Origin of the sequence: Pseudomonas sp. IC_126 (genome assembly GCF_004331835.1) — a bacterium.
Taxonomy (GTDB): domain Bacteria; phylum Pseudomonadota; class Gammaproteobacteria; order Pseudomonadales; family Pseudomonadaceae; genus Stutzerimonas.
In genome coordinates, this window is sequence record NZ_SJSS01000002.1 from 229,246 (window position 1) to 285,102 (window position 55,857).

The 55,857-nt window shown below is 61.3% G+C and carries 54 protein-coding genes (1 of these 54 only partly in view); 30 read left to right on the top strand and 24 right to left on the bottom strand.

Annotated elements, in window-relative coordinates:
- Positions 1–613: 613 nt before the first annotated feature.
- From E0D86_RS06515 to E0D86_RS06535, 5 genes are all read right to left on the bottom strand, one after another.
- Positions 614–1,024, bottom strand: coding sequence for a hypothetical protein (locus E0D86_RS06515; protein ID WP_131649186.1), 411 nt, complete (start codon positions 1,022–1,024; stop codon positions 614–616).
- A gap of 1 nt (position 1,025) precedes the next feature.
- Positions 1,026–1,982 carry a DUF6402 family protein gene (locus tag E0D86_RS06520; RefSeq protein WP_131649187.1) on the bottom strand — a complete coding sequence of 319 codons (957 nt, stop codon included), beginning with the start codon at positions 1,980–1,982 and terminating at the stop codon, positions 1,026–1,028.
- A gap of 9 nt (positions 1,983–1,991) precedes the next feature.
- Positions 1,992–2,504: a PAAR domain-containing protein gene (locus E0D86_RS06525; RefSeq protein ID WP_131649188.1), complete on the bottom strand. Its 513-nt coding sequence runs from the start codon at positions 2,502–2,504 to the stop codon at positions 1,992–1,994.
- A gap of 209 nt (positions 2,505–2,713) precedes the next feature.
- The gene (locus E0D86_RS06530; protein ID WP_131649189.1) at positions 2,714–3,100 is read right to left on the bottom strand and encodes a cupin domain-containing protein; all 387 of its coding nucleotides are present in this window, start codon (positions 3,098–3,100) and stop codon (positions 2,714–2,716) included.
- A gap of 95 nt (positions 3,101–3,195) precedes the next feature.
- Positions 3,196–4,008, bottom strand: coding sequence for an AraC family transcriptional regulator (locus E0D86_RS06535; protein WP_131649190.1), 813 nt, complete (start codon positions 4,006–4,008; stop codon positions 3,196–3,198).
- A 260-nt stretch (positions 4,009–4,268) separates the two neighbouring features.
- Here E0D86_RS06535 and E0D86_RS06540 point away from each other — a divergent pair, with 260 nt between their 5' ends.
- The 11 genes from E0D86_RS06540 (at position 4,269) to E0D86_RS06590 (ending at position 16,173) form a co-directional block, all read left to right on the top strand.
- Complete coding sequence (locus E0D86_RS06540; RefSeq protein ID WP_131649191.1) at positions 4,269–4,466, top strand: DUF2934 domain-containing protein; 198 nt, start codon at positions 4,269–4,271, stop codon at positions 4,464–4,466.
- A gap of 194 nt (positions 4,467–4,660) precedes the next feature.
- Positions 4,661–5,659 carry an NAD(P)H-quinone oxidoreductase gene (locus E0D86_RS06545; RefSeq protein ID WP_131649192.1) on the top strand — a complete coding sequence of 333 codons (999 nt, stop codon included), beginning with the start codon at positions 4,661–4,663 and terminating at the stop codon, positions 5,657–5,659.
- Between the two features lie 204 nt (positions 5,660–5,863).
- On the top strand, positions 5,864–7,918 hold the full coding sequence (locus E0D86_RS06550) for a PAS domain-containing sensor histidine kinase (RefSeq protein ID WP_131649193.1): 2,055 nt from the start codon (positions 5,864–5,866) through the stop codon (positions 7,916–7,918).
- A 570-nt stretch (positions 7,919–8,488) separates the two neighbouring features.
- Positions 8,489–9,325 carry an Abi-alpha family protein gene (locus E0D86_RS06555; RefSeq protein ID WP_131649194.1) on the top strand — a complete coding sequence of 279 codons (837 nt, stop codon included), beginning with the start codon at positions 8,489–8,491 and terminating at the stop codon, positions 9,323–9,325.
- Positions 9,326–9,505: 180 nt separating this feature from the next.
- Complete coding sequence (locus tag E0D86_RS21455) at positions 9,506–10,309, top strand: hypothetical protein (RefSeq protein WP_177493029.1); 804 nt, start codon at positions 9,506–9,508, stop codon at positions 10,307–10,309.
- An 85-nt stretch (positions 10,310–10,394) separates the two neighbouring features.
- Positions 10,395–10,664, top strand: coding sequence for a hypothetical protein (locus E0D86_RS06565; protein ID WP_131649195.1), 270 nt, complete (start codon positions 10,395–10,397; stop codon positions 10,662–10,664).
- A 21-nt stretch (positions 10,665–10,685) separates the two neighbouring features.
- Entirely contained in the window at positions 10,686–10,988 is a 303-nt protein-coding gene (locus E0D86_RS06570; protein ID WP_131649196.1) for a YrhB domain-containing protein, read from the top strand.
- 86 nt (positions 10,989–11,074) lie between these two features.
- Positions 11,075–11,407, top strand: a complete 333-nt coding sequence (locus E0D86_RS06575) for a hypothetical protein (protein ID WP_131649197.1) — start codon at positions 11,075–11,077, stop codon at positions 11,405–11,407.
- A gap of 408 nt (positions 11,408–11,815) precedes the next feature.
- Entirely contained in the window at positions 11,816–13,651 is a 1,836-nt protein-coding gene (locus E0D86_RS06580) for an ABC transporter ATP-binding protein (RefSeq protein ID WP_131649198.1), read from the top strand.
- A gap of 484 nt (positions 13,652–14,135) precedes the next feature.
- The gene (locus tag E0D86_RS06585; protein WP_131649199.1) at positions 14,136–14,540 is read left to right on the top strand and encodes a hypothetical protein; all 405 of its coding nucleotides are present in this window, start codon (positions 14,136–14,138) and stop codon (positions 14,538–14,540) included.
- A gap of 148 nt (positions 14,541–14,688) precedes the next feature.
- Positions 14,689–16,173, top strand: a complete 1,485-nt coding sequence (locus E0D86_RS06590) for a YdgA family protein (protein WP_131649200.1) — start codon at positions 14,689–14,691, stop codon at positions 16,171–16,173.
- Positions 16,174–16,377: 204 nt separating this feature from the next.
- On the opposite strand, the gene E0D86_RS06595 is transcribed toward E0D86_RS06590, so the two are convergent.
- Positions 16,378–18,195, bottom strand: a complete 1,818-nt coding sequence (locus E0D86_RS06595) for a bifunctional UDP-sugar hydrolase/5'-nucleotidase (protein WP_131649201.1) — start codon at positions 18,193–18,195, stop codon at positions 16,378–16,380.
- A 266-nt stretch (positions 18,196–18,461) separates the two neighbouring features.
- Between E0D86_RS06595 and E0D86_RS06600 the strand changes: the two genes are divergently transcribed.
- Entirely contained in the window at positions 18,462–18,953 is a 492-nt protein-coding gene (locus E0D86_RS06600) for a DUF4126 family protein (RefSeq protein ID WP_131649202.1), read from the top strand.
- A 240-nt stretch (positions 18,954–19,193) separates the two neighbouring features.
- Here the strand turns inward: E0D86_RS06600 and E0D86_RS06605 are convergent, their stop codons facing one another.
- The 5 genes from E0D86_RS06605 to trpB all read right to left on the bottom strand — a co-directional run bounded on the left by E0D86_RS06605 (position 19,194) and on the right by trpB (position 24,163).
- On the bottom strand, positions 19,194–19,988 hold the full coding sequence (locus tag E0D86_RS06605) for a hypothetical protein (protein ID WP_131649203.1): 795 nt from the start codon (positions 19,986–19,988) through the stop codon (positions 19,194–19,196).
- Positions 19,989–20,410: 422 nt separating this feature from the next.
- On the bottom strand, positions 20,411–21,253 hold the full coding sequence (yghU, locus tag E0D86_RS06610; protein WP_131649204.1) for a glutathione-dependent disulfide-bond oxidoreductase: 843 nt from the start codon (positions 21,251–21,253) through the stop codon (positions 20,411–20,413).
- Positions 21,254–21,473: 220 nt separating this feature from the next.
- The gene (locus tag E0D86_RS06615) at positions 21,474–21,998 is read right to left on the bottom strand and encodes a transposase (RefSeq protein ID WP_131649205.1); all 525 of its coding nucleotides are present in this window, start codon (positions 21,996–21,998) and stop codon (positions 21,474–21,476) included.
- Positions 21,999–22,145: 147 nt separating this feature from the next.
- Entirely contained in the window at positions 22,146–22,955 is an 810-nt protein-coding gene (gene trpA, locus E0D86_RS06620; protein WP_131649206.1) for a tryptophan synthase subunit alpha, read from the bottom strand.
- Complete coding sequence (gene trpB, locus E0D86_RS06625; RefSeq protein ID WP_165914210.1) at positions 22,952–24,163, bottom strand: tryptophan synthase subunit beta; 1,212 nt, start codon at positions 24,161–24,163, stop codon at positions 22,952–22,954. The genes trpA and trpB overlap by 4 nt, the downstream gene beginning before the upstream one ends.
- Positions 24,164–24,290: 127 nt before the next feature.
- Here trpB and E0D86_RS06630 point away from each other — a divergent pair, with 127 nt between their 5' ends.
- Positions 24,291–25,214 carry a LysR family transcriptional regulator gene (locus tag E0D86_RS06630; RefSeq protein ID WP_131649208.1) on the top strand — a complete coding sequence of 308 codons (924 nt, stop codon included), beginning with the start codon at positions 24,291–24,293 and terminating at the stop codon, positions 25,212–25,214.
- A gap of 194 nt (positions 25,215–25,408) precedes the next feature.
- Here E0D86_RS06630 and galE read toward each other — a convergent pair whose 3' ends face one another.
- Entirely contained in the window at positions 25,409–26,473 is a 1,065-nt protein-coding gene (gene galE, locus E0D86_RS06635) for a UDP-glucose 4-epimerase GalE (RefSeq protein WP_131649209.1), read from the bottom strand.
- An 856-nt stretch (positions 26,474–27,329) separates the two neighbouring features.
- On the opposite strand from galE, the gene E0D86_RS06640 reads away from it, so the two are divergent.
- From E0D86_RS06640 to E0D86_RS06665, 6 genes are all read left to right on the top strand, one after another.
- Positions 27,330–28,514: a glycosyltransferase family 1 protein gene (locus E0D86_RS06640; protein WP_131649210.1), complete on the top strand. Its 1,185-nt coding sequence runs from the start codon at positions 27,330–27,332 to the stop codon at positions 28,512–28,514.
- A complete protein-coding gene (gene glf / locus E0D86_RS06645; RefSeq protein ID WP_165914211.1) occupies positions 28,502–29,743 on the top strand; it encodes a UDP-galactopyranose mutase in 1,242 nt (413 codons plus the stop codon). The genes E0D86_RS06640 and glf overlap by 13 nt, the downstream gene beginning before the upstream one ends.
- Before the next feature lie 13 nt (positions 29,744–29,756).
- Positions 29,757–30,911 (top strand): beta-glucosidase, encoded by a 1,155-nt coding sequence (locus E0D86_RS06650; RefSeq protein ID WP_131649211.1) that lies wholly within the window; start codon positions 29,757–29,759, stop codon positions 30,909–30,911.
- Entirely contained in the window at positions 30,908–32,713 is a 1,806-nt protein-coding gene (locus E0D86_RS06655; protein WP_131649212.1) for an ABC transporter ATP-binding protein, read from the top strand. Before E0D86_RS06650 ends, E0D86_RS06655 begins: the two co-directional genes overlap by 4 nt.
- A complete protein-coding gene (locus E0D86_RS06660) occupies positions 32,710–32,925 on the top strand; it encodes a KTSC domain-containing protein (RefSeq protein ID WP_131649213.1) in 216 nt (71 codons plus the stop codon). The genes E0D86_RS06655 and E0D86_RS06660 overlap by 4 nt, the downstream gene beginning before the upstream one ends.
- 392 nt (positions 32,926–33,317) lie before the next feature.
- Positions 33,318–33,533: a dodecin gene (locus tag E0D86_RS06665; RefSeq protein ID WP_131649214.1), complete on the top strand. Its 216-nt coding sequence runs from the start codon at positions 33,318–33,320 to the stop codon at positions 33,531–33,533.
- Positions 33,534–33,657: 124 nt separating this feature from the next.
- Here the strand turns inward: E0D86_RS06665 and E0D86_RS06670 are convergent, their stop codons facing one another.
- The 3 genes from E0D86_RS06670 to E0D86_RS06680 form a co-directional block, all read right to left on the bottom strand.
- Complete coding sequence (locus tag E0D86_RS06670) at positions 33,658–34,653, bottom strand: LLM class flavin-dependent oxidoreductase (RefSeq protein ID WP_131649215.1); 996 nt, start codon at positions 34,651–34,653, stop codon at positions 33,658–33,660.
- A 28-nt stretch (positions 34,654–34,681) separates the two neighbouring features.
- Positions 34,682–35,092, bottom strand: coding sequence for a hypothetical protein (locus tag E0D86_RS06675; RefSeq protein WP_131649216.1), 411 nt, complete (start codon positions 35,090–35,092; stop codon positions 34,682–34,684).
- Positions 35,093–35,378: 286 nt separating this feature from the next.
- The gene (locus tag E0D86_RS06680; protein WP_131649217.1) at positions 35,379–35,804 is read right to left on the bottom strand and encodes a hypothetical protein; all 426 of its coding nucleotides are present in this window, start codon (positions 35,802–35,804) and stop codon (positions 35,379–35,381) included.
- Positions 35,805–35,939: 135 nt separating this feature from the next.
- On the opposite strand from E0D86_RS06680, the gene E0D86_RS06685 reads away from it, so the two are divergent.
- From E0D86_RS06685 to E0D86_RS06695, 3 genes are all read left to right on the top strand, one after another.
- Positions 35,940–36,998: an aminopeptidase gene (locus E0D86_RS06685; protein ID WP_256681181.1), complete on the top strand. Its 1,059-nt coding sequence runs from the start codon at positions 35,940–35,942 to the stop codon at positions 36,996–36,998.
- A 241-nt stretch (positions 36,999–37,239) separates the two neighbouring features.
- Positions 37,240–38,415, top strand: coding sequence for a hypothetical protein (locus E0D86_RS06690; protein WP_131649219.1), 1,176 nt, complete (start codon positions 37,240–37,242; stop codon positions 38,413–38,415).
- 11 nt (positions 38,416–38,426) lie between these two features.
- Positions 38,427–39,149: a ferritin-like domain-containing protein gene (locus tag E0D86_RS06695; RefSeq protein ID WP_131649220.1), complete on the top strand. Its 723-nt coding sequence runs from the start codon at positions 38,427–38,429 to the stop codon at positions 39,147–39,149.
- 74 nt (positions 39,150–39,223) lie between these two features.
- Here E0D86_RS06695 and E0D86_RS06700 read toward each other — a convergent pair whose 3' ends face one another.
- From E0D86_RS06700 to oscA, 5 genes are all read right to left on the bottom strand, one after another.
- The gene (locus E0D86_RS06700; protein ID WP_131649221.1) at positions 39,224–40,207 is read right to left on the bottom strand and encodes a sulfate/molybdate ABC transporter ATP-binding protein; all 984 of its coding nucleotides are present in this window, start codon (positions 40,205–40,207) and stop codon (positions 39,224–39,226) included.
- A 2-nt stretch (positions 40,208–40,209) separates the two neighbouring features.
- Complete coding sequence (gene cysW, locus E0D86_RS06705) at positions 40,210–41,079, bottom strand: sulfate ABC transporter permease subunit CysW (protein ID WP_131650003.1); 870 nt, start codon at positions 41,077–41,079, stop codon at positions 40,210–40,212.
- Position 41,080: 1 nt separating this feature from the next.
- Positions 41,081–41,899: a sulfate ABC transporter permease subunit CysT gene (gene cysT / locus E0D86_RS06710; RefSeq protein ID WP_131649222.1), complete on the bottom strand. Its 819-nt coding sequence runs from the start codon at positions 41,897–41,899 to the stop codon at positions 41,081–41,083.
- A gap of 153 nt (positions 41,900–42,052) precedes the next feature.
- Positions 42,053–43,051, bottom strand: coding sequence for a sulfate ABC transporter substrate-binding protein (locus E0D86_RS06715; RefSeq protein ID WP_131649223.1), 999 nt, complete (start codon positions 43,049–43,051; stop codon positions 42,053–42,055).
- A gap of 194 nt (positions 43,052–43,245) precedes the next feature.
- Positions 43,246–43,425, bottom strand: a complete 180-nt coding sequence (oscA, locus tag E0D86_RS06720) for a sulfur starvation response protein OscA (protein WP_131649224.1) — start codon at positions 43,423–43,425, stop codon at positions 43,246–43,248.
- A gap of 257 nt (positions 43,426–43,682) precedes the next feature.
- Between oscA and E0D86_RS06725 the strand changes: the two genes are divergently transcribed.
- Positions 43,683–44,264, top strand: coding sequence for an alpha/beta hydrolase (locus E0D86_RS06725; protein ID WP_131649225.1), 582 nt, complete (start codon positions 43,683–43,685; stop codon positions 44,262–44,264).
- A 127-nt stretch (positions 44,265–44,391) separates the two neighbouring features.
- The gene (locus tag E0D86_RS06730) at positions 44,392–46,332 is read left to right on the top strand and encodes an alkaline phosphatase family protein (RefSeq protein ID WP_177493030.1); all 1,941 of its coding nucleotides are present in this window, start codon (positions 44,392–44,394) and stop codon (positions 46,330–46,332) included.
- Between the two features lie 146 nt (positions 46,333–46,478).
- On the opposite strand, the gene E0D86_RS06735 is transcribed toward E0D86_RS06730, so the two are convergent.
- From E0D86_RS06735 to E0D86_RS06745, 3 genes are all read right to left on the bottom strand, one after another.
- Positions 46,479–47,123: an HAD family hydrolase gene (locus E0D86_RS06735; protein ID WP_131650005.1), complete on the bottom strand. Its 645-nt coding sequence runs from the start codon at positions 47,121–47,123 to the stop codon at positions 46,479–46,481.
- Between the two features lie 93 nt (positions 47,124–47,216).
- Positions 47,217–47,753 (bottom strand): gamma carbonic anhydrase family protein, encoded by a 537-nt coding sequence (locus E0D86_RS06740; RefSeq protein ID WP_131649226.1) that lies wholly within the window; start codon positions 47,751–47,753, stop codon positions 47,217–47,219.
- 51 nt (positions 47,754–47,804) lie between these two features.
- Positions 47,805–48,635, bottom strand: a complete 831-nt coding sequence (locus tag E0D86_RS06745) for a helix-turn-helix domain-containing protein (RefSeq protein WP_131649227.1) — start codon at positions 48,633–48,635, stop codon at positions 47,805–47,807.
- Positions 48,636–48,719: 84 nt separating this feature from the next.
- Between E0D86_RS06745 and E0D86_RS06750 the strand changes: the two genes are divergently transcribed.
- The 5 genes from E0D86_RS06750 (at position 48,720) to E0D86_RS06770 (ending at position 54,120) form a co-directional block, all read left to right on the top strand.
- On the top strand, positions 48,720–49,718 hold the full coding sequence (locus E0D86_RS06750; RefSeq protein ID WP_131649228.1) for a bile acid:sodium symporter family protein: 999 nt from the start codon (positions 48,720–48,722) through the stop codon (positions 49,716–49,718).
- Positions 49,719–49,812: 94 nt separating this feature from the next.
- Complete coding sequence (prlC, locus tag E0D86_RS06755) at positions 49,813–51,861, top strand: oligopeptidase A (protein ID WP_131649229.1); 2,049 nt, start codon at positions 49,813–49,815, stop codon at positions 51,859–51,861.
- Positions 51,858–52,136 carry a YheV family putative zinc ribbon protein gene (locus E0D86_RS06760; RefSeq protein WP_131649230.1) on the top strand — a complete coding sequence of 93 codons (279 nt, stop codon included), beginning with the start codon at positions 51,858–51,860 and terminating at the stop codon, positions 52,134–52,136. The genes prlC and E0D86_RS06760 overlap by 4 nt, the downstream gene beginning before the upstream one ends.
- A gap of 17 nt (positions 52,137–52,153) precedes the next feature.
- A complete protein-coding gene (locus tag E0D86_RS06765) occupies positions 52,154–52,930 on the top strand; it encodes a DUF1835 domain-containing protein (protein ID WP_131649231.1) in 777 nt (258 codons plus the stop codon).
- 110 nt (positions 52,931–53,040) lie between these two features.
- Positions 53,041–54,120, top strand: a complete 1,080-nt coding sequence (locus E0D86_RS06770; RefSeq protein WP_231752149.1) for a hypothetical protein — start codon at positions 53,041–53,043, stop codon at positions 54,118–54,120.
- A 118-nt stretch (positions 54,121–54,238) separates the two neighbouring features.
- Here E0D86_RS06770 and E0D86_RS06775 read toward each other — a convergent pair whose 3' ends face one another.
- Positions 54,239–55,309, bottom strand: coding sequence for an acyltransferase (locus tag E0D86_RS06775; protein WP_131649232.1), 1,071 nt, complete (start codon positions 55,307–55,309; stop codon positions 54,239–54,241).
- Positions 55,310–55,500: 191 nt separating this feature from the next.
- On the opposite strand from E0D86_RS06775, the gene E0D86_RS06780 reads away from it, so the two are divergent.
- Positions 55,501–55,857 carry the 5' end (the start) of a PA0069 family radical SAM protein gene (locus E0D86_RS06780; protein ID WP_131649233.1) on the top strand. It continues 708 nt past the right edge of the window, so only the first 357 of its 1,065 coding nucleotides appear in the window; the start codon lies at positions 55,501–55,503; the stop codon falls past the right edge of the window.

Genomic DNA, 55,857 nt, shown 5'->3' on the forward strand with positions numbered 1-55,857 from the left:
TAGTTTAATCGTTAGGTAGCTTATACGTGCAATTCATTCGCACCACTAAAGCAACAGACTGGAAGCCGCCAACCCCTCAAACCTTGAGCGCTTCGCAAGAGCAATTCTTGGTTTTATCCCAAGGGCCAATCTGGCTATGTATCAAAACTTCATCTATTACATGAATGGCTAATACAGTGGGCGCAATGCAATATCAAAATGATAAAAAAGAACACTTTTTACACTCAACACCAAATGGGGCTGCACTTGGCTATACCATAGTCGCAACTTGGGTAAGATTCTGTATTGGTGTAATTCTGTTTGTAATTTATTGCGCTGTAAATATATAACAAGCTGTTCCAGGGGGACTGCTAACGGTTGGGTCGGTTTCGCTTCGCTACACATTTTAGGAAAAATTATCAGCCCTTAACAGGGCGTTAGGCTTCATGAAAAATTCACTTCTTAAAAAAGGGGACAGATTTATTTTCTGCGCCCGCTGCCTTATCCCGAACTCAGCGTCCAAGAGCGCGCCACCAGGAAGCTGGAATTGCGCGCAGACATGGCTATCCGGCTTGCCGCTCCGGCATCAAAACCAGCCATGTTGCGCTCAGCTTCAACTGCCCTCTCTTGGGCCTCAACCGTTCGGCACCACCTCGTAGGGCGTATTGCTGAAGAAGATGTTGCGCCAGTCCGGGCGCCATTGAGGGATGCTCAGGGTAAAGCCATGGGTGCGCTTGTCGAAGGTGATCCAGGTCACGCCCAGGCTTTGGCTGTCTTCGCTCGCTCGCATGTCCACTGAGCGCGTAGTAAAGAGCGGGCTGCGAAATGCCTTCGACCGATCCGCACGGTCGACGATGCGCAGATACGACAGGCCACCGCCAGGGGCCAGCAAGCCCTGTACCGGTACGCTTTCGATCAAATGGCCGCCTTGCGGGCTGACTTGCGAAACCGATGGCGGCGCGCTCAGCGCATCGTTAAGGCTCCAGCCAAAGAGCAGGGCGAGCGCGGCGAGAAGGCTGCATACAGCGAGAATGGCTTTGTTCATGTCAGCGTTTCGGCAGGGTGATGGCGGGGGTGCCAAGTGGCAAGGGTTCGCGTAGCAGATCGGAAAACACGCGGAAGTCTCCGCCTCGTTTGTATCTGGCCCGGTAATCGGCGAAATGATTGTTCAGCACAAGCATGTAGCGTTTGCTCTGCTCGTCTATGTAGCGCCTTTGGTTTTGCGCACTCATTTTGAACAACGACTGCTGCATGATGCCCCTGGAAACCGCATCGACGCCGGCATTGTGCGCCGTGGCCGCCAGCAGGCTGGGAGCGATGCCATCGAAGTTCCAGTAGCCCAGCGGCTGGCTGAACACCGAGCCGTCGTCGTTGAAGTCGTAATTGTCCTCGGCATAGAACAGCAATGTTCTCGGGCGAAACAGGATGCGATCTGCCTGTACCTCTACGTCGCCCTCGGCCGCCACCCGCAGGTTGAAGTCCGCCAGCGCTCCGCGCAGGTCGTTGAGACCTTCGCTGCCCCACTTGGAAAAGGTGATCGCGCGTGAATTGAAGTAGCCGAAGCGCTCCACCGCGCTCGCCAGGTTCGGGAAAACCAGGGGATAGCAGCCGAGCCCCTTGTCGCCATAGTCCCTGAGCAGATGCTTGCGAATTTCACCCATAGCGGCGGCGTTGTTCCAGCTTCTGCGCAGCTCGGCGAGAACCGGCTGGACCTTGTCGAAACTGGTCACCCAGCTCATCTTGACGATGCTTTCCTCGATGTACTGCGCCGGGGGCCACTCGGCGTGTTCCTTGACCCGCTGCGACATGCCGCCATTTTCCGTTGGCCAGGGTTGTCCCTGAAACCAGTGGCGCATCAGCGCGGCGGAAACCGGCCAATCGATGGCATCCATGGCTGCCGGAATGTCGGTGATCTTGAATAGCCTGGCCTGAACGGGAGTGCCTTGCCTATTACTCGCAGGGCTCAGGTTCGATTGTGCGACGACTGGCTCCGTGCTCGACATGCTGCGCCCTCAGCCAATGTAGATTTCGGTTTGTGGCGCGAACTCGACGGACACGGTCTCGGCCGTATAGGCCGCGGCACGTTTGGTCTTGCCGTGCTCATCAGTGACCCCTTCGATGACTTTGCCGGAGGCCGCTTTCAGCTTGTAAGGGCGGTTGGCCAAAGGCAGGCCGGTATCGCTATCGCTGAGCACGAAATGCTCGTCCAACTGGTTAGGCATCGGCGCTGGCGCGGTGAAGGGCGCCGGGCTCACTGACGAGCCGACCAGAATGTTGCCGGAGCCCGTCACGATACTGCCTCCGTGCGTGGTGGGGCTGCCGAGGAATGCAACCGGTTTGCCGTTGACCAAAATCGTGGCTTCGCCTGCTGATATCGCGCCGCCACAGCTACTGGCGTCACCGACTCGGGCAGCAGGTAGGTTGTTGAAAAAGACGTCCGGCGAACCAACGGCTATCGGGTTGGAACCGTGGCCGGGGATTGGGCAGGAGTGGGTGTCAGATAAGCGAGCAGCGGGTTTGGCCATACGAGTTCCCTTCGTAATCTGCGGGTGGCGGGTCAAGACCCTAACAAGCCTGGCGGAGTTCATCGACCCCGCCATCTCAAGGAAACCGACTTGTTAACGTTTTCGCCAGCTAATGGCGCCGCCGAGGACGCGTTGCGTCTCTACCGAGAACCAACGGGAAAGGGGACGGATTTATCTATCCGTTCTCTTCGCTTTGCTGGTCGCTTCAATCAAATCCAAACATCATTCACAGCGGTCCGCTCGTTGGTTTCATCGCCGGTATTCAAAACGCCCCTGGGCTCAATCAGCAGTAGCTTCGTCTCCCGCGCCGCGCTGGGTTTGTGCTCTATCCCCTTCTTCACCACATACATCTCGCCGGCACCCACGGTCACCTCGCCGTCACGAAAATGAATGACCAATTCGCCCTCCAGCACGATGAAGGTTTCATCGGTATCGGCATGGGTGTGCCAGACGAACTCGCCCTCGAGCCGGACGATCTTGAACTGGTAGTCGTTCATCTCGGCCACGACCTTCGGTGCCCACTGCTCATGGAACAGTGTGTATTTCTGGGCGAAGTTGATGGCGGTATAGCTAGTGCGCGTCTCTTGGGAATCCATGGCGTGGCTCGCTCTCGGTTGCGGTGAATGACCACCACGCTAGCGTCGCGCCCGACGTCCGTCTTGCATGATCGTGCAAGGTCCGCCTGTAACGGCTACCGGCTCCCGAGCATTTTCAGCCAGCGTGCAGGCGATATGCCGTAGGTTTGTGTGTAGAGGCGGGTCATGTGGCTTTGATCGAAAAAACCGCTCTCCAACGCCGCATCGGTCAGCGATTGACCCGCCACCAGTAGGTTGCGCACCTGCGCCAGGCGCCGCTGGGTGATGTAGCGATAGGGGCTGGTGCCGTACAGCGCACGGAAATCTCGCGACAGGCTCCAGCGGTCGCGACCGCTCGCCTGTATCAGATCATCCAGCGTGATGGCCTGGCCAAGGGTGTCATGAATGAACGTGCGTGCCCGTTCCGCCGCTGCGTAATCGACCGCCTTACGGCCACAACGCTTGCCAGCGGCGAACCTCAGCGCCTGCGCCAGATCGTAAATCGCATCATCTTCCTCCAGCGGATCGAGTGCGCTTTCCATGCTGTACAGCAAACGACTGGTTGCCGAAAACAGCCGAGCATCCTGCGACAGCCCGTCTGGTATGAAAGGCAACGGCTCGCCGCCCAGCACTTCTTGAATCAAGGACGGTTCGATGTAGAGCATTCGGTAATGGAAGCCGGCCTGAGTGCCCGCCTCGCCATCATGGATCTCGTCTGGGTGCAGCACTATCGTGCCGCCCGGCAGGCTATGCCGTTTCGATTGCCGATAATGGAAGCTTTGTACACCCGAAAGCGTACGTCCGATGGCGTAGGTATCGTGCCGATGGGGCGTATAGCCGTGCCCACGAAAGTAGGCTTCGATGCGCTCCATCTTCGTCGACGGGGTCGCTCGCGCAAGCCAGTCGCGGTCAGTGCTGATTCTGTTCATCGGTGAGGCCACCCGAGTGCCGAGGGTGGAATATACCCATCGAGGCGGAAGAAGGTCTCGCACCCTTTGCTTTCGCCAACCGCAACCGCGCTAAGCCGAATAGCCCGAAACCGAACAGTCGATTCGTCGGCTGCGAAAGGAATACCGGAACCATCCCCACTCTACCTGCCTCTGCTGAAAAGCTGGGTCACGTCCTACGCAGCCAAGCGCTGCTAGCGAACGACGTTCCGGCTTAATCCGTATAAAAAGAGGTGACCAACATGAACGACGACGAACAACGTATTCGTGACAGGGCATACGAAATCTGGGAAGCCAAAGGCCGACCTGAAGGCCAGGAAGGCGAGCACTGGAAGCAGGCGCGCGATGAGATGGAGCCCTTTTACAAAGAAGGTGATGCCACGGCTGGCAGCGTAGAAAGCAGCGTTGCGATTCCGATGCCGAAACCCTCGAAGGAGTGAGGTTTCCGCCGCCGAACGCCAGCATCGGCCGGTAAAAGCAGCCGTCGACCCGCTCGGGCCGATGGCTGCCTCAGCGAACACAAACCCCATACCTCGCCTCGCGAGGGGTTGGCGCTGCGGTCGGCGCGCACTACCGTGTTACGACGAGCCGCCCGTACAGCGCGGCTGTCTTGGTTTTGGAGGAACACGAACTGATGTCTGTGCAAACCATGCGTCATGTAGATCATCGTCCGGGCGGCGATGCGGATTGCCTTCGGTTGGTCGAAGGAACGATCCCCGAGCCGGGTCCGCACGATGTGCTGATTCAGGTGGCCTACGCCGGCATCAATCGACCGGACGTATTTCAGCGCTCCGGCAGCTACCCGCCTCCGCCGGACGCCTCGCCCCTGCTCGGTCTGGAAATCTCCGGTGAAATAGTCTCCCTCGGCGCCGAGGTGAGCGGCTGGAAACTGGGCGATAAAGTCTGCGCGCTGACGCCGGGCGGTGGCTACGCCGAATATTGCGTAGCGCCGGCCGAACACTGCCTGCCCGTGCCCGACGGGCTTTCCCTGATTGAGGCGGCGGCGCTGCCCGAAACCTACTTCACCGTGTGGAGCAATGTGTTCGAGCGTGGCCGTCTGCAGCCCGGCGAAACCTTTCTGGTACATGGCGGCTCCAGCGGCATCGGCCTGACTGCGATCCAGCTGGCCAAGCAATTCGGTGCCACCGTATTCACCACCGTCGGCAACAGCGAAAAAGCCGAGGCTTGCCAGCGCGCCGGCGCGGATCGGGTCATCAATTACCACGAGGAGGATTTCGTCGAAGCCGTGGCGCAAGCCACCGATGGCAAGGGTGTCGACGTGATTCTCGACATGGTGGGCGGCGACTACACACCGCGTAACCTGAAATCGCTCGCTGTGGAAGGCCGGTTGGTGCAGATCGCTTTTCTCAAGGGTAGCCGTATGGAGCTGGACACCTCAGCGATCATGCGTAAGCGCCTGACCTTCACCGGCTCGACCCTGCGCCCACGCAGCCGCGAGGAAAAGGCGGCCATCGCCACGGCTTTGCACGAGAAGGTCTGGCCGCTGCTGGATCAAGGCCTGTGCCACCCCGTCATCCACGCCACCTTCCCCCTCGACGAAGCCGCCGAAGCGCATCGGCTGATGGAAAGTAGCAAGCACATCGGCAAGATCATGCTGAAGGTCGAGCCATAACTTCTGCGTCCGGGTCGTGACGGTCCGTCCGTAAGCTTCGCCTGAGCCGACAGTCGGCACGGCCGCTTCAATCAGCCGCTTCCAGCCCGCTTCGGCCCGTAAACCGGGTCGTTTCACGCGGAGGTGCGGCTTATCGCACCGCACCTCCGAATACAGCATCTGTCTCAGTAGAGGGTGCCCTCAGCGGGGTCGATGCTGAAGCTGATGAAGCAAGAACTGGATTTCAAGGCGATATTCGAAGCCCTGCCCGTGCTTCATCTGGTCCTGTCCGCCAACCCGGAATTCACCATCTTGGCTGTCAGCGACGCTCATCTGCGTACCATCAACAAGCGCCGCGAAGATTGCGTCGGCCGTTCGATATTCGACGTGTTCGGCAAGAATCCGGATGAGGCGGATGAGTTCGGCAGCTGTGCATTACGCGCCTCGCTGGATCGCGTCCTGGAAACCGGGATGCCCGACCGCATGGCGATCATCAAATACGACATTCCCAGCCCCGCGTCCGAAGGCCAAGGCTACGAGGTGCGTTACTGGAGCCCGATCAACCTTCCGGTCTTCGACAAAAAGGGAAAAATGTACTGCATCGTCCACAAGACCGAGGACGTGACTGAACGGCTCCTCAGCCGAGAAGAGTCAAGGCAGCGGATGGACTATCTCGACGAGCGCTTTCGCGCCGCGCTGCTGGCCTCTGGGACCGGCACCTTCAATTGGTATCTGCCCGACGGCATCCTTCACTTCGATAGCGCGATGGAGCGGATTTTCAATCTTCCGCTGAGCGAGAAGCTCGATACCGTCGAGGCCTTTCTACAGCACGTTCACCCTGACGATCGACAGCGGATATGCCAGGCAATGGAGCATTACGCCGACCGTCAGGACTTCTCGGTGGAGTATCGTTTGGCGCGCTCAGGCCCCGAGCAATGGCTGGCGTGCAAGGCCAAGGTGTTTCGCAATGCGCTGGGCGATCCCACCCACGTGGCCGGGGCCTGTACTGACATCAGTGCACGCTGGCATGCCGAACAGGCCCTGCGCATCAGCGAGCACCGTTTGCGGCGGCTCAACGAGAACCTGGAAGCGCGAGTAGTCGCCGAAGTGGCCGAGCGCGGCAGAACCGAAGAAGCGCTACATCAGGCGCAGAAGATGGAGGCCGTCGGTCAGCTCACCGGCGGCATCGCCCATGACTTCAACAACCTGCTCACCGGCATCGTCGGCAGCCTTGACCTCATGCAGCGGCGCCACCGCCGCGGCGAGCCGCTGGATCTCGACCGCTACATCAACGCAGCGGCCAGCTCCGCCCAGCGTGCTGCGGCTTTGACGCAACGGCTGCTGGCCTTTTCCCGTCGGCAGGCACTGGATCTCAAGCCGATTGACGTAAACCAGATGGTGGCCTCGCTAGAAGACCTGCTGCACCGCACCACGGGCGAAAACATCACCATCGTCGCGGCGCTGGCCCCCGATTTGCGGCCCGCCTGCATGGATAGCAATCAGCTTGAAAGCGCCCTGCTCAACCTGGTCATCAACGCGCGGGACGCCATGCCCCACGGGGGCAAGATCACCCTCACGACAAGCAGCTTTCACATGGGTAAAAAGCCTCATCCGCAAAAGCGAGTTTTGGGCGAGGGTGATTACGTCCTTCTGACCGTAACCGACACCGGTACGGGCATGACACCGGAAGTCAAAGACCGGGCATTCGAGCCCTTCTACACCACCAAACCCATCGGTCAGGGCACCGGGCTCGGGCTGTCCATGGTGTACGGCTACATCAAGCAAGCCAAAGGCTATGTTCACATCGAATCCAAGCCCGGCAGCGGTACGAGCGTCTACCTGTACCTTCCCGTCTACAAGGGCGAGACAGCATTCGTGGCGGCGGAGCCGGAGTTGGCGATCCAGGGCATGGGCGAAACCATTCTGGTCGTCGAGGACGAACCCGTGGTCCGCTCCCTCGTGATCGAAGTGCTCGACGACCTGGGCTACCAAACCCTCGAAGCCGGCGACGCCTCAGAAGCCCTGCCCATCATCGAAAGCGCCCAGCGCATTGACCTGCTGGTAAGCGATGTCGGCCTGCCCGGCATGAACGGCCGCCAACTCGCAGAAATCGCCCGCCAACACCGCCCCGGTCTGAAAGTGCTGTTCGCCACCGGCTACGCCGAAAGCGCCACCGCCAGCGACTTTCTCGGCCAAGACATGGCTGTGATCACCAAGCCCTTCGCCATCGACGCCCTCGCCGCCAAGGTACGGGAAATGTTGGGGGTTCAGGCAGGTTAAGGTTTGCGCCCCGCCTCCCAGCGCTCCCCGCCCTCGCCATTCGCTAAGCGAAGCCGTGATTCGGTAGCCCCATAAAATTGGTGATTAAGCCTATCGGACGCTTTACCGAGTTTCACGCCGCCGGTAACGTGGCCGAACGCATGAGGATTGCGCGCCCAATCACACTCCCGCCTCGGCTTAAGCCCAACGGCCAGCACAACGGGCGCCACGCCCACACCAAGGACAGGTACAGATGGTCCGCTTTTCCCTCGTTCGGCCGCAGTGCCAGTTCGATACGTCTGCGAACGTCGCTTCGCCGAGCTGCTGGAAAAGCTGCTGGCGGACAATTACCGTTGCTGGAGCAATGTTCCGTCTTATCGCGACCCGATTAACCGCAAAAACTGCTGGACTCAAACAGACGTACTACATGGCGTATAAAATTCCTGGCGGTCGCCGATGCCTCCGCATCTCTCGCAATAGAGCCGTAAGCACAGTGATAGAGAGAATATTATACACCACGCCCGTCTGGTGACTTATACACCAACTGGTTTCTAATTATAGTTAGGCCTAGAAAGGATCTCATCAGAAATTATGCCTATAGAATTTAAAGTCGAAGGGACAAAGGAAATATCTAACGCACTTGTTGAGATTTTCTCCCCTATTACAAACATTCTAGGCACGCTGGGCGATCGAGTACGAATTTATCGAGAGTTGTCTCTACTACGCTCACTGAAGAGAGCGCAAGAGATAGCATCGGAAGAAGGCCTAATCCTTGAAGAACCTCCTTTAAAATTCCTTATTCCATACATGGAAGAGTGCTCTTTAGAGTCACCTGAAGATAACGTAATGATCGAAATGTGGAGTCGACTGCTAGCCTCCTCCGCAAGTGACTTTAAATCAGAGCACAATCTTTTTATTCGTATTCTTCGCGAAATGACGACCTCAGAAGCCAAATTACTAGAATACATAGTTTCTGAGAATACGCATAAAAATCATAAAGACTCTTGGCACATAGAGGACGCAGTACATTTCTGGTACGACCCTTATATTTATATAAGGGTGCGAGATTGCATAGCATCCTTACCAGAGCCATTAAGCGATGATACCGACTTTGAGGAATTACAATCTCTAATCCATGAGGCCACAGAGCAGCCCGGATCAATTGTCCATTATTTAGAAATTTCAAAGGGTGAAAAAAATGTCTATCCAATGGAAAGCATTTACACCAGCGACCGAGGCCCTATAGATGATGATTTTGAACGCACGTCAATCTCAATCCTGAAAAGCCTTGGAATTATCGAAAGCTATACATCGGCAGAGTTCTGGTTTGGTGAATACCTATTTGTCATTCATTCTTATCACGCAACAGAGCTTGGCATCCAATTCGTAAAAACCTGTACAAATTTGATAAAAAACAACAATAAATGACTGCCAAGCATAGAGCCACAGATCACGCAACGGGGCAACGGCAAACTAAAATATTGCATCCGCCGGCCTAACAATGCGCTCAACTGTCGCTCACTCCGTTCGCTGGACGTCCAAAAGCTGCGCTTTTGGCCGCCCGTTAGCTTAATCGTTATAAGACAAAAGCAGGAATTGTGCCTTGCCATGATTGAAAACATAAGAAAGATCAGCAACCCCCTAACAATTATTGCCATTTTTGCTGGTCTTGCTGAAATCAGCGGCACCATAGTTCTGCCATTTCTAGAAAGCAGCAGTCAAGAAACATACCTGTGGTTTCTAATGGGCTTCCCTCTACTACTCATCCTATTATTTTTCGCCACATTAAATTTCAACTATAAAGTTTTGTACGCGCCGTCCGACTTTAAAGACGAAGATAACTTCTTGAAGCTTTTCGGAAAGCCCACGGCAGAAGAGCTAATTAGCAAATTGAACTCTGAAATAGAGCAAGCAGACGAGCAATCATCGCAAAGTCAATCTGGAACAACCCTTAAAGATGCAAAAGTCGAACTAAATTATCGCGAAGTAATTCGAAGAAATTCAGCCTCCACGCATTATTTTGCGGAGGAATTAGTTATGACAAAGCTAGCCCAAGAGTTTGATGAAGTAGAAAAGGAAATAATGTTACGCGCTGGAAGCTCTCAATTTCTATTTGATGGTGTAGCTAAAAAAGGCAAAAAAGTATTTGCAATCGAAGTCAAATACTTAAAAGACCGCTCAAGCTTGAAAAATATACGCAGCTCCTTGGTTAAGATCTCAAAAACCTTGTCCAACCTGCCAAGCGAAGCAGAACCAATGACAATAGTTCTGGCCATTGCAACAGACCTAGAAGGCGAAGAAATGGAGCTTCTTGAGCGAGAAATAAATGCCAGCAAGCAATCCGTTAACTTCAATTGTGAAGTCAGAGTTTTCAATTTGGCCGCTCTAGAATCAGAGCTTCTCCATTTTTGATCTTATAACAATGCGCTCAAATCGTTCGCTTCGCTCACTGGGACCGGCCAAAGCCGGCCCCTTAGCTTAATCGTTAGGTGCAGGCATGGACCCGACAGATCCCGATTACGAAATAGCAAAAGGCAGAATTGCTCTTTGGCTTACCCCAGAGCAAATCGCATTTATCGCTAATGAATGGCGAAAAATCCCCAACGATGCGCCGCTGGAGGTAAAAGACTGCTGGAGCGATATCGCTTTTAGATCAATGGCTGCGCTACATAAGGCGGGGGTTACGTATGAGCCGTTGTTTCCTAACGAAAGTGATGCGTACCACCTAACTACTCACTGCAGCGGACCCGCTAAAGCGGGCCGCTGAGTTCAAACGTTAGGCGGCCCCATGGTTACGAAAGAAGTCGCTCACAAACTCGTTCTAGAAGCAGTCTGCGGCGAATGCGATTGGCTGCCCGAAGGCGACGAAATAATCATTGCCGAAGAAAATACTATCGAGAAGCCATGGGGCTGGGTCATCTTCCACACATCGAAGCTGTGGCTAGAAACCAACGATATTAGGTACGCAATAGCAGGGAATGCACCAATCATCGTGGAGCGAGAAACAGGGAAGCTCATACCAACTGGTACAGCTATGAGCATCGAAAAATACATTCAAAACTACGAGAGAACGGGTAGTCCGCATGCCTAACCAGTGGTTCAAACCGTTCGCTGCGCTCACTGGGACGGGATGAAGCCCGCCCCTTATCCAAACGTTAGGCCTCAAAGGAACACGCCATGTGGGATACGATTATTGCAGCTCTTTCTCTTACCCTTTCATTAGGACTTGCTGTTTTTTACTATCGTGATCGAAGGCAGTCGCGCTTTGCAATAGAGAAGGACTACATAAATAACCTAACAGCTTGGCACGACCAAGTTATCGTTCTTTTGATTAAGTCTAAGCACTTTCATCAAAGCCAAGATAAAGAAGAACGCACCGTGGCTTTATCAAGCCTCTCCGCGCTGATTGAGCAAGGTCGCTTTCTTTTCCCAAACATTGACAAAGGTGATGGCTTTGGAGAAGACAAGCCGATTGCCAAGGGTATAGAAACCTTGCTTTGGAATATCTGATCATCGCGTACGGCGTAATGACAGGCGATGAGAAATCAAACATCGAACCCTTGTTGGATCAAGTTCAAAGGCGCTTCACTTCTATTGTTTTTGAGGTAGTCAATCCAAGACATCGACTGGATACCATTCACGCGCTCACGGACCGCTACATTGGTTCGAAGCAGTCGGCCGAAGACCTTCTTCGAAATCCACACATCTAATGACTTCTGGCGACATTGCCCCATTGCGACCTAACTTGGCGTTCAATGTGAATGACGACAGGCGAGGGCGGACATTTAATAAAGACGCGGCGCCCGGCGCAGCCGAATCGACAGGCGGGAGCAGACTCAGCGTGTGATGTGGAAACGCCGCTGGGCTGGTGGCGTCCAACAAGTCCAAGCTCCCACTCGCCAGAGCAGACCTCACCCCATGTTGTTCCACCGTTTCGAAAACCTCATCGACGTCTTCAAGCCCAGCCCGGATGTCGCGCCGCCCGCCGGCATGCTGCGCTTCTACGGGCACTACCTGAAGCAGGTCTGGCCGTTGATGACCGCTGTGCTGGTGATCGGCTTTTTCGCGGCGTTGATCGAGGTGGCGCTGTTCAGCTTTCTCGGCCAGCTGATCGACATGGCGCAGGCGACCAGCGACGCGCGGACCTTCTTCGCCGAGCACCGCAACGAGTTGCTGTGGATGGCGCTGGTGGCGCTGATCATCCGGCCCGTCGTGTTCGGCCTGCACAACCTGCTCACCCACCAGGCGATCAATCCGGGTCTGACCAATCTGGTCCGCTGGCAGAATCACCGTTATGTGCTCAAGCAGAGCCTGAATTTCTTCCAGAACGATTTCGCCGGGCGCATCGCCCAGCGCGTGATGCAGACCGGCCCGTCGCTGCGCGATTCGGCGATGCAGGTGATCGACGCGCTGTGGCATGTGGTGGTGTACGCCGGCAGCGCGCTTTATCTGTTTGCGGCCGCCGACTTGCGCCTGATCGTGCCGTTGTCGCTGTGGATCATCGGTTACAGCGCGGCGCTCTGGTATTTCGTGCCGCGTATCAAGGCGCGCTCGGCAGCCGCTTCGGCCGCGCGCTCGAAGGTCATGGGCCGGGTGGTCGACGGCTACAGCAACGTCGCCACGCTCAAGCTGTTCGCTCACTCGCGTGAAGAAGAAAGCTATGCCCGTGAGGCCATGCAGGAGCTGCTCGATAAATTCCGCCTGCAGTCACGCACCATCACCAGCCTGGACTTCCTGATCACCTGCCTCAACGGCCTGCTGATCGTTGGCACCGGCGCGCTGGCGCTGTGGCTGTGGAGCGAGGCGCTGATCAGCACCGGCGCCATCGCGCTGGCGCTGGGCCTGGTGATCCGCATCAACAACATGGCCGAATGGATCATGTGGGTGGTCAACGGCATCTTCGAAAACGTCGGCACTGTGCAGGACGGCATGCGGACCATTGTCCAGCCGCGCCAGGTGCTCGATCGCGAAGACGCCAAGCCGCTGCAGGTAGAGCAGGGCGGCGTGCGCTTCGACGATGTGCATTTTCATTACGGCAAGAAGGGCGGCGTGATCAGCGGCCTTAGCATCGATATCCGCCCCGGCGAGAAGATCGGCCTGGTCGGGCCGTCAGGCGCCGGCAAGTCGACCCTGGTCAATCTGCTGCTGCGCCTTTACGACCTGGAAAGCGGTCGCATCCTGATCGACAGCCAGGACATCGCCGACATTAATCAGGAAAGCCTGCGCGCCAACATTGGCATGGTCACGCAGGACACCTCGCTGCTGCACCGTTCCATTCGCGACAACCTGCGCTACGGCAAGCCCGACGCCAGCGACGAACAGCTCTGGGCGGCGGCGCGAAAAGCCCGCGCGGACGAGTTCATCGCCGCGCTGGACGACGGCCAGGGCGGCCTTGGCTTCGAGGCCATGGTTGGGGAGCGGGGCGTGAAGCTGTCCGGTGGTCAGCGACAGCGCATCGCCATCGCTCGGGTGTTGCTCAAGGACGCGCCAATTCTGGTGCTTGACGAAGCCACCTCCGCGCTGGATTCGGAAGTCGAGTCTGCGATTCAGGAGAGCCTGGATACCCTCATGGATGGCAAGACGGTTATCGCCATCGCTCACCGACTGTCTACCATCGCCCGTATGGATCGTCTGGTGGTGATCGACAACGGCCAGGTGATCGAGACCGGCACCCACGCCGAACTGATCGAGCGCGGTGGCCTTTATGCGCGCCTGTGGCAGCACCAGACGGGTGGGTTTGTTGGTGTGGATTGATTGGATAGTTGGGGATTGGACCAGCCGCGCAGCAGGCCGTTGCCCATCTTCGCGTTCTGCTGGGGCGATGAACTGACGATTGTAGGTTGGCTGGGCTAGCCCACCGATAGAAGTCACCCTGTCACGGTGGGCTGAAGCCCACCCTACGAGCCGTATGACTCGGCGCCGCAGCTGCAAGCGCCAGATGCTCGGGCGGGCTTTTGACACTCACCTATTCCATGGACAAGCGGCTGGCTTCGCTCCGCTATCTGAATGGCTTCCGATGGGATTTATCACACCGATCACGTTCTCGTGTGAGTGGCGTTAAGGCTTTTCCAGCACGTAGGGTGGGCCGGGCATATCACGGTATTGGTGAGCGCTTGATTTCGTCCGGCTGCCGGCGGCCCTTGCTGCGCTATCAAACCGCCGTCGATGGGATTTATCGTCACCAGCGAGGCTCTATATGAATGATCGATGACGGCTAATCTCGATGAAGGTGAAGCGCGTGGATAGTCGAGAGTTTGTTTGGGCGCATTTCAAGCTCAATGCCGAGCAGCGCCTGCGCGGGTTCAACTTCTTCGTGGTGCTGGCGATCTTTGCCGATGGCGGGGTGTTGGCCGCGTTGGAGCGGGGCTTCTCGCCAGGGCTGCTGGTGTTGTTGGGCGCCTTCACCGTCCTGCTGGCGATGGTGTTCTGGCTGGTCGATGCGCGGAGCCGCCAACTGTTGCAACTGACCATCACGGCGCTCAAAGAGATGGAGACCGAGTTTCCCGCAAGCCACCGGCTATTTGCCCACGATGCGCTGGGGCAAAGCTGGATCATCAGCTACACCTTCGCCATCCGGGCGCTGTTGCTGGCGCAAATGGGGTTCGGTCTTGGTGTGCTCGCCTATGGGCTTTATCAGTGGTGAAGGCGCCATGATTTGTCGTCACGTTCTCACTCCTTCCCATCCCGCTGCATGGCGCGCTGGAGCAGGCGCAGGCTCGCTGATAGAGTGCCGCCGCTCATCAACCATCGGCTGACAGGACGTCTGCCCAGCCGCCGCACAGGATGCTTCCATGAAAAAGCTCGCGCTCGCCGTTGCCGTACCCCTGGCCCTCTTCGGGGCTGCCACCTTCTATACCAGCACGCAGGTCGAATCGACCGCCCGCGATGCCGTCGACCAGGCCAACGTCAAGCTGCACGAGATGAGGGCCGGCGGCGGAGCCGACGTCAGCCTGAAGCTGCTCAACTTCGACCGCGGCCTGCTGTCCAGCGCCGCCCGCTACCAGATCGACATCGAGATCCCTGATGACGAAGGCGGCACCCGGCAGTACTCGGTGTTGCTGCAGGACCGCCTCGAGCACGGCCCATTTCCCGTCTCCCGCCTGGCCCGCGGCCAGTTGATACCGGTCGCCGCCCAGAGTCACTTCGAGCTCGAGCGGACGCCTCTGACCGAGAAGCTGTTCGATGCCGCTTCGGGTGAAATCCCGCTGGTGGGCGATGTCACCATTGGCTATGACGGCCGCCAATACGGCGATCTGCGCTCGGCCGCATTCAACGTTCAAGATGAAGAGGGCACGGTTCGCGTCTCGTCCGGCACGATCAATTTCGAAGCGGCGAAGGATGCCACCGCCGTGCGTATGGACGGCGAACTGCCAGAAGTCGACATCAACCTGCAACACAGCGTCACCGGCAAGCCGGTGCGCATGAGCCTGCGCGGCTTCAGCCTGAGCGCCGACAAGCTGGAGGACACCAATGGTTTGGCCCTGGGTCCGTCCGCCGTCACCCTCAAGCGTATGGAAATCCAGACTGGCGACGAACCCGCCGTTGTTATTCAGAACGCGTCCGTCGAGGAAGCGCTGAGCCAGGGTAGCGGTGGCCTCGACCAGACGCTCGCCTACCGCGTCGGCCAGGTGGAAGCGCAAGGTCAGACCTTCAGCAACCTCGCGCTTGCCTTCAGCCTGCGCAATCTCGATGAAGGCAGCCTCAAAGCCCTGCTCGACAGCTACAAGGAACTGTTAGAAAGCGGCTCCGACCAGCAGGACGCGATCGCCAATATGACCGATGCCCAGCAGCAGAAATTGCAGGCTCAGGCCGTGCAGCTGCTCCAGCACAAGCCCACGTTGGCGCTTGATGAATTCGGCTTCGAGACCGCTCATGGCACCGCCCGCCTGTCCGTCGTGCTCGACCTGCGCGGCCCAAGCGAAGACGCTTTCACGCCCGACGCGATGATCACCAGCATGCTCGCCTCGCTCAAAGCTGAGGCCGGCATCGACAAGGGTCTGGTGCGCGATGTGGTCAGCCTGATCGCGCAGCGCCAGCAGCAGGGTGGTCAGGTCGACCCTGTTGCGCTGAAGCAGGAAACCGACGCCACTACTGATCTGTTCAGCGGCATGGCGCTCAACGCGGGCTGGTCCCGCCTGGAAGGCGACCGTCTGGTCAGCTCCCTGCACTACGCCGACGACCAGGTGACCTTCAATGGGCGCGAAATGAGCGTCCAGGAGTTCATGAGTTTTGCTTTCGGTTCGGTACAGGGTTCCGGTCTGCTCGGCAACCGCTAACCCCGCGTCGGAACGCCCGTAGGGTGGGCTTCAGCCCACCAAAGAAGCGCCCCGGTTTGCTAGATGAAGGTCGCCGTTCGATGTGACCTTGACCTGCCGGTCTGGCTCCTTTGGTAGGCGGTGGCTGAAGCCCACCCTTGCGCGGCGTGCCTGATGCATGGAGAAGGATGGCCTCGTCCCATCCACTCCCTTACTTCTTCGCCATCAATCCACTCGCTCAATCCTCCCCGCAACACTCCCACCAAACGGCTGCGGCAATCCTTCGATGTAATCCACCAGCGCATCCAGATCCACCGGGCCGAAGACGCGGTTGGTGCCTTCGGTGAGCACGGTGAAGTTGTCGCCGCCGCCGGCGAGGAAGGAGTTGACCGTGACGCGGTAGGTCGCGGCGGGGTTGATGGGCGTGCCGGTAGCGTCGCGCATTTCGATCACGCGGCTGCCTTCGGGGCGGCTGGCGGCCCAGCTGTACTGGATGCCGGATGGTTTGAGGATGCGCGCGTAGCTCTGGCCGATCCATTGCTGTTCCAGCAGCGTCTTGATCTGCGCGCCGGTCAGGTCCATGGAGACCAGATCGTTGGCAAAGGGCTGGATGGCGAACAGCTCGCCCCAGGAGACTTCACCTCCCGCCAGGTCCGCGCGGATGCCGCCCGGGTTCATGAAGCTGATCTGGGCATCGGTGGCGACGCGCTGGGCATCGGCGATCAGGTTGCCCAGCGCCGATTCGCCCGCGGGCGTTTCGGTGCGGGTGATGTCGCCTTGAGCCACGCCTACCAGGCGCGCCACCAGCGGTTCGACGCGGGCATCGGCCTCTGCCACCAGCGCGGCGACTTCGGGGTCCGGCGACAGGCCGGCGCCTTGGTCGGCCCAGGTGGTGATTACAGCGGCGGACTTCTCGACGATGTCGCGGCTGCGGCGGCTGACCACCAGTTCGATATCGGCGTAGGCGGTGCCGGCCGAGAACGCCTGGGTCACGAGGATCGGTTTGCCGCTGGCGTTGGGCACCAGGGCGTTGGTGAAGCCGTGGGAATGCCCAGAGATGACCACGTCTACTTCGTCATCCAGGCGCTCGATGATGTCGACCACCGGGCCGGTGACCGTGTCTGCCTCGGGGTTGGTCGGGCCGTCGTAGCTGGTCTGTTGGCCGCCCTGGTGCAGCGCGACGACGATGGCGCGCACGCCATGTCGGCGCAGCTCGGCAACGGACTGGTTGATGGCATCCGCCTCGTCGATGAAGCGCAGGCCGGCCACGCCGCTCGGCGAGACGATCGACGGGGTTTCCTTCAACACGGCGCCAATCACGCCGATGCGCACGCCATCGCTGAAGTAGACGGAGTAGGGCGGCAGCAGGGATGCGCCGGCGCTTACATCGATCACGTTGCTCGACACCATGGGAAAGCGCGCGCCTTCCCAAGAGGCTTCAAGGAACGGCCCGTTGCGATGGTTGCCGCCGGTGAGCTGGCGCAACAGTTCTGCTTTTCCATTATCGAATTCGTGATTACCGAGGGTACCGAGCAGATTGCAGCGCTGCTGAGCGAAGGGCTGCACGCTGCGCGGCATGTTCATCTGGCGGCTGAATGGGCGGCAATGAGGGTTGGCCAGCAGGTTGAAGAAGCTGATCGACGGCTCATCACGCAGCAAGGCGGAGTTGGGCGGGGAAGCACCGACCTGATCGCCGTCGTGCACGATTAGGGTGTTCTCGTTGCTGGCCGCCTTGAGGTAGGCGGCCAGGACAGCTGCACCGCCTGCCGGCCGCCCGGCCACGCTGCGCGGCGACAGCTGGCCGTGGAAGTCGTTGATGCTGAGCAGGTTGATGGACACCACCGGCTCGACCCGCCAGTCCGGTGCGCGCCAGCTGCGTCGCTCGCTGGCCTGCTGCCGGGCCTTGAGGCCTTCCAGGCGATCTTCACGGTAATCCTGCTCGATGGAACCGTGCTCGGGCTGTATTTGAGTTTGAGCCAGAGTCGGGCCGGCGAGGCCGACCAGGCTTGCCGCGAACAGCCAATCCAGTATGCGCGTACGCATTGCGAGTTCCTCGGTGCGGTGGGGTGCGACCGAAATTAGGAAGCGCAGGTGGCAGGTTGATGACTGCTTGTTGGCGTTTTCGCGAGAGGCGACGTGCGGCTTATCGGTAACCGGGAGCGGCAGTCGGTTGCGTGAGGCCATGGCCTTGCGAAGGAGAGGGCTGGCCTTTGTCATAGCGGGGCATGTCATCCGTCGCTGGCCGTGCCTGGCGCCGAACGCTCACAGCGGGCGTCCGGTCGGTATTAGCAACCATGGGAGATTTGACGATGACGATATCCAGCAATCTGTTTTGGGGCGCTTTGGCACTCGGCTTGGTGACAGGCATGCGCAGCACACTGGCGCCGACGATGGCCAGCCGAGCGCTGGCAGCTCATGACGACATCGATGAAGCAGACGAGCCGGCGCGAACGCTGGCTTCGCATCGCGCCCAACAATTTCTGATGCCCATGGCCGCTGCCGAATTGCTCGGCGACAAGATGCCTTTCGCGCCGGATCGGACGATTCTGCCTTCGATGATGTTTCGTGCGTTATCGGGCGGCGTGACCGCGGCGGCGTTGGCCGGCGCTCGGCTGGAGCCGATTTGGCTACCGGCGCTGATCGGCGCGACGGCAGCGCTGGTCGCGTCAGAGGTCGGGCTCAACCTGCGCAAGCCTTACCAGAGCCATTCGCTGATGAATGCCGCGCTGGGGCTGGCTGAAGATTGTGTGGCGTTGTCGATCGGGAGCGCTGGGTTACAGCGGGCATTGGGCGAGCGGTGACTTTCGGGCCAGGGCTGAAGGCTTGCCGTTGTGCTCCTACGGGTTGGTTTGCCAGCTGAGCGGTGTATCAGGCTCAACCTATTCCGAGCCTGGACCGGTGAGCTGTGCCCATTGAAAACTTCGGCTGCTCTCGTTTTGACGATGATGTGAGACAGCCACACTACGTTTCGAGCGGCTACAGCCCTAAATCGACAAAAAAGGACCGCATCGCGCGGCCCTTGGTTAATCAAAAGCCAGCACTCAGCTTTGCCGCTTGATCACGCATATCCGGTCGCTGCATGTTCCCGCCTGGGTGGGATCCATGCCCTGCGTCGCGTCGCGGGCGGCAACACTGTCACCGGCCAGGCCGCCACCGGTCGGGGAGGAGGTGGCGGTGGTTTCCGGATAGCCTGTCCCGGCGCGTTTGGCGGCGGTGCCTACATCGTAGCGGCCAGTATCGCCGGAGCCTGTGTGAGCATCGACAGTGTGGCCTGTGCCTGCTGCGCTGCCGCCCAGGGCGCCTGCATCGAGATGCGTGCTTCCTGAACGACCCGCATCGCCGGTGGTATGGGCGGTCCCAACGAAATGCTTGTCGAGATGGCTGTCGCCGCCCGTCGCGCCGGCGTAGGGGCTGGTCGGCCCGGCATAGCCCGGCGTTGAGCCGGAGCCGGTACCGTTGTCATCAATGCTAATGGCGCCGTTGTACTCCAGCGCATCACGCGCCCTGACGAGTTGATCATCGTCGTATATATCTACGGCGAGCACCGTGGCGCCTCGGCGCACCGCCTCCGGATACGCCGTGGCGTGGCGGCGATGGTCTTCATGCGGCTCATGGCCGAACAGCGACTTGAAGAAATGCGCGACCTTGGATTCGTGATGCGTGCGGTCCACGGTGCTGCCTGCAGTGGAATAGGGCGTGTCGTAGCCATGGATTTCCGCGCTCTCGGCGCCTACGGTATGGATCTGCTCCCGAGCAATGCCCCTCGACATCAGGTCGCCATAGGTGCGGCTGGCGTCGGTTGGCGTTGCGAACGCTGCTACCAATGTGTGTTTCATGATTCACCTCGCGTTGTGTTGAACAACTGGGTATGCGGAGCGCTGCGCTTATAAGGGCCTGACGACAGGCTCAGGCGCGAGCAGCCATGAACGTTGGCCGCTTCGGCAGCTATCAAGAGCAACGCCCGTGAACATTGGGTCTGGCTGCAGGGCCATAGTTCAGAAATGAAGCATCGGCCGTTGGGAGGCTGGCCGGAATCGCACAAGCGCCGCGGAGGTTTCGGGTGGTTGGTTAGTGCGGGCCGGGTCTGCGAGGGTTGTTCTAAGCGCTGGCTTTCGGCGACGCCGGGGTTAAACGGGTAGCGGCGGTATTGTGGGTTGGGTGTCGCATCGGCCGATGCTACGACGTTGCGTGGGAGAGGGTGGAAAAGGCTTCGCCGTTTTCCACCCCTAGGATGTGGGATCCGAGTTCTCCGACGGGCTCAGTCCAGATCTGACGCGCTGTGCCGTTCGGGCGCCTGTTCCGACTCTTCGCCCCAGGTGCGATTGACCTTGCGGCCGCGGATTACGGCAGGGCGTTCGGCCACTTCGGCGGCCCAGCGCTGCACATGCTTGTAATCCTGCACCGAGAGGAATTCGGCCGCGTTATACAGCTCGCCGCGCACCAGTACGCCGTACCAAGGCCAGATGGCCATGTCGGCGATGGTGTATTCGTCGCCCGCGATGTAGCGGTTTTCGGCCAGTTGGCGATCCAGCACGTCGAGTTGGCGCTTGACCTCCATCGCGTAGCGGTTGATCGGGTATTCGTACTTTTCCGGTGCGTAGGCATAGAAATGCCCGAAACCGCCACCGAGGAAGGGCGCCGAGCCCATCTGCCAGAACAGCCAATTGAGGGTTTCGGTACGGGCCAGCGGTTCGGTCGGCAGGAAGGCGCCGAATTTTTCCGCGAGATAGACGAGGATCGAACCGGACTCGAACACACGCAGCGGTTCGCCCCCGACGCTGTGATCGGCCAGTGCCGGAATCTTGGAGTTCGGGTTGATCTCGACGAAGCCGCTGCCGAACTGATCGCCGTCACCGATCTTGATCAGCCAGGCGTCGTACTCCGCACCGGCGTGGCCGAGGGCGAGCAGCTCTTCGAGCATGATGGTGACCTTCACGCCGTTGGGCGTGGCCAGCGAGTAGAGCTGCAGCGGATGCTTGCCGACCGGCAGCGCCCGCTCCTCCCGCGCGCCGGCGGTCGGCGCATTGATACTGGCGAAGGTGCCGCCCGAGGGTGCGTCGTGCGTCCAGACTTTTGGCGGTACGTAGGTGGTATCAGGCATGGCGATCTCCTCGAAGGGGTTTGACCGGGGATGTGCGTAGCATCCTACGCGTTCAGCCAGCGTGGTCGAAATCGAGCTGGTCGATATTGGTCATCGACGGTGGGTGGTTGGCGTTATTCATAGCTCCGCGACGTTCACGGTGGGCTAAAGCCCACCCTACGTGGGAGTAGTGCCATGCCATGTGTAGGGTGGGCTTCAGCCCACCAGGTTCCTTGCCGGCCTATTCACCGAATAGGCCGTCCGCCCCGGCGCTGCCTGCCCAATCGCTTGGTAATAGCCCTTTCCCCACGTACCGATTGAAGCTTGAATAGGGCCAGTCGGCGACGCGCTCTACCAGCCCGTGCTTGACCGGGTTGTAGTGGATGTATTCAACGTGGCGTTGCAGGTCCGATGCGTCCCGTATCTGGTGTTCCCAGAAGCGGCGTTGCCAGATGCCTTTTTCCCGCCTGCGCGTTTTGCTGGGGCTTGCGGTGGCCGCAGGGAACTGGCGGGAAAAAGTGCTTTTGAGCAGGCTCCAGCGACCGGCGAAGTCGGCATCGCCGTCCGGGAGCGACCAGATGGCATGGAAGTGGTCGGGCAGGATGCAGATGGCGATTGTGCGAAAAGGACGGGAGCGTTGGGTCTGGCCATACGCATGGCGAAGCAATGCGATCTCGTCGATTAATAATCGAGATTGTCGGTCGGCCAGAGTTAGTGTGAAAAACCAGGTGCCGCCAGGCACCCGGCTTCGGCGGTAATTGGACACGGAGGCCTCCTTGCCTGCATGGGTGATACGGATGGCGTGTACGGGAAAAGGTGGGCTGAAGCCCACCCTACGGTCCGCCCGGGTTACCGGGGCAACGGGTTTTGACCGAAGCGCTGATGTAGGGTGGGCTTTAGCCCACCATGGCCATCAACTCCGTGCTTTTCGAACGCCTTCACTCAGCTCTCGACACAATCCCAACACACCCTCGACCGCTTGCTGGCCGCTTTCGGCATTGGCGATCTGGTCGATCAGCGCCGAGCCGACGACTACGCCATCAGCCAGGCGAGCAATCGCTGCGGCCTGTTCCGGCGTGCGAATACCGAAGCCGATGGCGACGGGCAGATCGGTGTGGCGCTTGAGTCGCGCAACGGCTTCCTCGACGTGTTCCAGCGTCGCGGAGCCGGCACCGGTCACACCGGCCACCGAGACGTAGTAGACGAAGCCCGAGCTGCCGTTGAGCACGGTGGGCAGGCGCTTGTCGTCGGTGGTCGGGGTGGTCAGGCGGATGAAGTCGATACCCGCGGCCTGGGCCGGGTCGCAGAGGTCTTCGTTATGTTCCGGCGGCAGGTCGACGACGATCAGACCGTCGACGCCGGCTTCCACGGCCTCGGTGATGAAGCGTTCGACGCCCATCTTGTGGATCGGGTTGAAGTAACCCATCAGCACCAGCGGGGTGTCTTGGTTGCCCTGGCGGAACTCGCGGACCATCTGCAGGGTTTTCGCCAGATTCTGGCCGTTTTCCAGGGCGCGAATATTGGCCAGCTGGATCGCCGGGCCGTCGGCCATGGGGTCGGTGAAGGGCATGCCCAGCTCGATCACATCGGCGCCGGCCTCCGGCAGGCCCTTGAGGATGGCCAGCGAGGTGGCGTAGTCCGGGTCGCCGGCGGTGATGAAGGTCACCAGCGCGGCGCGGTTTTCCTGTTGCAGCTGGGCGAAGCGCGACTGCAAGCGACTCATATACGTTCTTCCTGTTCGGCAAAGTGGTGCATGACGGTCTGCATGTCCTTGTCGCCGCGACCGGACAGGTTGACCACCATCAGATGATCCTTGGGCAGCGTGGGTGCGCGTTTGAAGACTTCGGCCAGCGCGTGGGAAGACTCCAGCGCCGGGATGATGCCTTCCAGGCGGCAGCACTTGTGGAAGGCGTCCAGCGCTTCCTGGTCGGTGATCGAGGTGTACTCGACGCGGCCGATGTCGTGCAGCCAGGCGTGTTCCGGGCCGATACCGGGGTAATCCAGGCCGGCGGAAATCGAGTGGGCATCGATGATCTGACCGTCGTCGTCCTGCAGCAGGAAGGTGCGGTTGCCGTGCAGCACGCCCGGTACGCCGCCGTTGAGGCTGGCGGCATGCTTGCCGGATTCGATGCCGTGACCGGCCGCTTCGACGCCGATGATTTTCACGCTCTGGTCATCGAGGAAGGGGTGGAACAGGCCCATGGCGTTGGAGCCGCCGCCGATGCAGGCGACCAGCGAGTCGGGCAGGCGACCTTCCTGGGCTTGCAACTGATCACGGGTTTCCTTACCGATCACGGCCTGGAAGTCGCGAACCATGGCCGGGTAGGGGTGCGGGCCGGCGACGGTGCCGATCAGGTAGAAGGTGTTGTGGACGTTGGTTACCCAGTCGCGCAGGGCTTCGTTCATCGCGTCTTTTAAGGTGCCGGTGCCGGCGGTGACCGGGATCACTTCGGCGCCGAGCAGCTTCATGCGGAAGACGTTGGCCTGCTGGCGCTCGATGTCGGTGGTGCCCATGTAGATCACGCACTGCATGCCGAAGCGCGCGGCCACGGTGGCGGTGGCCACGCCGTGCATGCCGGCGCCGGTCTCGGCAATGATGCGCTGCTTGCCCATGCGCCGGGCCAGCAGGATCTGGCCGATGCAGTTGTTGATCTTGTGCGCGCCGGTGTGATTGAGCTCCTCACGCTTGAGGTAGATCTTCGCGCCGCCACAGGCCTCGGTCAGGCGCTCGGCAAAGTAGAGGGGGGAAGGGCGGCCGACGTAGTCGCGCTGGAAATAGGCCAGCTCTTTGGCGAACTCTGGGTCCTGCTTGGCCTTTTCGTATTCAGCGGCCAGCTCGTGGATCAGCGGCATCAGGGTTTCGGCGACGTACTGACCGCCGAAGTGGCCAAACAGGCCCTTGGCATCAGGGCCGCTGCGGAATGAGGTCATGGTCATCTCCTGCGGGAATGGGTGGCGGCAATCGATTCCAGCAATTGCGCGATGGGCTGGAAATTAACCGAGTCTGACGCGGATAAAAAGCGATAAGATCGCCGCAACCTGTCAGGAAATCTCACCGATGAGCCAAGATCTTCCTCCTCTTAACGCGCTGCGTGCCTTCGAAGCTGCTGCTCGCCTGCAGAGCGTAAGCCAAGCGGCAGCGGAGCTCAGTGTGACCCACGGTGCCGTCAGCCGGCAGATTCGCTTGCTCGAAGATGACCTGGGCGTCGCGTTGTTTAGCAAGGAGGGGCGCGGCGTAAAACTCACCGATGCGGGGCTGCGGCTGCGCGATTCGGCGGGCGAGGCGTTCGAGCGGCTGCGCAGCACTTGCGCCGAGCTGCGGCAACAGACCGTCGATGCACCTTTCGTGCTCGGCTGTCCCGGCAGCCTGCTGGCGCGCTGGTTCATTCCCCGACTCGATCGGCTTAACCGTGAGCTGCCGGATCTGCATCTGCAGTTATCCGCCAGTGAAGGTGAGCTGGACCCGCGCAAGCCTGGTCTGGATGCCACTCTGTGGTACGCCGAGCCGCCGTGGCCGGCGGACATGCAGGTGTTCGAGCTGGCTGCCGAATGCATCGGCCCGGTGCTCAGTCCGCATCATCCGAATTGCGCCAAGCTGCGTCAGGCGCCGGTCTCGGTGCTACTCGACGAAGCGGTGCTATACCCCACATCCCGGCCGCAGGCGTGGCCGGCCTGGGCGCAAGGCAATGGTATCGACCCGGCCCGTCTGAAGATGGGGCAAGGCTTCGAACACCTCTACTTTCTATTGGAAGCGGCGCTGGCTGGATTGGGTGTGGCTATCGCGCCGCAACAATTGGTTGCCGACGACATACGCCAGGGGCGCTTGCTGGCGCCTTGGGGGTTCGTGGAGACCCGCGCCAAGCTGGCGCTGTGGGTGCCGGCGCGGCGGGTGAATCGGCGGGCGGAGCGGTTGGCCGAATGGCTGCGCAACGAGCAGGCCGGCACCGAATCAGTGGAAAGTAGCCTTGGCAGGACTAGGTAGCAGGCTGCGGTGGGCTGAAGCCCTCCCTACAAAGCTGAATACGCACTGTAATGCCGTCGGGTGGCTGGGCGGCGTTCCGCTTCAGCCCAGCGAAATTTGGTCGAACCCGCTGGCCGGGGTAGCAGGTAGGGTGGGCTTTGGCCCACCGTCGTAGGGTCGTCGTGTACTGGTGGGCTAAAGCCCACCCTACGGGTCTAACTCGCCAATGCGGTTTCGGCGGTCGCTGCGACCTTCTCGGCTGGGACTTCCGTCGCATAACCCTGCGGATTACGGCTTTGCCAGCGCCAGGCGTCGGTGAGCATCGTCAGCAAATCCTTATCCGCCTGCCAGCCAAGTTCTTCGCGGGCTTTGGTCGGGTCGGACCAGCATTGGGCGATGTCGCCAGGACGGCGTGCCTTGAAGACGTGGGGCAATGGGCGACCAATGACTTCCTCGAATGCGGTGACCATCTGGCGCACCGAATAGCCACGGCCGGTACCGAGATTCCAGACCGATACGCCGCGAACCAGATCCAGCCGCTCCAGTGCCTGGAGATGCCCCTTGGCCAGGTCGACGACGTGGATGTAGTCGCGCACGCCGGTGCCGTCCGGGGTTGGGTAGTCGGCGCCATAGATACTCAGTTGCTTGCGCCGACCGACCGCCACCTGAAGCATGTAGGGCAGCAGATTGTTGGGGATGCCGTTGGGGTCTTCGCCGATCAGCCCGGACTCGTGCGCGCCGATGGGGTTGAAGTAGCGCAGCAAGGCGATCGACCAGCGCGGGTCGGATTCGGCCAGCCCCTTGAGCACGTTTTCGGCCATCAGCTTGGACTGGCCATAGGGGTTGGTCGGAACGCCGGTCGGGCACTTCTCGGTGATCGGCATCCGCGGCGAGTCTCCGTAGACGGTCGCCGACGAGCTGAATACCAGCCTGAAAATGCCGGCTTCGGCCATCGCCTGGCACAACGCGATGCTGCCGCTGACGTTGGTCTCGTAGTAGCGCAGGGGTTCGCGCACGCTTTCCCCCACCGCCTTGAGCCCGGCGAAATGCAGCACGGCGGTCACCGGATAGGAGGCGAACAGCGCATTGAGCAGCGACCGGTTGCGCACGTCGCCTTTGACGAATTGCACCTTGCGGCCGGACAACGCCTCGACTCGGTCCAGCGCCACCTTGGAGCTGTTGCACAGATTGTCCAGCACTAGAACCTCATGGCCCGCCAGGAGCAGCTCCAGCACTGCATGGGACCCGATGTAGCCAGCTCCTCCCGTTACCAGAATCATGTTTCCACCTCGCGTGAGAATTCTTTCGACGCGCACGGAGACTGCGGCTGGCCGTATGAGCGCGGTCGCTGCATGGATCTCCAGGGTTGGGTTCGGCGAACCGGGTGGTGCTACTGCGAAAGCACGCTGCGCCGGTGCCGGGGTAAATCATGCGTCCTGTGATAAGGACGGGAGAGTTGCGGTCAAGTTCCAACGAGACGACCGCCAGCCGATGACCGACCGCTTTGTCGGATAACGCGCGGCTGAAATGAGCGCGGATGAACAAGGCGCCGCGACCCGTGGAGTGCGCTCCGCGCACCAAGAACGGCTGAACCCAGGAAGTGTGCTCAGGCGCAACGTCGTGCCCGGCCCGAACGCCGGTTGGTGCGTGGAACGCACCCTACGAATGATGCCGCCCCGGAAGATTGCCCAGGTTCTTCTGAGCGCCGGTCCGGTAGGGTGCGCTCCGCGCACCAAGCGCTGCTGAAACCAGGCAACAGGCTCAAGCGCAACGTTATGCCCGGCCCGAACTACGCCTGGTGCGTGGAACGCACCCTGCGAATGCCGTCCCGTGGGTGGCGCAGGTTCGCCTGAAGCGTCAGCGCCAGAGCGAATGCGCGAAAGAGGCGGTGCAGAGGCTTCAGACGAACCTTGGACAGAAGCCTTCGACATTGCATCGCCGAGCGCTCTCATGCACCGCAACCCGGCAAAGGGAACCTTGACTTGCCCGGCGTCGTCCATAACCCGCGGGCTGCGCTTGGTACGCCACGAGCGTCATAGGCAGCGAGCCCCGACATTTATGTGTTTGCGCAGGCAGCGCGGGCCAATGCGATGCAGCAGAACGGACTCTGAAGATTTCGCGATCCGAGAGGTGTTCATGAGCTGGGCCGGCCCTTATCAATACGAGATTGGAAAATCCCCCGAGAAGCAGGAGACGCCGCCCGAAGTCGTTTTCGATGAGCAGGTTCCGACTCTGCTGTGTCTCTCGCATCTTCGCTGGAGCTTTGTCTATCAGCGTCCGCAGCACCTAATGTCGCGGTTCGCGCGGGACTTCAACGTGCTCTTTTTCGAAGAGCCCATTCCCACCGAAGACGCCCAGCCCTGGCTGGAAGTCCGCCCGGAAGAGAACGGCGTGCAGATACTGATTCCCCGTCTTCCCCAGGGTTGCGGCGGCGAGACGGCCCTGCGCGTCCAGCGCGACCTGCTAGATGGCTACCTGGAAAAGCTCGGCGTCAACGACCTGATGCTCTGGTACTACACGCCGATGGCGCTCGGTTACGCCGGCCACTTGAAGCCCAAGCTCACCGTCTATGACTGCATGGACGAACTCTCCGCGTTTCGCGGCGCGCCACCCGAGCTGGTGGAGCGCGAGCGGGAATTGCTGCAGCGTGCCGACGTGGTCTTTACCGGCGGCTACAGCATCTGGGAAGCCAAGCGCGAACTGCACGACAACGCGCACGCCTTTCCCAGCAGTGTCGACGTCGCGCACTTCGCCGAGGCGCGTCGGACCCAGGCCGATCCCGACGATCAGGCGGAAATCCCGCACCCGCGGCTGGGCTTCTACGGGGTGATCGACGAGCGCTTCGATATCCAACTGGTGGCCGAAGTCGCCGAGAAGCGTCCTGACTGGCAGTTCGTGCTTATCGGGCCGGTGGTCAAAATCGACCCGGCGGAGCTGCCACAGCGCGGAAACATTCACTACCTGGGCGGCAAGACCTATGACGAGTTGCCCCGGTATCTGTCCGGCTGGGACGTGGCGATCATGCCCTTCGCGATGAATGAATCGACACGCTTCATCAGCCCGACCAAGACCCCCGAATACCTGGCCGGCGGTTGCCCGGTGGTGTCCACACCGATCAGGGATGTGGTGCGCACCTACGGTGACACCGAGATCGTCCATATCGCCGACAGCCCCGACGCCTTCATCGCCGCGGTGGAGAGCGCGCTCGTCGATAGCCAGGACCGTGACCGCCTGTTGAGAACCGCCGACGAGATCCTCGGTGACATGTCCTGGGATCACACCTCGGCCCTGATGAAGGAGAAGATGCAATGCGCGATCTAAGCCTGCGAGACAGCAATCCCGAACACGCAGGCGGTGGCGCCAGCGATCATTCTTCCGGCCGTCGGCGCGGCTTCGACTACCTCATCGTCGGCGCCGGATTCGCCGGCAGCGTACTGGCCGAGCGGCTGGCGGCCGGGCTGAACAAGCGCGTGCTGGTGGTCGACCGGCGACCGCATATCGGCGGCAATGCCTACGACCATTACGATGAAGCCGGCGTGCTGATCCACCGCTACGGGCCGCACATCTTTCACACCAACGCCCAGCGCATCGTCGACTACCTCTCGCGCTTCACCGAGTGGCGCCCTTACGAGCACCGCGTGCTGGCGCAGGTGGACGGCCAGGAAGTGCCGATCCCGATCAACATGACCACGCTGAACAAGCTCTACGGCCTGAACATGACCACCGAAGAGGAGGCGGCTAACTTTCTCGCTAGCCGTGCCGAGCCGGTGGCGGACATCCAGACCAGTGAAGACGTGGTGATCAATGGCATCGGCCGTGAGCTATATCAGAAATTCTTCCGCGGCTATACGCGCAAGCAGTGGGGGCTGGACCCGTCGCAGCTGGACAAATCGGTGACCTCGCGCATCCCGACGCGAACCAACATCGATGACCGCTACTTCACCGATACCTTCCAGCAGATGCCCAAGCACGGCTACACCAAGATGTTCGAGAAGATGCTCGCGCACCCGAACATCAAGGTGATGATCAACACCGATTACCGCGAGATCCGCGACGAGGTGCAGCACGACCACCTGATCTTCTGCGGGCCGATCGACGAATACTTCGACTACCGCTTCGGCAAGCTGCCGTACCGTTCGCTGAAGTTCGAGCACAAGCAGCTCGATCAGGAGCAATTCCAGGCGGTCGGCACGGTCAACTACCCGAGCGAGGATGTGCCCTACACGCGCATCAGCGAGTACAAGCACCTCACCGGTCAGGTTCATCCGAAGACCAGCATCACCTACGAATACCCCTCGGCTGAAGGCGATCCCTACTACCCGATTCCACGGCCGGAAAATGCCGAGCTGTACAAGCGCTACCAGAAGCTCGCCGACGAAACCCCAGGCGTCACCTTCGTCGGTCGCCTCGGCACCTACAAGTACTACAACATGGATCAGGTCGTGGGCCAGGCGCTGGCGCTGTACAAGCGCATCGAGGAGGCCGAGCGCGGCCCAGAACCCGGCGAGAGCGTTGAACACAGCCAGTCGCTGGCTGAACAAGCACCCTGAGGCGAGGCGTACGATGCATCAGCCCACGTTGTTCAAGAGTTTTTTCATGGGCGGCTTCGAATGCTCGAACCACCGCCGTAGCGATGGGCGGCGTCTCGATCTGCTGGCCGCCACCGGCCATGACCGCTGGGCTGCGCATGACTATGGCGTACTCCAGCGCCACGGTTTGCGTAGCGTGCGGGACGGGCTGCGCTGGCACCTGATCGAACGCGCGCCTGGCCAATACGACTGGTCGAGTTTCCGGCCGATGCTACAGGCCGCGCAGCGTCATGGCACCCAGGTGATCTGGGATCTTTGCCACTACGGCTGGCCGGACGACATCGATATCTGGAGGCCGCAGTTCGTTGAGCGTTTCGCCCGTTACGCGGCGGCGGCGGCGCAGCTGATCAAGGACGAAACCGACACGGTGCCCTTCTACGCGCCGCTCAATGAAATCTCCTTCTGGGCCTGGGCCGGCGGCGACGAAGCCTATTTCAATCCGATGGCGCGCGGTCGCGGCTTCGAGCTCAAGCATCAGCTGGTGCGTGCCACCATCGCCGCGATGCAGGCGATCCGCGACGTCGAACCACGGGCACGTTTCGTCCAGGTCGACCCGGCCATTCACGTAGCGGCGGCCAACGACCGCCCCGGGCCGCAGCGTGAGGCCGAGCGTTTTCGCCAATCGCAGTTCGAAGCTTGGGACATGCTATGCGGTGAAGTCTGGCCGGGCCTCGGCGGTGCGCCGGAATACCTCGACGTGCTGGGCGTCAATTACTACTCCAACAACCAGTGGTATCACGGCGATGGCCGCACCATCGAGCGCGACAGTCCTGACTATCGGCCCTTCAAAGGCATCCTCAGCGAAATATGGCAGCGTTACAAACGGCCCTTGCTGATCGCCGAAACCGGTGCCGAGGGCGACTTGCGCGGCGACTGGCTGCGCTACGTCAGCGAGCAGGCGGGGCTGGCCATGCAGCGCGGTGTGCCGGTAGAAGGCATCTGTCTCTATCCGGTGCTCGACTACCCAGGCTGGACCGACGACCGCCATTGTCCAGTCGGGCTGTTGGGCTTTCCCGATGAAAACGGCAACCGCTGCGTGCACGAAGGGCTGGCCGATGAGCTGCGCCTGCAACAGTTGAGATTCAGCCAGTTCAACGCCACGCTGCCTCTCGCCGAAGCATTGCCATGAACGTACCGGCCCAGCCGCCCAAAGCGAAGCCCCAGGAGGCGCCGCTTCCAAGCCGGCCGGTGGCCTTTCTCTGGCATTACATCTGTGGTCGACCGTGGCATTTCAGCGGCTTGCTGGCGCTGATCATCGGCGCCGCCAGTTGTGCGGTGGCGGTGCAGTACGGCATGAAATTGCTGGTGGACGCCATGGCCCAAGGCAGTTCGGATCGAGGCGCTGCCAACGTCTGGTTTCCGTTGGGGCTGTTCATCAGCCTGATCGTCATCGAAAACGTGTTCTGGCGCCTCGGCGGCTGGCTCGGCTGCCGCACGGTGGTGGCCAGCGTCGTGGACATCCGCGTCGATCTGTTCAAGCACCTGACCGGCCACCCGATGCGCTATTTCACCGAGCATTTCGCCGGCTCGCTGGGCAATCGAATTTCTGCGGTCGGCCAGGCGGCCGGCGCGATTTATGGCGGATTGGCGTGGAAAATCGTCCCGCCGATCGTCGATTTCATCGGCGCGGTGGTGGTGCTGCTGACGGTCGATGTGCGCATGGCGGTAGCGCTGATCCTCTTCGTCGCCATCGTCGCCGCGCTGATCACCGGATTCGGCATTCGTGGCCGCTCCAAGCATCAGCGGTTCGCTGCACAGTCGGCGCGGGTCGGCGGTGAATTGGTCGATGCGGTCTCCAACGTCTGGACTATCAAGGCGTTTTCCGCGCGCGATCGTGAGGCCGAACGCCTGGCCCATGAGATCGGCTATGAAGCCCGCGCCCAGCGGCGCAGTTGGATGTACCTGGAAAAAGCGCGGGTCATGCACGACATCTGCTTGTCGGTGATGGCCGGCGGCATGTTGATCTGGGCCATCAAGCTGTGGATCGGCGGGGAAGTAACCGCCGGTGATGTGGTGCTGGTCAGCGCACTAACCTTCCGCATCCTGCATGGCTCGCGCGATCTGGCGCTGGCATTGGTGGATGCCACTCAGCAGATCGGTGCCATCGACGACACCCTGCGCATCATCGTCCAGCCGCACGGCCTGGAAGACAGCGACGCTCAGCTGTTGCTGGCCGAAGGCGATATCACCTTCGAAAACATCAGCTTCAGCTACCCCGATCGCGGTGCGGTGTTCGAGCAGCTGGACCTGCACATTCCGGCCGGGCAAAAGGTCGGCGTGGTGGGCTCCTCGGGGGCTGGCAAGTCGACGTTGATCAACCTCATCCAGCGCCTCGATGACGTGAATGACGGGCGCGTCCTCATCGACGGTCAGGACATTCGTAGCGTCAGCCAGGACAGCCTGCGCGAGAAGATCGCCGTAGTGCCGCAGGAAACCGCATTGTTCAACCGCAGCATTCGCGAAAACATCCGCTACGGCCGCCCAGGCGCCACCGACGAGGAAGTGATCGCCGCCGCGCGCAACGCCTTCTGCGACGCCTTTATCCGTGAGCTGCCGCAGGGTTACGACACGCTGGTCGGCGAGCGCGGCGTGATGCTCTCCGGCGGTCAGCGTCAGCGCCTGGGCATCGCTCGCGCCTTTCTCAAGGATTCACCGATTCTGATCCTCGATGAGGCCACCTCGGCGCTCGATACCCAGTCCGAAGCCGAGATCCAGGCGGCGCTGAACAACCTGGTGCATAACCGCACCGTGGTGGCGGTGGCGCATCGACTGTCCACGCTGTCGAGCTTCGACCGGATCATCGTGCTGCGTAACGGCCGCATCGTCGAGGACGGCCCGCCACATGAATTGCGCAGCCGGGGCGGCGAGTTCGACGCGCTGTGGCGGATGCAGGCCGAAGGCTTCAAGCAGCAACCTGATCCAGCTATATGAAGCGCGTCGCGGTGTCCTCGCGCAGCCTGCGCTCGCTGGGCTATGACCCTGACGAACAGGCACTGGAAGTGGAGTTTCACAACGGCTCGGTCTATCGCTACGAGCAGGTGCCTGCCGAGGTCGTCCAGGCGCTGCTCGAAGCGGATTCGCTGGGGCGGTATTTCAATCAGGTGTTCAAGCCGCAGCACTACAGCTACCTCCGGCTGAAATAGGGTGGGCTTTAGCCCACAAACGAGGCCGGCGCCGCTGGTGGGCTGAAGCCCACCCTACTTGCTATTCGTGCCTGCGACTTTCCTTTTCAACGGCTTCGACTGCACCGTTGCGCTGAACTTACGCGCCCCTGCGCGGGCCTCAATCAGACAGGACGCGTCACTACCGAGCGGAGGCTCCTCAGCTCCGTAGGGTGGGCTTTAGCCCACCAACGAGGCCGGCGTTACTGGTGGGCTGAAGCCCACCCTACTTGCTGAAGCCCACCCTACTAGCTGCCCTCCGTACCGACGTGATTGAGGCGTTGCGCTGAACTTCCGCGCCACTGTGCGGGCCTCAATCAGACAGGATGCGTCACCACCGAGCGGAGGCTCTTCAGATCAGAAGGGGAAAATCTATGTCGGATCATCACACGTACAAGAAGATTGAAATCGTCGGCTCCTCGCGCAACAGCGTTGACGAAGCGATTCAGAACGGTATCGCCGAAGCCAGCAAGTCGCTGCGCAACGTCGAATGGTTCGAGGTGGGCGAAATTCGCGGCCATGTCGAGAATGGCAAGATCGGCCATTTCCAGGTCACCATGAAAGTCGGCTTCCGCCTCGCCGATAGCTGATCGCCGTTGTTGTTGGCTGCTGGGTGGTGGGCTGAAGCCCACCCTACATAGGAGCGGAACACTGCCGGCCGGTAAGGTGGGCCGGGCGGCGCTCCGCTTCAGCCCACCAGGCTCACTTCAGTCCTCACCGCAACCCGGCAAGAATCTCGAACGCGCGGTGGCGGTCGGCGGTTTCATAGAAATCGCAGGTGAAGATCAGTTCGTCGGCCCCGGTCTGCTCCAGCAGAATCTCCAGCCGCGCGCGGATCTTTTCCGGGCCGCCGATCAGTGCCATGCCGAGGAAATTGCCCACCGCGTCCTGCTCGTGTGGCAGCCATTTGCCCTGCATGCTCTGCACCGGCGGCACCAGTACCAAGCTCTGGCCACGGATCAGCGCCAGGATGCGTTGGTAGGCGGTGGTCGCCAGGTACTCGGCCTGCTCGTCGGTGTCGGCGGCCATCAGCGGCACGCCAAGCATCACGTAGGGTTTGTCGAGCACCTCGGACGGCTGGAAATTCTCGCGGTACAGGCGAATCGCTTCATGGGCGTAACGCGGCGCGAAATGCGAGGCGAAGGCGTAGGGCAGGCCTTTGGCGGCGGCCAGCTGCGCACTGAACAGGCTGGAGCCGAGCAGCCAGATCGGCACGTTACTGCCGACTCCGGGCATGGCGATCACGCGCTGGTTGCGTTGACGCGGGCCGAGCAGTAGCTCCAGCTCCTCGACATCGGCGGGAAAGTCGTCGGCGCTGCCCATGCGGTCGCGGCGCAGGGCGTGGGCGGTGAACTGGTCGGCACCGGGCGCACGGCCCAGACCGAGATCGATTCGCCCGGGGTAAAGCGCTTCCAGCGTGCCGAACTGCTCGGCGATCACCAGCGGCGCGTGGTTGGGCAGCATCACCCCGCCGGCGCCCAGGCGAATCCGCGAGGTGCCGGCCGCCAGATAGCCGATCAGCACGGACGTGGCGGCGCTGGCGATGCCGTCCATGTTGTGATGTTCGGCCACCCAGAAGCGCTCGAAGCCGAGCTTTTCGACGTGCTGGGCCAGCGCCAGTGAATTGCGCAAGGCGAGACCGGCGTCGCCGTCATCGCGGATCGGCGCCAGGTCGAGGGTGGAAAAACGGGTGTGTTCGATACGGGACATATCTCTTCTCTCTGCTGGCGGGGCGGGCTCAGTAACAGTGCTCCGCTTCGGCGCGGGCCAGTACGTTGTGCTGTTCGTCGCGTAGCCAGCCCTGCGGCGTGAAGCCCAGCGAGCGTGCCTGAAACAGGTAGCGCCGCCCGGCCTGGAAATCGTCATAGCGGATGACCATGGTACAGCGCAGGTATTGGGTTTCGCCGAAAATGCCCATCCCGCCGCTACTGATTTCGAATTCATAACGCGCTTCGAGTTCATGTGCGCCGGGGCTGACCTGGAAATAGCGGCCGTCGGGCGTGCGTCTGTCGTCCAGCTGGTCGGACATGAAGATGTCGCTCGGTTGTGCGCGCAGGTCGACCCAGGCCATGTTCGGATCGGGTGGCGGCAGAGGGCTGGCGCAGCCGGAAAGGCCGGCGAGCACGAACAGGACAAGGGGCAGACGCATGGCAGTTCCTCCCAGCGGTCCGCCGTCAGCCCATTGCTGTGGCGGTCCCTGTCGAGCCTGAGCCAGATCTGGCTGTGTGACAACTACTGCGCTCGGCCATGCTGCGTTAAAAACAGGCTCGTGCGCGAGTCCGATCAAAATGCTCATTTACAGCTCGTAAACTCACGTGCGAGCCCAGTCCGCTGTTTCGCCTGTTTTGGTGGGGACGCCTAGTCGTTGCCTGACCTTCACTCGCTACGTTCTCACGGCCTGAGCGGCAGAGCTTTCAACGGCCAGCAGAGCGAGCTCAGCGGATGGCGACACCGCCGCAACCGCGTTCCGTGGCCTTGGCCAGCAGCTGATCATGCTGGTCGTACAGCCGCGCCCAGGGGCGGAAGCCGTAGCCACCGGCGACCAGGCGATAGCGGGCGCCGGCATCGAAACCGTCGTATTCCAGGGTCAGGCGACAATCACGCTCCAGTGCTTCGCTGTCGCCGCCGACATCGGCCGGCCCCACCTCGAAGAGGTAGCGCATGCCCAACTGATGACTGCCGGGCGTCACCTGAAAGTAGCGGTGATCGTCCAGCGGCCTCGAGTCCACCGCAACGGCCTTGAGTTCGGTTTCGTCACGCGGGGCCAGCTCGATCCAGGCCTGGTTCGGGTCCGGCTGGGGCATCCATAGGGCGCAACCGCCAAGTGTGGACAGCGCGAGAGCAAGGATCAGGATTCGCATGACGAGTCTCCACCGCTGATGGCGCGGTCTGGCTGCGAAGGCTTGGCTGCCTTCGATAGTTGGGCGGGCTTCGATGTCGTTGTAGGCTCAGCGCACCGACCGAGTAGGTCTTCAAATGTGAGCAGGCGTTTGTTCATTTCGAAGCTGAAAACCGCCCTTGTCGACAGCCGAAGCAGGCGCTGGGTTCCGCTGCTGCTGGCCGTTGGTCTGAATGGCTGCAGCACCTATTACGGCCAGCTGGCGGTCGGTCAGCTGGATCTGCTGCGCCAGCGCGAGCCCATCGCCGCCATCATCGACGACCCCCAGCGCGACCCACAGCTGCGTCAGCGACTAAGCCTGGTGCTGCAGGCCAGAGCCTTCGCCAGCAGCGCGCTGGCCTTGCCGGACAACGGTAGTTACCGGCGCTATACGGACATCAAGCGGCCCTACGTGGTGTGGAATCTGTTCGCCACCGAGGAGTTTTCCGTCGCGCCGCTGTCTCACTGTTTTCCGATCGCCGGTTGCGTCGCCTACCGCGGCTACTACCAGCCGGGGCGGGCACGGGGCGCGGCGGCACTGCTCAAGGCAAAGGGCTACGACACGCTGGTGAGCGGCGTGCAGGCCTACTCGACGCTGGGCTGGTTCGACGACCCGCTGCTCAGTTCCATGCTGCGCTGGGACGATGAGCGTCTGGCCGGGCTGATCTTTCACGAACTGGCGCACCAGCGGCTCTACGTGGCTGGCGACACCGCGTTCAACGAATCCTTTGCATCGTTCGTCGAACGCGAGGGGTTGCGCCAGTGGCGTGCCAGTCGCGGTTTGCCGCCGTTCAGCGACGCGGCTCAAAGACGCTCCGCCGAATTCACCGAGCTGATGCTCGAAACCCGGGCGCGGTTGGCGACGCTGTATGCCAGCAATCTGGACGAATCGGCCATGCGAGCCGCGAAGCAGGCCGAGTTCACGCACCTGCGCCAGGCCTACCGCCAGTTGCGCGACGGCGCCTGGAAGGGTGATCGCCGTTTCGACCGTTGGATGGCCCAGCCGCTGAACAACGCCAGCCTGCTGCCGTTCGGTCTGTACGACGGCTGGGTGCCGGCATTTGCCGCGCTGTTCGAGCAGGTCGACGGTGATTGGGTGCGCTTTTATGCGCGGGTCGAAGCGCTGGGTCGACTGCCCGCCGACGAGCGGGCGCAGCGTCTGAAGGCGCTTCGCTAAAGCGCAGCGCCGCTTGACTCAAAGGCTCGTCCGAGCACGTGTCGGGGCGGGTTTGTCGTTGTTGGTTTCGCACTCGTTCGAAGCGTTTAACGACCGCCACTCGTCGTCTTCACGCATTTCGCGTCCGATCCTGCGGAATTGTTTTCCGCTTTCCTCCGTCCATTTTTTAGGACGTCGGCACCAGCTGCCCGTGATTCAGCTCGTACGTCTATCAAATACAAGCCGTAAAAACGGAGGCTTCATGGACAACCTATCCGGCATTCTTGATAACAAGGGCACGCCGCTCGAAAAGCAGAAATTCACCTGGAAGGAAATGGCGGGTAAGCCGATCAGCAAGCTCGACGACGATGCCTTTACTCGGGTGCGCATCATTCTGATGAACGGAATCGAGGTCGATGCGCTGCGTCTCAAGCATGGTATCGCGCGTATTACTGGCCAATTGCGCGGCCCGCTGGCTGAAATTCGGCGCGTCGAACAGCACCAGGCGACGATGATCAACTGGTTGATTTCCGCCGACCACTCACCGCTGGAAACAACCGTCGCCTACGAGCAGGTCGCCATCGAGGTGACTGCTGCCGTAGCCCAGGCCGAACCCGATCCCTATCAGGCTCAGACCTATCGCTTTGGCCTGCTGGAGGACTTCGACCATCTCTACCGCTACGCGGCGATGCTCGACCGCCTCGAAGGCAAGGATGCGAACAATATCCTGCAGGGCTATACGGACATCGTACCTGGCCGGCAAACCTCGGAGCACCATCGCCATCCGACCAACGACCTGCGCGACAGCTACGCCAAGGAAGAGGCGGCACTGATCACCAAGATCCATTGCGCGATGATCACTGCGGCGGAATTCCAGACTCATGATTACTACATGAACGTCGGGCCACTATTCGCCGATCCACTGGCGCGCCAGCTCTATGCCGAGATCGCCTCGGTGGAAGAACAGCATGTGACCCAGTACGGCTCGCTGGCCGACCCTCAGGAGTCGTTCATGGAGAAGTGGCTGGTGCACGAGGCGATGGAAGTCTATGCCTACGCCAGCTGTGCCGAGCAGGAAACCAACCCGCGGATCAAGGCGATCTGGGAGCGCTTCCTCGACTACGAGCTGGGCCACCTCAACATCGCCTGCGAGCACTTCAAGAACATCGAGCGCCGCGATCCGGCGGAAATCCTCGGAGGCCCGTTGCCGAAAATGATCGAGTTCAAGAGCCAGCGCGAGTTCGTCCGCCAGGTTCTCGCTGCTGAGGTCAACCTGCGCACCAGCGGCACCCAGTATGTGGACAAGAGCGAAGAGCCGGAGAACTCCCTCGATTACCGCGCCCAGGTCAACTCAGAAGGTATCGCGTCGAACATCGTGTCGGCCGGTTACCAATGGGCGCCGGGTGGTGAACTCATGCGCGGACGTAAGGCTTCTTGAGGAGAACGAACATGGCAACTGCTGCGAAATTAGGTACCAATTTCACCGGGGTGCAGATGTCCCCGAAGGACACCAAGAGCCTGCTCGAAGCGGTTGAGCAGATCAAACCCGACGTTCCGGGTGACTACAAAGGCATCATGCTCGAACGCGTCAAGCGCGCCGAAGAGGCTGACCGCATCGGTTCGGTTCCGGTGCCCGGTTCGGCCAAGGGCATGCTCAAGTCGACCTTCGACATGGCGCTGGGCAAGAGCCCGGAATTGCTGGTCGACAAGCTTGGCGAACGGCTGGCGTTCGAGCGCAGCGGGGTACGTCTGTACGACGCGATGATCGCCAAGGCGAAGGCTCTAGGCACAGCGGAATCCGACTTGATCCAAGTGTTGCAGCACATTCGTGACGAAGAGTTCGAGCACATGAACATGGTCGCCGAGGCGATCGAGACGCTGGGCGCTGACCCGACGGCGCAGACGCCTTGCGCCGATGTCGCGGCGGTGAAGTCCATGGGCGTAATGCAGGTGCTTACCGATCCGCGCACCAATATTGCGCAGGGTATGGGCGCACTGCTCACCATCGAGCTGGAGGACAACGCCGCCTGGGAGCTGCTCATCGAGCTGGCCGAAGCAGGCGGCCATCCGAACATCGCCAAAGGCTTTAAAAAGGCGAAGGACCAAGAGGATGACCATCTGGTGAAGATCAAGACCCTGATCCGTCGGGACCTGATAGGCCAGATCAAATAGACAGCGCGTGCGCTTGAAACTTGGCGCGCCTCTTGGGCGCGTCTTTTTTATGTGCGAATTCTTAATGCACGGAATCAGCGCGGCGGCGCCACGGCGATGGCTGGCTTGAAGAACAGCGTTGCGCCTCGGGCGAGGTCGTTCAGGCTAGCGTGATCATGGGCGACTTCCGCTTCGATGGGCTGCGGTTGCCCCACGACCCTGAGCGTGACGCGAGTGACGGCGCCTAGCGGCCGGATGTCGCGGACTTCTGCCGGTTGGTGGTCGTTGACCCTGTCCCGAGACAGATGAATCTCGTGCGGTCGGAAAAGCACCTGCCGCTCGCCGATCTGAAGCTGATTGGCATCGCCTAGAAAGTGATAGACGAAATCGCTGGCCGGTTGCCGGTACACCTCGGCCGGCGAGCCGATCTGTTCGACCACACCCTTGTTCATCACCACGATGCGGTCGGCCACTTCCATCGCCTCTTCCTGATCGTGGGTGACGAATACGCTGGTCAAGTGCACCTCCTCGTGCAGGCGTGCCAGCCAGCGGCGCAGCTCCTTGCGCACCTTGGCGTCCAATGCGCCGAAGGGTTCGTCGAGCAGCAACACCTTGGGTTCGACCGCCAGCGCACGGGCCAGGGCGATGCGTTGGCGCTGGCCACCGGAGAGCTGATCCGGATAGCGATCGGCGAGCCAGTCGAGCTGCACCAGGTCGAGCAATTCGTGGACCTTCTGCTTGATCCGGCTTTCGCTGGGGCGCTCGCGGCGCGGCTTCATGCGCAGGCCGAAGGCGACGTTGTCGAACACCGTCATGTGGCGGAACAGCGCGTAATGCTGAAATACGAAGCCGACGTTGCGATCGCGCACGTCACGCCCGGAAACGTCCTCGCCGTGAAAGACGATGCGGCCACTGTCGGGGGTTTCCAGCCCGGCGATGATCCGCAGCAGAGTGGTCTTGCCGCAGCCGGACGGGCCGAGCAGGGCGACCAGTTCGCCGCTGGCGATGTGCAGGTCGATCTCGTTCAGGGCCTTGAATTGGTGGAATTGCTTGCTGACATTGGTTACTTCGATGGACATGGCTATTCCTCGCCGGCGTTGGCTTTGAGGCGTTGAAGGCGGGACTCGCTCCACTGCTTGAGCAGCAGGATCAGCAGCGCCAGCAGCAACAACAGGCTGGCCACGCTGAAGGCGGCGACGTGGTTGTATTCGTTGTAGAGAATCTCGACATGCAGCGGCAGGGTGTTGGTGTAGCCGCGGATGTGCCCGGACACCACCGACACCGCACCGAACTCGCCCATCGCCCGCGCGGTGCAGAGCACCACGCCGTAGATCAGGCCCCAGCGGATGTTGGGCAGGGTCACGTACCGGAACATCTGCCAGCCGTTGGCGCCGAGCAGGCGCGCCGCTTCTTCCTCCTGCGTGCCCTGTTCCTGCATCAGCGGTATCAGCTCGCGGGCGACGAAGGGCACGGTGACGAATACCGTGGCCAGTACGATGCCGGGCAGGGCGAAAATGATCTGGATGTCGCGGTCGGCCAGCCATTCGCCGAAGAAGCCCTGGGCGCCGAACAGCAGCACGTAGATCAAACCGGCAATCACCGGCGAGACCGAGAAGGGCAGGTCGATCAGCGTCACCAGCAGGCTCTTGCCGGTGAATTGGTACTTGCTCACGCACCAGGCCGCGGCGACGCCGAACACCAGATTGAGCGGCACCGAAATGCCGACCGCGAGCAGGGTGAGTTTCAGCGCGGCGAGGGCGTCGGCTTCGAAGATCGCGCCAAAGAAGGTGCCCAGGCCGAGCTTCAGGGCTTCGCTCAGCACCACCAGCAGCGGCAACAGCAGAAACAGCGCGAAGGTCAGCCAGGCGGCGACGATCAGCAGGCGCCGCGCCAGCGGGTTGCCCTGGCGTGTTTTGGCGGCCAGCGGGGCGGACAGGGTAGTGGTAGTCATCTCAGCCATGGGCAATCCTCCGTTGCAGCAGATTGATCGCCAGCAGCAGAACGAAGGACACCAGCAGCATCAGCACGCCGATGGCCGTGGCGCCGTGGTAGTCGTACTGTTCGAGCTTGACCATGATCAGCAGCGGCAGGATTTCGGTCTTCATCGGCATGTTGCCGGCGATGAATATCACCGAGCCGTATTCGCCGACGCCACGGGCAAAGGCCAGGGAAAACCCCGTCAGCCAGGCCGGCAACAGCGCTGGCAACAGCACGTGACGGGCGATCTGCAGCGGCTTGGCACCGAGGCAGGCGGCAGCTTCCTCGACCTCACGCGGGATATCGGCGAGCACCGGCTGCAGGGTGCGGACCACGAAGGGCAGGGTAACGAAGGTCAGCGCCAGGGTGATGCCGATCGGCGTGTAGGCGATCTTGAAACCCAGCTCGGCTGCCAGCCGGCCAATCAGCCCGTTCGGTGCATAAAGCGCGGTCAGCGCGATGCCGGCCACGGCGGTGGGCAGCGCGAAGGGCAGGTCGATCATCGCCTCGATGATCTTGCGGCCGGGAAAGGTGTAACGCACCAGCACCCAGGCCAGCAGCGAGCCGATCACGCCGTTGAGTAGCGCGGCGATGAAGGCAGTGGTGAAGCTCAGCTTCAGCGCAGCCAGCACGCGCGGTGCGGTGATGATCGCCCAGAATTCAGCCCAGGTCAGCTGCGCCGCATGGACGAACATGGTACCCAGGGGTATCAGCACTAACAGGCTGAGGTACACCAGGGTGTAACCCAGCGTCAGCCCGAAGCCGGGTATGACGGGGGAGGTTTGACGGGACATGGATCGGCCTTGTCTATTCGAACAATGTTTCGGCTGAAGCGTCACGAGCGCAGCTCAGACAAGGCGAAGACCGGCGAGGGTCGCGGAGTTTACGGGCGGTAAATGAGCAGGCCCGAGCCGGTCTTCAACGAAGTATGAGCAAGCGCAGTAGCTTCATTCGGTCTGGTAGATCTGGTCGAAGATGCCGCCATCGTTGAAGAACTTCGGCTGCGCGCTCTTCCAGCCGCCGAAGTCGTCATCGATGGTCACCAGCTTCAGCGCGGGGAACTGCTCGGCGAACTCGGCAGCGACCGCCTGGTTGCGTGGGCGGTAGAAGTGCTTGGCGGCGATGCGCTGACCCTCGTCGCTGTAGAGGTAGTTCAGGTAGGCCTCGGCGACTTCACGGGTGCCCTTGCGCTCGACGTTTTTGTCCACCACCGCGACCGGCGGCTCGGCGAGGATCGACAGCGACGGCGCGATGATCTCGAGTTGGTCGCCGCCTTGTTCCTTGAGCGCCAGGAAGGCCTCGTTCTCCCAGGCCAGCAGCACATCGCCGATCCCGTTGTTGACGAAGGTGATGGTCGAGCCGCGCGCCCCGGTATCGAGCACCGGCACCTGCTTGTAGAGCTGCTCGACGTACGCCTGAGCCTTTTCCTCGCTGCCGTATTCCTGCTGGGCCCAGGCCCAGGCGGCGAGAAAATTCCAGCGCGCGCCGCCGGAGGTTTTCGGGTTGGGGGTGATCACCTCGACGCCGGGCTCGATCAGGTCGTCCCAATCCTGGATGCCTTTCGGGTTGCCCTTGCGCACCAGGAACACGATGGTCGAGGTATAGGGCGTACTGGCGTCCGGCAGGCGCGACTGCCAGTCGGCTGGGATGAGCTTGCCGATCCGGTGCAGCTCGTCGATATCGCCGGCCAGCGCGAGCGTCACCACGTCGGCGCGCAGGCCGTCGATGACCGCGCGGGCCTGTTTGCCCGAGCCGCCATGGGACTGCTGGACGCGTAACGGCTCATGGCCTTGCGCCTGCCAGTGCTTGTTGAAAGCGGCGTTGAAATCGACGTACAGCTCACGGGTCGGGTCGTAGGACACATTGAGTAGAGAATCGGCGGCAAGCGTCTGACCGGCGATGAGGGTGCTGGCCAGAACGGCCAGGATGGATTTTCCGATGGACATGAAGGCTCCTTGGCGCATCCCGGTGGATGCGTTGACGTAACGGGTATCGGTAATGAAGCGGGTGCGTCAGCTGCGCATTCGGCAACGACAGCGATACGTCGGGAGCGGGTGTTGGCTTGGCGTGTACATGGTCGGGCTTTCCTTTGTGTGCTCATGTCACGCCCTCCGGTGGTCCGGTCGGGGTGGGGTTGGGTTCAGGCCTGTTTGCTGGATGGCTGCAGGCGGATTTTTTCCTTGCGCTCGATCTGCACGACCTGGCCGTTGTGCAGGGTGATCTCCACCGAGCCGAACTTAAGGTCATGCAACGCGCTGCGGATCTCATGCAGGATGACTGCGTCGTCCTGGGCCTTTGGTGTACGAAGCGTGGTTGTCATTGTTTTGTCCTCTGCGGGTGTGACCACAGGTGGCGCTACAGCTCGAATCGGGTCTGGCGGATCATAAGGGGCTCTTGGATATTCTCTAAAATATTATTTGAGAACATTTATATGCATTTTAGAAATAACAAGATGAAGTCTCTACGATCTACGAATAAGCACATCCGGGAATAACAAAAGAATTTCTTATTCTTTATGGTTTTGCTTGGCGTTGGTTAGTCTGTTGCGCTATTGCAGACTCTTGGAGCGGTGCTCTCATGGCCAGCGAAACCATTCACTACGTCGTCGTGCCGGGTTGGCAGGGTTCGCCAGATGAACACTGGCAAAGCCATTGGCAACGCACGTTGCCCAATTCAAGACGCGTAGAGCAGGACGACTGGCTGCTGCCGCAACGCCAGGCGTGGGTCAGTGAACTCGATCGTAGCGTCGCGTCTGTATCGGGATCGGTGGTGCTGATCGCCCACAGCCTGGGCTGCGTGACCGTGGCGCACTGGGCGTTGCAGGCTTCGTCCGAATCGCTACGGCGGGTGCGTGGTGCGCTACTGGTCGCGCCGGCAGACGTCGAACGCCCTGGCTGCCCTGAGCCGTTGCGCAATTTCGCCCCGCTGCCGGTTGCGGCGCTGCCTTTTCCCAGCCTGCTGGTGGGGTCGGACAACGATGTGGCAGCCAGCCCCGAACGCGCCTGGGCGATGGGCAATGCCTGGGGCAGTGAAGTGGCGATTCTCAGCGGGGCCGGGCATGTCAACGTAGCGTCCGGGCATCGCCGTTGGGAACAGGGCTTCGCGTACCTCTATCGCCTGCAGCACCTTATCGAACAACGAGCGAAACGTCGGGCCTGAGGCGATTCGCTGGTGCAGTGCCGCGGGCGAGCGGGATTGGGCAGACAGATGAGTGACTCTGCAGGACGGGGCGAACCGGCCGTATTCGTTACACTCTGACTTTCATCGCCGCCCATCGAGCCGCTGCATGTCCAACTCGACATCCGACACCCTCTCATCCCTGCCGCCTGTGCTCGCTGGGCCGCTGTTGCGCAGGTTGCAGGCCGACCGCCTGGTGCTCTGGCTGGTTGCCAGCGAGCCGCTTTCGTTGCGCCTGACGCTGCACCCCGACGGCGAGCCGGCGCGCTCGCTGGCGCTGGTCGGCGAGGCCTGCCGTCGGCTACGTATCGGCACTTCGGCCTGGTTGCATCTGATCGACCTGCGCCTGGATGCGCCGTTACCGGTCGATCGGCTGGTCGAATACGACCTGGTGATCCTACGCGATGGGGTCGAACAGACGATTGCCGAATGGGCGCCGCATCTGCTTCACGACGGCGCCGACCGACCAGCCTTCGTCATCCGCTCGCGTTACGATGACTTGCTGCACGGTTCCTGCCGCAAGCCGCATCACGCTTCGGCGGACGGGCTGGTGAGGGTTGACGAGCTGATTGCCCAGGCGCGCCAGACACCCGAACGCTGGCCCGCCGCGCTACTGATGACCGGCGATCAGGTCTACATCGACGACGTCGCCGGGCCGACCCTGGTCGCCATTCATGCGCTGATCCGTCGGCTCGGGCTTTATGGCGAATGCCTGGAAGGCGCGACCGTAGCCGACAGCGATGAGCTGATGTCGCATCCGGCCACCTATTACCGACGCGAGCAGTTGCTGCCGGCGTTCAAGTCCAACGAGGCGTTACGTGAGCGCTTCTTTGGCGGAGTCGAGAAGCCGGTCTTTACCACCGCCAACGCGCATAACCACCTGGTGACGCTGGCCGAGGTGCTGGCGATGTACCTGCTGGTCTGGTCGCCCGTACCTTGGCGCCTGATCGAAGTACAGGCACCGCCGCTGGACGAGAAACTGGCCGAACGCTGGTCTCGCGAGGCGAGCTGCATGGAGGCTTTCCAGGCGGGCTTGCCAACGGTCGCGCGCGCATTGGCGCATCTGCCGTCGTTGATGATCTTCGATGATCACGACGTCACCGACGACTGGAACCTCAGCGCCCGCTGGGAACAGACCGCCTACGGCCATCCCTTTTCGCGACGCATCCTCGGCAATGCGCTGCTCGGCTACCTGCTGTGCCAAGCCTGGGGCAATGTTCCCGAGGATTACGCTGCGCCGCTGCAGGCCATCGAGGCGTTATTGGCAAGCGGTGAAGATGGGCGGCTCGATTGCGCGCTGCAGGATGAGATGGTGGATGAGGTGCTGCAACGGGGCGATTGGGGCTACGTTCTACCCAGCGAACCGGCGGTGGTGGTGCTCGACACTCGCACCCGGCGCTGGCGTAGCGAACTCCACCTGAGCCGGCCGTCGGGTCTGATGGACTGGGAGGCGCTCACCGACCTCCAGCAGCACCTACTCGATCAGCGCTCGGTGGTCATCGTCTCGCCGACACCGATGTTCGGCGTCAAGCTGATCGAGACCGTGCAGCGGGTGTTCAGCTGGGCGGGGCAGTCGCTGCTGGTCGATGCGGAAAACTGGATGGCCCATCGCGGCGCCGCGCAGACCATGCTCAACATTTTTCGCCATACCCGTACGCCGGGAAACTACGTGATCCTGTCCGGCGACGTACATTATTCCTTCGCCTACGAGGTACATATCCGCGGCCGTGTCGAGGGGCCGCGGCTGTGGCAGATCACCAGCAGCGGGGTGAAGAACGAGTTTCCCCGTCGCCTGCTGGATCTGTTCGACCGGCTCAACCGCTGGCTCTATTCGCCGCGCTCGCCGTTGAACTGGTTCACCAAGCGCCGCCGCGTGCGGGTCCAGCCGTGGCTGCCGAGCCGCAGCCGATCCGGTGAGCGTTTGTGGAACGGTGCCGGTATCGGGCGCATCAGCCTCGACGGCGAAGGCCGACCGCTGCGTGTCGAACAGATCAACGCCGATGGCTCGCCCCCGGTCACCTTCGGCCCCGAGCGCGACCAAGCCTCTTAGAGCCGGTTCACGATCTGCTGCGCGTCGGCCCTGCTGCGTTAAAAACAGGCTCGGATTACCCCAGTAAACTCGAGTGCGAGCCCAGTCCGCTACCTCGCCTGTTTTTGCCTTGCAGGTCTCTAGCTCACGAGATCGTGAGCAGGCTCTTAGCTGAACGCCGCGCGCAGCGCCGGTAGCGTGGCGTAGTAGTAGGCGGGCGACTCGGCCATCAGTTCGGCGTGGCTGCCGAAGCCGTAACCCACGGCGGCGGCCTGCAAACCGTTTTCACGCGCGCCGATCAGGTCGTGCTTACGGTCGCCGATCATCAGAGTCTGTGCGGCTTCCAGCCTTTCCTCGGCGATCAAGTGCGCGATCAGCTCGACCTTATTGGTGCGGGTTCCGTCCAGCTCGCTGCCATAGATCACCTTGAAGTGATGGTCGAAGGCGAAATGCCGGGCGATCTCGCGCGCGAACACCGAGGGCTTGGAGGTGGCGACATAGAGCGTACGGCCCTGGCCGCGCAGGTGCTCCAGCATTTCCAGCACGCCATCGAACAGAAGGTTTTCGTAGAGGCCGGTGACCTTGAAGCGCTCACGGTAATGCCCCACCGCTTCCCACGCGCGCGCCTCGTCGAAGCCGTAGAACTGCATGAACGCCTGCAGCAGCGGCGGGCCGATAAAGGGTTCGAGTTTGGTCAGGTCCGGCTCGTCGATGCCGAGCTTGGCCAGCGCATGTTGAATCGAACGGGTAATACCTTCGCGCGGGTCGGTGAGGGTGCCGTCGAGGTCGAAGAGGATGGTGGAGTGGTGCATGGGCGGCTCGTCAGTGGTGTTTTCGTTGACCAGAAATTCTAGCAAGCGGGCTGCTGATGTTTTCCGCTTAAAGCTTCCGGCTTCCAGCTGCTTTCAAACCCCCTCCGCCATATGCAGGTTCTTCAGCTTCACGTAGTTGCCAGCGGTATAGCTGAAGAAGCTGCGCTCCTTTTCGGTCAGCGGGCGGGCCTGTTTCACTGGACTGCCGACGTAAAGAAAGCCGCTTTCCAGCGTCTTGCCCGGCGGCACCAGGCTGCCGGCGCCGATGATGACTTCGTCTTCGACTATGGCGCCGTCCATGACGATCGAACCCATACCCACCAGGATGCGGCTGCCCAGGGTGCAGCCGTGCAGGGTGACCTTGTGGCCGACGGTGACCTCATCGCCGATGACCAGCGGGAAGCCGTCCGGGTTGAACGGGCCAGCGTGGGTGATATGCAGCACGCTGCCGTCCTGGATGCTGCTGCGCGCGCCGATGCGGATGCGGTGCATGTCGCCGCGGATCACCGTCAGCGGCCATACCGAGCTGTCCGCGCCGATCTCGATGTCGCCGATCAGCACGGCGCTGGGGTCGACGAAGACGCGCTCGCCGAGCTTGGGTGTGTGGTTCTGATAGGTGCGGATGGACATGGTTGGCTCCTTTGCGAGTGCGCTCAAGCTTCGGGCCTGGCGGGCCGGGTTTCAAGAAGGGACTTGAAGCCCGGACGGATTCTGCCGCCTGGCATCGCGGAAGAACTCGCCGGGCGTGGCGCCGAACTGCTCGCGAAACGCGGCGATGAAGGCCGATAGTGATTCGTAGCCGCAGCCCAGCGCCACATCGGTCACTCGCTCGCCACGCTCCAGCGCGGGCAGCGCGCTGAGCAGTCGCAAACGTTGTCGCCAGGCGCGAAAACTTAACCCGGTTTCGCGCAGGAACAGCCGGCTCAGGGTGCGTTCCGAGACGCCCAGCGCTTGGCTCCAGTCGGCCAGGGTTTCACGCGAGTCGGGGTGGTTCTGCAGTCGTTTGCACAGCTGGCGCAGGCGCGGTTCGACCGGCAGCGGCAGCACCAGTGCGATCTCCGGCGCGCAATCGAGCTGATCCAGCAACACCTGCACCAGACGGCCTGCCGGACCGTCCTCGGCATAGGTTTCGGGCAGTGTGCTGAAGTGTTGAATCAGCTCGCGCAGCAGCGGGCTGATCTGCAACACGCGGCAGCGCTCCGGGGCGTCGCCGGCCACGCTGCGGTCGATGTACAGGCTGCGGATGCAGGTATCCGCCGCGCAGAACACCTGATGGGTGATGCCCGCGGGTACCCATACCGCGCGCAGCGGCGGGGCGATGAAGCGGCCGCGGTCGGTACGCACCTCGAGCACCCCTTCTACCGCATGGGAAAGCTGCACCCAGGGGTGGCTGTGGCGATAGCCGAGTTTGAGGTTGGGTGGCGAATCGAGCTGGCCATAGACCGGCCGTGGCAATTTTCTGAGCTCACCGAGGCGGGTGATCAGCGCAGCCTCTTGTCCGATTGGCGACATTTAGTGCCTGCCTGGCGTTAGTCGGAAAATTCCGGTCACGATAAGGTCGTCGCCTGTTGTCTGCAAGCTACAAGGAATTAAGTCATGGCCCATCTGCGCCTGCTGTTCGATAACTTCACCCTCGCCCTGCTGGCGGTCATCGCCATCGCCACCTTCCTACCCTGCGAAGGCCAAGGCGCGGTGATCTTCGGCTGGGCCACGACGCTGGCCATCGCCCTGCTGTTCTTCATGCATGGCGCCAAGCTGTCGCGCGAAGCCATTCTGGCCGGTGCCGGCCACTGGCGCCTGCACCTGCTGGTGTTCGCCTGCACCTTCGTGATGTTTCCGCTGTTGGGCCTGGCGCTCAAGCCTCTACTGACGCCGCTGGTCGGCACCGAACTCTACCTTGGCATTCTTTATCTCTGCGCCCTGCCCGCCACCGTGCAGTCGGCCATCGCCTTCACTTCGCTGGCGCGCGGCAACATCCCGGCGGCGATCTGCAGCGCGGCGGCCTCCAGCCTGCTCGGCATCTTCCTCACGCCGATCCTGGTGATGTTGCTGCTGGGTGTTGAAGGCGAAGCCGGATCGACACTCGACTCCATCGGCAAGATCGTGCTGCAGCTGCTGGTGCCCTTCGTCGCCGGGCAGATCGCGCGGCGCTGGATCGGCGCTTGGGTGACGCGCAACAAGAACTGGTTGAAGGTCGTCGACCAGAGCTCGATCCTGCTGGTGGTATACACAGCTTTCAGCGACGCGGTAGTCGAGGGCCTTTGGCAACTGGTGCCGTTGTCACGCCTGGTTGCGCTGACGCTGGTCTGCTGCGTGCTGCTGGCCATCGTGCTCTGGGCCACGCATTTTCTCGGCAAGCGGCTGGGCTTCAATCTGGAAGACCGCATCACCATTCTCTTCGCTGCCTCGAAGAAGAGCATGGCCACCGGTGTACCCATGGCGCAGGTGCTGTTCGCCACCAGCGCGGTGGGGATGATCATCCTGCCGCTGATGATCTTCCATCAGATTCAGCTGATGGTCTGCGCGGTGCTGGCCCAGCGGTATGCGCAGCGGGAGGAGGAGCCGGAGCAGGTACCTGAGACCGCTGCGCCATAAGGGATAGGGAAGCGCTATCGCTCCGATCCCCAGCTGCACGGTCAGGCATTTGTCTTTAACATGCTGCGGGTATTCATCTGAAAGGGCCAATGCCGTGACCGCTACTAATCCGCTGCTTCGCGATTTCGACCTGCCGCCCTATTCCGAGATTCGCCCCGAGCACGTCGAGCCTGCCGTGGATAGCATCCTCGGCGACAACCGCGTCGCCTTGCAGGAACTGCTCAGCCGTCCGGCAGAGAGCCTCGACTGGTCCACGCTGGTAGTCGGCCTGGATGAAATGAACGAGCGCCTCAGCCGCGCCTGGGGCCCGGTCAGCCATCTGAATTCGGTACGCAACAACCCCGAATTGCGCGCAGCCTACGAGGCTTGTCTGCCCAAGCTGTCTGCATACGCCACGGAACTCGGCCAGAATGCCGATCTGTTCGCCGCCTATCAGACACTATCACTGAGCGCCGAGGCTGAAGGCTTCGAGGTCGCACAAAAAACCATCATCGAGCACGCTTTGCGCGATTTCCGCCTGTCCGGTATCGACCTGCCGCCAGCCGAGCAGCAGCGCTTCGGCGCCATCCAGATGAAGCTCGCCGAGCTGGGCAGCACCTTTTCCAATCAGTTGCTCGATGCCACCCAGGCCTGGACTAAACACATCACCGACGAAAGCCTGCTGGCCGGTATCACCGACTCGGCCAAGGCGCAGATGGCCGAAGCTGCAAAAGCCAAGGAGCTTGACGGCTGGCTGATCAGTCTGGAGTTTCCCAGCTATTACGCCGTAATGACCTACGGCGACAGCCGCGCGCTGCGTGAAGAGGTCTACGTCGCCTATTCCACCCGCGCTTCCGATCAAGGTCCGAACGCCGGTCAGTTCGACAACGGCCCGGTGATGGAGCAGATCCTCGACCTGCGTCAGGAACTGGCCAAACTGCTGGGCTTCGGCAACTACGCCGAGCTGTCGCTGGCGACCAAAATGGCCGAGAGCACCGATCAGGTGCTGGGCTTCCTGCGCGACCTGGCCAAGCGCAGCAAGCCATTCGCCGAGCGCGACCTGCAGGAACTGCGCGCCTTCGCTGCTAAGAATGGCGTTTCGGATCTCCAGAGTTGGGATGTCGGCTACTTCGGCGAGAAGCTGCGCCAACAGCGCTACAGCCTGAACCAGGAAGAGCTGCGCGAATACTTCCCGATCGACAAGGTGCTGTCCGGGCTGTTCGCCATCGTCCAGCGCCTGTACGGCATCGAGATTCACGAGCTGGAAGATTTCGACAGCTGGCACCCGGACGTGCGCCTGTTCGAGATCCGCGAGAACGGCGAGCACGTCGGTCGTTTCTTCTTCGACCTTTACGCCCGCGCCAACAAGCGCGGCGGAGCCTGGATGGACGGCGCCCGCGACAAGCGCCGCACCTGCCTGGGCACGCTGCAGACGCCGGTGGCCAACCTGGTCTGCAACTTCACACCGCCGGTCGGCGAGCGCCCGGCGCTGCTGACCCACGATGAAGTCACCACCCTGTTCCACGAATTCGGCCATGGATTGCATCATCTGCTGACCCAGGTCGAACACGCTGGCGCCTCTGGCATCAACGGCGTGGCTTGGGATGCGGTCGAGCTACCCAGCCAGTTCATGGAAAACTGGTGCTGGGAGCCGGAAGGTCTGGCGCTGATCTCCGGTCATTACCAGACCGGCGAACGCCTCCCGCAGGACAAGTTGCAGCAGATGCTGGCAGCGAAGAACTTCCAGTCCGGGCTGATGATGGTGCGCCAGCTGGAGTTCTCGCTGTTCGACTTCGAGCTGCACGCCACCCACGGCGATGGCCGAAGCGTGCTAGAGGTTCTGGAAGGCATCCGCAATGAGGTCTCGGTGATGCGCCCGCCGGCCAGCAACCGCTTCCCCAACAGCTTCGCGCACATCTTCTCCGGTGGTTACGCCGCTGGTTACTACAGCTACAAGTGGGCCGAAGTGCTGTCGTCCGACGCTTTCTCGCGCTTTGAGGAAGAAGGCGTGTTCAACCCCGAGACCGGCCGTGCCTTCCGCGATGCCATCCTAGCGCGCGGTGGTTCGCAGGAGCCGATGGTGCTGTTCGTCGATTTCCGCGGTCGCGAGCCATCCACCGACGCCCTGCTGCGCCACCTCGGCCTGACGGAGCAAGTGGCATGACTGACGAGCCGAAAGTGACGACCAAACGCTTCATCGCCGGCGCGGTGTGCCCGGCATGCAGCGCGACGGATAGCATCAAAATGTGGGACGTCGATGGCGTACCGCATCGCGAATGCGTCGAATGCGGCTACGCCGATACCCTCAACGCCCAAGGGCAGTCGGTGCCCTCGGAGCTGGGCACGCGGGTCAACCAGGCCAAGCCGAAACCGGCCGACCCGCAGGTTCAGGCGGTGCAGTTCTTCCCGAATCCAAAGCTGAAGAAAAAACCCGACTGATCAACTAGAGGTTTGGCATGTGGCATCTCACCTGTGGGGACCTTGCCGCTGACAGCGTCCGGCAGCACTTGGGCCAAGGCAACGGCGAGACGGTGCGGGTCCTGCGCGACGATCTTGCCGTCGGGCCGCTCGCCGATATCGATTCTCTACCTTGCGCGGAGCGTGTGGCGTTCTGGGAAGGCGTCTGGCCCGTTGCCCTGACGCCGCGTCCGGATTTTGCGGTGGGCCTCGCTGATGATGCCGAGTTTCTGGCGGGGCTGGCCAGTCAGTCACGGCCGGTGACGGTCTGGCATGGCGACAGCGCCTCCGAGCAGCTGATGCTGGCTCGCGTGGCAGCGGTGCTTGAAGGTTCGGCGCTGCCGTTTCAGGAAGTCGTATGTGGCACCGGCGACAGTCGCGTCGGCACGCGAATGGCGGTATCCATGCACGCGCCGGACGCTCTTGCGGCACTCCATCAACCACGCACCGTCGAGCCGGGCAGGATCGCCGAACTCGCCAGCCAATGGCGCGCGGTCGTTCAGGAGAGCGCAGCGATACGTCGCTGGACCGCCGGGCGCTTTGCCGGCGAGGACTACAAGGCGATCGATGGTGAGTTGGTTGCGGCCTGCCACACCGACTGGATGCCCTTGGCACGGGCTATGGCGCAGGTCATGGGCCACTGCGATGGTTTTTTCCCGACCGACCTGTTCCTCTACTGGCGCGCCCGCGAACTGATGCAACGAGGCGTCATTCAGCTCAGCGACGGTGCAGAAGCTGAGTACAGCAAGGTGCAGGTGCGTCGTACCGCAGCCTGAGCGAGAGTTCTTGCGCAGCGGTGGTTCGAAGCAAGTATCGGGGACATTCGAACGAGGGAAGCGTTTATTCTCAGGCGTCACGCCGTATTCCCAAATCAGTTCCGAGGTTCATGCGTATGACGTGCCACAGGCGATTGCTGTCGCTTTGTCTGCTTGCCCTCGTGCCGATGTCGTCAATTGCCGATCCAGGCGTCTCCACACTCGAAGCCGCGCGGAGCGAATGGTCGACCTATCGCTTTCCGTTGTTCGAAGGCGAATCGGCTGCGCTGGAGCGAATCAATATCTACCTGCACGCGTTCGAACTCGACGGTTTGCCGGGCCACTTCAAGCAGTCGCCGTTCGAGCGAATCTGGCCGAAAGAGGAGGCGGGGCACGGTGTGGTCAGCCTCGATTACGAAATCCATGCGCACACGCCTGGCTTCCTTTCGCTGGATATCATTGGTGAGTATTACGGCGCTTATCTCAGCATGGGCCGCAACAGCTATGCGTTCGCGCTAGCCGATGGCTCGCCCCTTTCGTTGTTCGATCTGTTCAGCGAGTCGGGTCTGCAGCGGCTACGTGAACGGGTAAGCCAGGCGCGGATAGAGCGCATCGAGAATTTCCTTGCCCGAATTCCAGCGAACAGCGCCACTGACGAAGAGGCCGAGTCTGCCGCCATTCAGCGTGGAATCTACGAGCACTGCTTGCCGCGCCATCTCGACTCCAATCTCGCTCATGACAGGCTGGTGCTCAAACAAGCGCAGCTGACCCTAATTGCGGAAAGATGCTCGGCGCATGCAGTACGCGCACTGGATGATCTTGATGAGTTTTCGAACAGTTTCGCCTACACCGATCTTGCGGAGGATCTCAGTTCGTACGGACGCTGCCTGCTGCTGGAGCAACGCGGCGATTGCAGGCAGCTGGCGAAGCCGCAGGTAGGCGGCGTTTACCGCGGTGTGATCGAGAGCCGTCATCGAATAACCCTGGCAATCACACCACCTAGTGTCGAAGGGGCGGCCAGAGCCGCCTATTTTCGCAACGAGGACGATGGCCCGATTGAACTTGCCGTGCGCCACGACGCCAACCGCACCTTGCTTCGAGAGCAGCGTGACGTACCCGCGCTGTTCGAGCTTCGGCTTGGCCGCGACGGCCAACTCAGTGGCAGCTGGCAAAAAGACGGCGGCCCGCCACTGCCCGTCAATCTGCGCTGATTGCGTTGCCGATCCGCGCCGCTGGGGCGACCAGCGAGGTCACGCTGGTCGAAAGGCAGAGCAAGCACAGAGTGTTTATATGGTTGTCGCTGCAACCACGGCGATTCGACGTCGCGTTTCAAACCAAGGTCTTGGGTGGCACCAGGCGAGGCTCTGGCGCCCGGGCTAGGCGTTGCTTGAACTTCATGGCCGGCGCCTCGATCAGGTGCCAGGACAGGATCGCCAGCAACAAGGTGGGCGCCAGGCTTATGACCGTCAGCCAGAACACACCGATTTCGTGGCCAAGCAGATAGACGGTGAGCTGCTGGAAAGGGAAGGCGTAGATGTACATGCCATAGGAGAAATCGCCGTACTTGCCGAACCGGGAAAGCAACGGAATCGGCGCATAGGCGAGATAGATCACCAGATAAGGCAGCGCGATCACATAAACATACGGCCCGGCGGCGGTATGAAACGTCAACACCAGTGCCGCGACGAACAGGGCGGCAATCCAGCCGCGCCAGGGCAGTGCGTCGCGGTAGAGGAAGATGGCAGCGCCGGTGTAATACAGCAGGCCCAACTTGAAGACGTTGGTGATGAAGAAGGACTCGATCCCGAGCCGCTCCAGTAACCAGAAGTAGCCCAGGGCGAGGCCGGCGATGGGCAAAAAGATCAGCCGAGGCTTCAACAAACCAACCAGACCCATGACCAGCACGCCCAGGTACATCAGTACCTCGAGCGGAAGCGTCCACAGCGATCCGTTCACCACGTTCGGATAGATGTTATGGCTGAACACGCCCGGCAGCTCGAAGCGCGTGACGAGCAAGATGTTCTGCAGGTATGTCCAGGTGATGGGGGACGAGAAATAGCTGGTCATGCTGCGCTCGGTCACCAGCGGGCCGATGACGAACGCCGATAACAGAACGGCCAGTATCAAGGCTGGAAAGACCCGCAACGCGCGCTTGATCAGGAAGCTTCTCGCACTGCTGCTATTGATCCAGGACGACGTGATCAGGTAGCCGCTGATGACGAAGAAGATCGCGACGGCGAATTCCCCGCCGTTCTCATAGCCGGTCAGCAGCTCGATGGGCTCGTCAGGCCGGCGCCCGGTCAGCGGATAACTGTGAACGAGCAGCACCAACGACGCTGCAAAAAAGCGCAGGAAATCAAAGTTGTTTTCCCGGGCATGCAAAGGTCTCTTGGAATCCATTGCCGCTCTCTCTCTCCGCAACGGCCTCTTAGCCGAGTACTACCGTTGTAGACGATCTATTTTGCGCGGCTGTGAATCACTCGCAATTCCGACCGACGGTCATGAATCGTCCGGCCCTGCGCTCGTCGGAAGACGAATGCATGTTGATCGTTCTCATATACTGTATGCATGAACAGTTATGAGGGCTGCCCATGTCCAGCATCGTCGCCACACCACGCGGTCGCGGTACCGCCATAAATCCGCACAACCGTTTCGCGCCGACCCTTAGCGAAGCCTATGACGACGGCTGGGAGCAGGAAGTACCGCCGACCCGCGCGACCGAAGTGCGCAGCGAGACGGCAAAGTCCGTCATCACTCGCAACCAGTCACCGGACGTTGGCTTCGATCGTTCGGTCAATCCGTATCGGGGTTGTGAGCATGGCTGTATTTACTGCTTCGCAAGGCCCAGCCATGCCTATTGGGACCTGTCGCCGGGCATCGATTTCGAGACGCGGCTGATCGCTAAGACTAACCTTGCCGAGCGCCTGGAGCAGGAGCTGAGCAAGCCC

What these genes read in the sequence shown, in the direction of transcription:
- E0D86_RS06515 (WP_131649186.1), bottom strand. Translation starts at nt 1,024, where the DNA reads ATGAACAAAGCCATTCTCGCTGTATGCAGCCTTCTCGCCGCGCTCGCC.
- E0D86_RS06520 (WP_131649187.1), bottom strand. Translation starts at nt 1,982, where the DNA reads ATGTCGAGCACGGAGCCAGTCGTCGCACAATCGAACCTGAGCCCTGCG.
- E0D86_RS06525 (WP_131649188.1), bottom strand. Translation starts at nt 2,504, where the DNA reads ATGGCCAAACCCGCTGCTCGCTTATCTGACACCCACTCCTGCCCAATC.
- E0D86_RS06530 (WP_131649189.1), bottom strand. Translation starts at nt 3,100, where the DNA reads ATGGATTCCCAAGAGACGCGCACTAGCTATACCGCCATCAACTTCGCC.
- E0D86_RS06535 (WP_131649190.1), bottom strand. Translation starts at nt 4,008, where the DNA reads ATGAACAGAATCAGCACTGACCGCGACTGGCTTGCGCGAGCGACCCCG.
- E0D86_RS06540 (WP_131649191.1), top strand. Translation starts at nt 4,269, where the DNA reads ATGAACGACGACGAACAACGTATTCGTGACAGGGCATACGAAATCTGG.
- E0D86_RS06545 (WP_131649192.1), top strand. Translation starts at nt 4,661, where the DNA reads ATGTCTGTGCAAACCATGCGTCATGTAGATCATCGTCCGGGCGGCGAT.
- E0D86_RS06550 (WP_131649193.1), top strand. Translation starts at nt 5,864, where the DNA reads ATGAAGCAAGAACTGGATTTCAAGGCGATATTCGAAGCCCTGCCCGTG.
- E0D86_RS06555 (WP_131649194.1), top strand. Translation starts at nt 8,489, where the DNA reads ATGCCTATAGAATTTAAAGTCGAAGGGACAAAGGAAATATCTAACGCA.
- E0D86_RS21455 (WP_177493029.1), top strand. Translation starts at nt 9,506, where the DNA reads ATGATTGAAAACATAAGAAAGATCAGCAACCCCCTAACAATTATTGCC.
- E0D86_RS06565 (WP_131649195.1), top strand. Translation starts at nt 10,395, where the DNA reads ATGGACCCGACAGATCCCGATTACGAAATAGCAAAAGGCAGAATTGCT.
- E0D86_RS06570 (WP_131649196.1), top strand. Translation starts at nt 10,686, where the DNA reads ATGGTTACGAAAGAAGTCGCTCACAAACTCGTTCTAGAAGCAGTCTGC.
- E0D86_RS06575 (WP_131649197.1), top strand. Translation starts at nt 11,075, where the DNA reads ATGTGGGATACGATTATTGCAGCTCTTTCTCTTACCCTTTCATTAGGA.
- E0D86_RS06580 (WP_131649198.1), top strand. Translation starts at nt 11,816, where the DNA reads ATGTTGTTCCACCGTTTCGAAAACCTCATCGACGTCTTCAAGCCCAGC.
- E0D86_RS06590 (WP_131649200.1), top strand. Translation starts at nt 14,689, where the DNA reads ATGAAAAAGCTCGCGCTCGCCGTTGCCGTACCCCTGGCCCTCTTCGGG.
- E0D86_RS06595 (WP_131649201.1), bottom strand. Translation starts at nt 18,195, where the DNA reads ATGCGTACGCGCATACTGGATTGGCTGTTCGCGGCAAGCCTGGTCGGC.
- E0D86_RS06600 (WP_131649202.1), top strand. Translation starts at nt 18,462, where the DNA reads ATGACGATATCCAGCAATCTGTTTTGGGGCGCTTTGGCACTCGGCTTG.
- E0D86_RS06605 (WP_131649203.1), bottom strand. Translation starts at nt 19,988, where the DNA reads ATGAAACACACATTGGTAGCAGCGTTCGCAACGCCAACCGACGCCAGC.
- yghU (WP_131649204.1), bottom strand. Translation starts at nt 21,253, where the DNA reads ATGCCTGATACCACCTACGTACCGCCAAAAGTCTGGACGCACGACGCA.
- trpA (WP_131649206.1), bottom strand. Translation starts at nt 22,955, where the DNA reads ATGAGTCGCTTGCAGTCGCGCTTCGCCCAGCTGCAACAGGAAAACCGC.
- trpB (WP_165914210.1), bottom strand. Translation starts at nt 24,163, where the DNA reads ATGACCTCATTCCGCAGCGGCCCTGATGCCAAGGGCCTGTTTGGCCAC.
- E0D86_RS06630 (WP_131649208.1), top strand. Translation starts at nt 24,291, where the DNA reads ATGAGCCAAGATCTTCCTCCTCTTAACGCGCTGCGTGCCTTCGAAGCT.
- galE (WP_131649209.1), bottom strand. Translation starts at nt 26,473, where the DNA reads ATGATTCTGGTAACGGGAGGAGCTGGCTACATCGGGTCCCATGCAGTG.
- E0D86_RS06640 (WP_131649210.1), top strand. Translation starts at nt 27,330, where the DNA reads ATGAGCTGGGCCGGCCCTTATCAATACGAGATTGGAAAATCCCCCGAG.
- glf (WP_165914211.1), top strand. Translation starts at nt 28,502, where the DNA reads ATGCGCGATCTAAGCCTGCGAGACAGCAATCCCGAACACGCAGGCGGT.
- E0D86_RS06650 (WP_131649211.1), top strand. Translation starts at nt 29,757, where the DNA reads ATGCATCAGCCCACGTTGTTCAAGAGTTTTTTCATGGGCGGCTTCGAA.
- E0D86_RS06655 (WP_131649212.1), top strand. Translation starts at nt 30,908, where the DNA reads ATGAACGTACCGGCCCAGCCGCCCAAAGCGAAGCCCCAGGAGGCGCCG.
- E0D86_RS06660 (WP_131649213.1), top strand. Translation starts at nt 32,710, where the DNA reads ATGAAGCGCGTCGCGGTGTCCTCGCGCAGCCTGCGCTCGCTGGGCTAT.
- E0D86_RS06665 (WP_131649214.1), top strand. Translation starts at nt 33,318, where the DNA reads ATGTCGGATCATCACACGTACAAGAAGATTGAAATCGTCGGCTCCTCG.
- E0D86_RS06670 (WP_131649215.1), bottom strand. Translation starts at nt 34,653, where the DNA reads ATGTCCCGTATCGAACACACCCGTTTTTCCACCCTCGACCTGGCGCCG.
- E0D86_RS06675 (WP_131649216.1), bottom strand. Translation starts at nt 35,092, where the DNA reads ATGCGTCTGCCCCTTGTCCTGTTCGTGCTCGCCGGCCTTTCCGGCTGC.
- E0D86_RS06680 (WP_131649217.1), bottom strand. Translation starts at nt 35,804, where the DNA reads ATGCGAATCCTGATCCTTGCTCTCGCGCTGTCCACACTTGGCGGTTGC.
- E0D86_RS06690 (WP_131649219.1), top strand. Translation starts at nt 37,240, where the DNA reads ATGGACAACCTATCCGGCATTCTTGATAACAAGGGCACGCCGCTCGAA.
- E0D86_RS06695 (WP_131649220.1), top strand. Translation starts at nt 38,427, where the DNA reads ATGGCAACTGCTGCGAAATTAGGTACCAATTTCACCGGGGTGCAGATG.
- E0D86_RS06700 (WP_131649221.1), bottom strand. Translation starts at nt 40,207, where the DNA reads ATGTCCATCGAAGTAACCAATGTCAGCAAGCAATTCCACCAATTCAAG.
- cysW (WP_131650003.1), bottom strand. Translation starts at nt 41,079, where the DNA reads ATGACTACCACTACCCTGTCCGCCCCGCTGGCCGCCAAAACACGCCAG.
- cysT (WP_131649222.1), bottom strand. Translation starts at nt 41,899, where the DNA reads ATGTCCCGTCAAACCTCCCCCGTCATACCCGGCTTCGGGCTGACGCTG.
- E0D86_RS06715 (WP_131649223.1), bottom strand. Translation starts at nt 43,051, where the DNA reads ATGTCCATCGGAAAATCCATCCTGGCCGTTCTGGCCAGCACCCTCATC.
- oscA (WP_131649224.1), bottom strand. Translation starts at nt 43,425, where the DNA reads ATGACAACCACGCTTCGTACACCAAAGGCCCAGGACGACGCAGTCATC.
- E0D86_RS06725 (WP_131649225.1), top strand. Translation starts at nt 43,683, where the DNA reads ATGGCCAGCGAAACCATTCACTACGTCGTCGTGCCGGGTTGGCAGGGT.
- E0D86_RS06730 (WP_177493030.1), top strand. Translation starts at nt 44,392, where the DNA reads ATGTCCAACTCGACATCCGACACCCTCTCATCCCTGCCGCCTGTGCTC.
- E0D86_RS06735 (WP_131650005.1), bottom strand. Translation starts at nt 47,123, where the DNA reads ATGCACCACTCCACCATCCTCTTCGACCTCGACGGCACCCTCACCGAC.
- E0D86_RS06740 (WP_131649226.1), bottom strand. Translation starts at nt 47,753, where the DNA reads ATGTCCATCCGCACCTATCAGAACCACACACCCAAGCTCGGCGAGCGC.
- E0D86_RS06745 (WP_131649227.1), bottom strand. Translation starts at nt 48,635, where the DNA reads ATGTCGCCAATCGGACAAGAGGCTGCGCTGATCACCCGCCTCGGTGAG.
- E0D86_RS06750 (WP_131649228.1), top strand. Translation starts at nt 48,720, where the DNA reads ATGGCCCATCTGCGCCTGCTGTTCGATAACTTCACCCTCGCCCTGCTG.
- E0D86_RS06760 (WP_131649230.1), top strand. Translation starts at nt 51,858, where the DNA reads ATGACTGACGAGCCGAAAGTGACGACCAAACGCTTCATCGCCGGCGCG.
- E0D86_RS06765 (WP_131649231.1), top strand. Translation starts at nt 52,154, where the DNA reads ATGTGGCATCTCACCTGTGGGGACCTTGCCGCTGACAGCGTCCGGCAG.
- E0D86_RS06770 (WP_231752149.1), top strand. Translation starts at nt 53,041, where the DNA reads ATGCGTATGACGTGCCACAGGCGATTGCTGTCGCTTTGTCTGCTTGCC.
- E0D86_RS06775 (WP_131649232.1), bottom strand. Translation starts at nt 55,309, where the DNA reads ATGGATTCCAAGAGACCTTTGCATGCCCGGGAAAACAACTTTGATTTC.